The sequence below is a fragment of the Leeuwenhoekiella parthenopeia genome, assembly GCF_020782115.1.
In the GTDB taxonomy this organism is placed as follows: domain Bacteria; phylum Bacteroidota; class Bacteroidia; order Flavobacteriales; family Flavobacteriaceae; genus Leeuwenhoekiella; species Leeuwenhoekiella parthenopeia.
Genome location: NZ_JAJGMW010000006.1, coordinates 1 through 57671, shown reverse-complemented (window position 1 = coordinate 57671; position 57671 = coordinate 1). Strand labels below are relative to the sequence as shown.

Below are 57671 nucleotides of genomic sequence, written 5' to 3'. Positions count from 1 at the left end.
GTCTGGTCTGGGAGAACTGTGTTGCAGACACGGGCTACAGCTCCGGTGAAAACTATGCATTTTTAGAGCGTCAGAGAATCCAGAGTTTTATACCTGCTCACGGTACCTTTAAAGGCGGTCCCGAAGGCTTTGAGTATGTTGAAAATAAAGATCATTACCTATGCCCACAGGGCAAAATAATCCCGTTTACCAAGGAGTTCAACGATTACAGAACGGATACCCGCAAGAAGGAATACCGAGCCCGCAAACATGTGTGTATGGATTGCCCCATACGCAGCAGCTGTCTGGGTAAAAGTGCTCAGGAGAAAAAGTTTAGCGTCACCTATTACCGGGCAGAATACCAGCGTAACATAGCCCGGGTAGAAAGCACACAGGGCCGGTATATGAAAGCTAAGCGCCAAAGCACGGTAGAACCTGTTTTTGGCACCTTGACTCAGTTTATGGGGTTAAGAAAGGTAAATACCATAGGATTAAAGCAGGCCAACAAGTGTATGCAGCTTGCTGCCATTGCCTACAACATTAAAAAGTACCTGAAGTTTATTGAAAAGCGCACCAAAAGCGGGGCAGGGATGCTCGGCTTGTATTTTAGAGTAAAAACGACCGTAGAACAAGCATTTACATCAACTCTAACGCACATTAACTTCCAATGTTTATCAACGGTCTAAAACTAGAAAACCGCTTAAAAACAGTTTAAATAGATTGATTTTTTTAGAAATTATGGACTTGTGCAACGGTTACCAATGTTGCCATTAGTTTTTTATTATTCATCATCTGGTAAAAGGACAACAAAAAAGTCAATTACCAATGATGTTATTTCTCCATTTTTGTCAATTCCCCAATATGCTGGATACATTCCATCACCGTAACCTGATTGAAACATTGTGATATTTAAGTCAGAATTCGGAAGTTTAAAATTCACCCAATTCCCATAGTCGTTTGGGTCATTTTGGTCTTTTGCACTTTTCTTAAATTCCATTGCAAAAAAGTCGTCATAAATATTCCCATTAGGATTTGACTTCATAAAGTCGTCTTGAAATTTCAAATATTCCACTCCAGCTTGAATGTCAAAAAAACCACCCAATCCAGCGTCAACAGGAAATCCGAAAAAGTCTCCTTCTTCAGTCAATTCATTGATATCCTCTCCATCTCGAACGGCTAATACCCATTTTTCAGCTCGTAGATTATTAAATTCCAATTGGGCTATTGCATATCTGTCTCCAGAATTTTCTGTTTTAACTTCATAAATTTTGATTGGATATTCTCCACTTTTTACTTCTCGATTTAGAGGTTGCATATCTGGTGTTACAAGTGGGTCACAAACAACAATTTTTCCAGTAGGTACTTTCAGTTTTCCGATATCAATTACTGTAATCGGCATTCCTTCGATTGAGTCATTGTCAAAAAGTTTGTTGTAATCTGCGTGAGATAGTATTTCTTCCTTATTCTGTTTTTTCTTTTTGAATATATTGAACATTTCTTGGTCTTTCTCTTTGTTATTTTTCTGTTGAGAATTACAAGCTGTAACACTTGAAATCAAAAGACAAATTATTATTAGATTTTTCATTCTCAAAATTAATGGCAACGGTTAGTATATGAAAAGTAGGCGATTACGAAGCACTAAACTTTCGGTTAAGCATAAATTTTGATACGAGCTAAAATCCTTAAATTCAGTACTGTTCCGCCTAATTTTTTATATACATTGTTGTATGCCGTATTTTTATTCTTTTTCCATTTGTGAGCCAATAAAAGGTATTCTTGGTGCTAAAAAATAACCTGTTAAACTTGCGAATAAGATTGGGATAAAATGTCCAAACCCTGTCAATGTTGCAAGTAAAATTGTTGTACTCATTGGTGTTCGAGTTACACAGGCGTTAATTGCCGCCATACAGCTAACTATCGCTAATGTCAAATTTATTACAGGAAAAAGTTGATGAATAATAAGTCCTAATGTTGCTCCTACAAAAAACAAAGGAATGATAAATCCACCTCTCCAACCTGATGTAACTGTTATTGAAATGGCTATAATTTTGAAAATTAAAATAGCAAACAATAAAGTCAATGGGAAATTCCCTGAAAGCAGTTCGTTAATTTCGTGATGTCCAAAGTATCTTGTTATTGGAAAGTAGAATGCAATTACTCCAAGTAAAATTCCTCCAATCAGCGTTTTGAAATAAATGGGAATTGGTTTTTTCTCAAATAATGATTTAAAAAATTTGGTGCAAAAAATAAAAGCCCACCCAAAAGTAGCTCCAACTACTGCAAATAGAACTGCATAACCAAAATCAAAAATACCTGAGTATTCATAAGCTGATAAGTCCCATATTGGGCCAAGTCCCAAATGAATGATTAATGCAAACACCAAGTAACTAAAACAACTTGCAACAAATGCAGGAATAATAGCTTTGTAATACTCTACTGCGTGTTTGTGGTGCAAAATTTCCAATGAAAACAAACTACCACCCAAAGGAGCACCAAATAATGCTGTGAATCCTGAAGCCATTCCTGCGATACTTAATGACCGTAATTCTTCTCCTTTAAGTCTTAATAATTTACCTAACCAAGTTCCTGTTGAGCCTGTCACTTGAACTAATGGTGCTTCGGGTCCAAGGCTTCCTCCTGACGCAACACACAGTAATGAGGAGAGAACCATAGATGGATTGTTTTTAGGGTCAAGTTTTCCTTTGTTGAACCGAATGTTGTTTACGATTAAATGTATTTCTCCTGGGTCTCCAATGAAGTGAATTACCAAGCCTGCTAATAGTCCGCAAATTGCCATTACAGGAATTACTTGCCAACCATTAAAAAAAGCTAATTGATGAGTCAGAAACTCAAGTCCAATCCAATAAATTCCTGCAATTATTCCTCCAATTAATCCAAGTATAGCCCATAATAAAAAAGTCCGACTGAAAACGAATGGGTTAAATCGGACAGGTTGGTCTAAAATATTTAAGTATGTTACTAATTTTCTCCTTCGTTTTAATTTCACTGTTTCGTTTCTGTTTTATATGGCATACAACGGTTTGTATAACCGTCAGTTACGGGTTAATATGCGTTAATTTTCGGTTTAGCACTGACGTTAGCAATTCCGAGTGGATTCGGACGCAGTCGAATCCGCCGTAATTGCGGTTATACATTGTTGTGTGCAGTTTTTTATTGATGTATTGGTTCATTTTCCATTATGTGAAAAGTCAGACTTGGTTTTCGTCCGTTATACAGAAATAAGTTTGTCGAGTCCTTTATTCCGCCAAAACTTTTGTCCAATTCAGCTTTTCTTATTGAATCAGCAGGTTTTTTAAATTCATACGATAGAAAAATCCATTTATCTTTTTCAAATTCCACGTTTTCTGTTCGTTTCAAATCAGAATTTGCAACCTCAAAAATAATTTCGTGTTTTCCTTTAGTCAGCTTTTTGTTTTCAATGTATTGTAAGTCAGGTGCAATATTTGTGTATTTAGCATTTTGGTCAAATATTGTGTCATTATCCACTATCAATCGCAAAGGAATTTCAGTTTGTTCTTGACTTCCGTTTGAGATATAAAAAATTCCGTTAACTTTTGATTCGCAACTGAATAGTAAAATCAGAAATGTAAATGTTAATAGTTTTTTCATTTTCTCAAATTGCACACAACGTACGTATAACACAACTGGTTGTGTTATATCTGTTTTATCAAGCACTAATCTAATGGATTTTTAATTGTTTTAAAAGTATTTGTTGCTACGTGCGTGTAGATTTCAGTAGTTTTAGTTGATTGATGCCCCAATAAAACCTGTATTTGTCTTAAATCTACACCGGCTTCCAGCAGGTGCGTAGCAAAGCTATGCCTTAATGTATGAGGGGTAACTTTGGTAGTGATTTTTGCTTTTTTGGCGGCATTTTTAATAATCTTTACTACTGCCTGACCGCTGTATTGCCCGCCGTTTTGACCTTCAAAAAGATATTCTTTCGGCTTAAATTGTTTGTAATACGTGCGTAAATCCAGTAACGCATTTTGAGATAAAATACTCAATCGGTCTTTATTGCCTTTGGCTTGCCTAATTTTAACGAGCATCCGCTTACTGTCTATATCTTCAATTTTTAGATTTAACAACTCACTGCGTCTTAACCCGGAACCATATAAAAGCGCTATTATACACTTATGTTTAATATTGTTAGTGTGTGCGATTAGGGAAAGAATTTCCTGTTTCGATACGACCTCAGGAAGTTTGTATTCCTTTCTGGGGCGTTCCAGTTCATAAAAGCGATTGGGCATTCCCAAAACCACCTCATAATAAAACTTGATCGCATTAATGCTTTGGTTTACGTAAGAGTTTGATTTTTTACGCGAAATAAGACGCTGTAAATAGGCCAAGTTCCTATAGTTTATTCTGTTCATTTTCTTTGCTTGTCCAAAGAAAACGAACCAAAAGAAAGGACACTTTTTCTTAGGTATTTTTGCCTTATCAGGCAAAACCGCAATAAGGCCCCTAAATTTTCTCCAAGGCTTCAAAAATTTTTAACGGTGCCTTCTTGCTATACTGAAGAAAAAGAAAACTAAAGAAGAAAAACCTTTAAAAGGGCGCACCGATAAAAAATTCTGTTCGATTAAATGCAAGTCTATTCAGCAATACGAAAAGCGCCGGGAAAAAGACGTTTTCTTTTTGGAAGTTGACCGCCAGCTCAAACTAAACCGAAAGATTCTTAAGGCGCATAACCGCAGCGGCTATACTACGCTTGCCAAAATAGAATTACAAAGCGAAGGCTTCAATCCCAGGTTTTTTACCCACTACTGGAAAAACACGCAGGGCGATGTCTATCTCTTTGTTTACGACTACGGCTTTCTAGACCTTAAGAAAAACGGAAAGGAAAAATACCTTATCGTAGCGTGGCAGGAGTATATGCGTTAATAGCTGTGATCATCCAGTTGCACCTTGCCTCTAAAGGTTCGGTAGACAAAAAAAGTATAGCCCAGCACAAGCGGACCGCCAATAGCTACAAACAGCAACATAATGCCCAGCGATTTATCGGACGAAGCCGCCTCGTAAATATCCAGACTGTATTTAGGGTCCAGAGTTGAAAACAGCAGGTTGGGATATAATTCTATGGCCACCAGAACCATAAGCAGGCTTACCGTAAGTGAGGAGAAGAAAAACGCCATTTTATAATTGCGCTTGCTGGCGAGGCGCGGTACATTGGCGATACTCATAAAGGTGAGCAGGGGCATGATAAACAGCGCGGGATTGCTCTTAAAATCATCAGACAGATGCGGAATGTACAATAGTGTATACAGGCTGGTAATGGCAAAACTTACCATAAAGAAGATCATGCCTTTCTTGAGCAGATAGGTAAGCTTGGCAAAAAGTCGGCCTTCGGTCTTTAGCAGTAAATAAATGGCACCATGCGCCATAAATAGTGTCAAAGTCGTAACACCGGTCATCAGCGCATACGGATTTAAAAATTCAAAAAAGCCCGATCCCGCGTACTCAAAATTGGGACCTATGGCGATTCCCTGAAGCACATTGCCTAAAACGACTCCCAATAAAAACGCCAGCATAATGCTCGAAATGCTGTAACACACATCCCAAAGTCTGCGCCACCACAACATCGGTTCTTTACCACGAAATTCAATAGCAATCGCCCGGAATATGATAAATACCAAAAACAGCATAAAGGGTACATAAAGCGACGAAAACAGGGTGGCATACATCACCGGAAAACCCGCAAAGAGCGCCCCGCCGCCAATCACCAGCCAAACTTCATTACCATCCCAAACCGGCCCCACGGCATTGAGCGCGATACGCCGGCTTTGTTCCTTTTTAAAAAACAGATGCCAGGCACCCGCGCCAAAATCGAAACCGTCTAAAATGGCATAGCCCGAAAAAAGTCCGCCTACAACCAGAAACCAACAGGTGGGGTAGTCTAATCCTAAAAATGTTTCCATAATCTGTGTTTTAACCGGTTACTGCTTGTGAAATTTCTTTAGTGAGCGGGCGGTTATCGTCATCTTCCTCAGACTCCTCATAAGGGCCATGCTTTATTTTTTTGTTCAGCAGGTACACAAACAGCACAAACAACAGGCTGTACACCAACATAAACAGGATCAGCGAAAACAAAATCTGGTTGGCTGACACCGCCTGCGAAAAAGCCTGATCTGTGCGCAGCAGGCCGTAAACCACCCAGGGCTGTCTGCCCATTTCGGCGGCAAACCAGCCTACCTGATTGGCAATCTGCGGAAGCAGGGCGGTAAACACAAACACCCACAACAACCAGCGCTTTTGAAACAGCTTTTTGCGCCACAATAAATAACAGCCATAAAGACTCAAGGCTATCAAAAACATGCCAATGGCAATCATAAGATGGTAAAACTGAAACACCGCGTTAATTTGCGAAGGGCGATCTTCTTCAGGGAAGGCATTAAGCCCGGTTACCGGCGTTTCAAAGTTCTGATCTATTAAAAAGGAAAGTCCGCCGGGTATCGCCAGGCCGGTAACTTCCTGTTTTTCCTTATCTACCCAGCCGAAAAGATATAGATCTGCCGGAGCTTCCGTTTCAAAATGTCCCTCAAGCGCAGCAAGCTTTGCGGGCTGATTTTTGGCAACCCCGTCTGCACTCGCGTGACCGGCAACCAGCTGCCCAAGGGAAGTTATCGTGGCCACAATCAGGGTGATTTTAAAGGCTTTTTTGGAGATCGCCACATAACGCCCCTTTAAAATATAATAGGCGTGAACACTCAGTATCAAAAACGCGCCTGCTAAAAAGGCACCGAGCCAAACGTGTATGATGCGCTCTACACTAGACGGATTGAAAACCATCGCCCAAAAATCGGTGATCTCAGCACGGGCATTCAGGCCTTCACCCACAATGTGATAGCCCGCCGGGGTTTGCTGCCAGCTGTTTGCCACCACGATCCAGATCGCGCTAAACATAGATCCCAGAAATACCCCAATGGTTGATAGCAGATGTACCCAGGGCTTAACGCGGTTCCAGCCAAAAAGCAACACGCCCAGAAAACCGCTTTCGAGGGCAAAAGCAAAAATTCCTTCAGCTGCCAGTGCGCTGCCAAAAACATCACCCACATAGCGCGAGTAGGTCGCCCAGTTGGTACCAAATTCAAACTCCATCACAATTCCGGTAACCACCCCAATACCAAAAGTAAGCGCAAAGATTTTAGTCCAGAATTTGGCCAGAATGTGATACTGCTCTTTTTTGGTTTTGATAAACATACTTTCAAAAAAGACCATCAACAGGCCAATCCCGATGCTAAGAGGCGGATAGATGTAATGAAAGGCAATGGTAAAGGCAAACTGGATTCGGGCAAGTAATTCGGTATCCATCTTTTACAGTTTTCGCAGCTGCGAAAGGATTAAAAATGCAGCCAGTTTAATATGCAAAACTACCTTTGGGCAGGCCCGAAGGCATTTTTAGTTTTTCGAATCAAAGCCAGATTTATTCCGCCTTAATTCACGAGTAAATTTACGACCCAAAAGCTTTATAAGCCCAGCAAAAACAAGGCTTTTACTGTTAAATGTCTTTCATTTTAAAATGAAAATAAAACCGGAATAAAAACGTTTGTTTTCGGCTGTTTGATAACCTGCAAATCGTAAAAAATGAATCGCTGGCGTTTCCTTTTCCGGTAGTTTACCATAAACCTGCTGAAGTACTGGTGCGCGGTAAATAAATAAGAACACCTTGTCATGAAAAGGAGATTTATAAATTGAAAAATGTGTTTAGGTTGAATTACCATAACAGATGTAGAAGTTGGGATTGGAAGAACAACCAAACAAAACATGAACATGTTGTAGACTAAACGCTATTTTCTGTCTTTTATTCAATTAAAAGTCAGCTTTTAAGGAATGTGCTAATTATTTAAAATTAGTTGGATTTACCTTCCTAAAGCACCGCTTTTATTCGAAATTAGTACTGATTTATATCGATTTAAAAACCGAACCAATGCTTACTAATCCGGCTTTAATTTTTACCTATGCGTCTAAGAACAGGTTGCAATTTAAAATTTGAGATTGCCACGCCCACACCGTTTATTTTAATGTTGAGACCGCGTAGCGGAAGCCAGCAGTGGGTAGAACAACAGGAATATGAGATCGACCCGGGCACGCCGGTTTATGAATTTACAGATGATTACGGCAATCTTTGTCAACGTTTAACTGCTCCCTGCGGTATGTTCTCGATCAAAACATCCTCTGTAGTAGTAACATCAGATTATACAGATGAGGCTTATGGAGCTGAGTTTGTAGAAATTCAGAATTTACCCGATTCGGTATTGAGTTACTTATTGCCGAGCAGGTATTGCGAGTCTGATTGTTTTAACGAACTGGCGGTGTCTATCACGCAGGGTGAGATCTTGGGATACAATCAGGTAGCTGCGATTACAAACTGGTTGCGGTCTAATATCAAATACATACCCGGCAGCAACAATGAGCCTTTATCAGCAATTCAGGTCAACACTAATGGATACGGGGTGTGCAGGGACCTCGCTCATTTGGGCATAGCCCTATGCCGAAGTCTCAGTATTCCTGCCCGGATTGTGGTAGGTTACCTTTACAATTTACAGCCTATGGATATGCACGCCTGGTTTGAAGCCTACGTCGGAAACCGTTGGTACACTTTTGATGCCACGCAAATGGGCTCGACCGGTGGTTATGTCATTCTCGGGTTGGGTAAAGATGCTGCAGATGTTGCCGTTTTTAACCAATTTGGGCCTTCTGTTTTCCCGATTGATCAGCAGGTTTGGGTTGAAAAACTGGGATAGTAATCCTACTGAAAGTCTTTTACCGCGTCGCCCAGATCATAGACCCTAGCCTGAGCTAAAGCAGTCTCGAGCACGCTGCTCCCGGTCGCACTGCGGTATCCGCCCGCACAATGCACCACGATGGGTTTATCAGTAGGGACTTCGCCGCTACGTTCCCGCAATTCGTGAAGGGGGATGGTAAGCGCGTGATCAAAGAATGTTCCGGCTTCGGTCTCGCTGCGGTTTCTGATGTCAACTACGGTATAGGCTTCCGGGTCGGCTTTAAAGGCGTCCAAATCCAGTTTGGAAGAGCGTACTCCGGTAGGTTCCTGCAGAGTGATAACCCGCTTTACCTGAGTTTCGTAACCTATTTTAGCAATTCGGTCTAAAACCTCGTGAGCTGCAGCAGCATTAGCAACCACCACGCTGAATTCTTCTTCAGGCTTCACTATTGCGCCAAGCCAGGTTTCAAACTTATGAGCCTCCTTACCGGCCATAATGTTGATGCTGTTGCGCTTGTGTCCTTTTTTGTAAACGGCTTCATCGCGGGTATCAACAACCAAAGCATCGCCGTTAACTTCGGTTTCAAACAGATTAAAGGGGATATCGGCTACAGCGCTTCTCAGGGAAGGGGCCCCTGTTTTGTTGAGATCTACGTTATAGCCGAAGTAATGCGGGATGAAAGGTTGTGAATCAAGCAACTGATTGATAAATGCTTCTTCTTCGTTCATTTTGAAGGCCCAGTTGGTTTCCCGCTGTTCCCTTAAAGTACTGCTGGTTTGATCTGCACTCATGCCTTTACCGCAGAGCGAGCCGGCACCGTGGGCAGGATAAACCATCGCCCCATCGGGCAGATTCTTAAATTTTGTGCTTATGGTCTGAAACATCGCTTTGGCCAGATCCCGGCGTTTCGCGGTCTGGTTTCCGGCTTTTTCACGCAGGTCAGGACGGCCTACATCCCCAATGAATAGGGTGTCACCGGTAAATAATGCGGTTTCGTCTTCCGTTTTTGCTACAATCGTAATGCTGTCCGGGCTGTGTCCCGGTGTATTTAAAGCGGTAAAAGCGATGCTTCCCATTTTAACGTGATCACCTTCATCAAAATGTTAATGCGTATAATCTGCACCGGTCTTTTCGCTGTTATAAATCGTTGCACCGGTTTCTTTATGTATCTGCAGATGACTGCTGATGAAATCGGCATGAGGATGGGTTTCAAATACGGCTACGATCTGCGCATGGTGCTCTTCCGCAAAGGCATAGTATTGCGCGGGATCACGCTCCGGATCAACCACAGCTACTTTTCCCTCGCTTAAAATGGCATAGGAGAAATGGGACAGTGGTTTATATTCAAATTGTTTAATAAGCATAGCTGAAATTTTATACGAAATTAAAAGCTTTAGGTTAGGATGGCTGTAACTTTTGATACAAAGGGAATTTACACGTATTGGACGATGTAAAATGCTATATATGCTTAATTTTAGCTCAAACAGCAAACCTTTATGCAACTTACTTTAAAAAAATACCAACTCCCTTTAAAGCATACGTTTACCATTTCCCGTGAATCTCATGATTTTCAGGACAGTCTGGTGGTTTGTCTTTCGCAGGATGGAAAGACCGGTTATGGGGAATCTACTTCAAATCCCTATTACCAGATCACTTTTGAAAGTATGCAGGCCGAAATAGAGGCGATTCGCACGGAACTTGAAGACTTTGTTTTGGAAACGCCGGAAGCCTTCCACAGTTTTTTGGTGGAACGTAAACTGAGCAATTTTGCCATTTGCGCCCTGGACCTTGCGGCTCACGACCTGTACGGAAAACTTCAGCACAAACCGCTTTTTGAATTGTGGGGAACTTCTAACCAAAACTATCCCATAACCAACTACACCATTGGCCTGGCTTCCATAGAAAAGATGCTTGAGAAAATGCAGGAAATGCCCTGGCCCATTTATAAAATTAAACTGGGAACGCCCGATGATGTGCAAATCGTAAGCGAACTCCGTAAGCATACCGATGCGGTTTTTCGGGTAGATGCCAACTGCGCCTGGGATGCGGCTACGGCAATCAAAAACGCCAAAGCTCTTAAAGAACTTGGGGTTGAATTTTTGGAGCAGCCCTTAAAAGCAGACGATTGGGACGGACTCCAAGCGCTTAAGGCTGAAAGCGTTTTGCCTATAATCGCTGACGAAAGCTGTATCGTTGAGGAAGATGTAAAGCGCTGCGCCGGTTATTTTGATGGGATCAATATCAAACTCACCAAATGCGGCGGGCTTACCCCGGCACTTCGAATGATTAAAGAAGCCAAAAGTCTGGGCCTTAAAGTAATGGTGGGTTGCATGACCGAATCTACCGTGGGTATTTCGGCAATTGCTCAATTACTACCCCAACTGGATTATGTGGATATGGATGGCGCGATGCTGTTGAAAGAAGATATCGCCACGGGGGTTCAAATCCTGGAAGGCGGAAAAGTGATTTTTCCGACAACCGGCGGCAGCGGAGTTGAATTGTTATGAGTTTTCTGCTGAATCACAACCCCGGTCGCGTGTTTACTCACGATGGTGTGGAGTACCGCTATTTTGGCGGAACTTCCTATCTGGGTTTGCAAACACATCCCGATTTTCTGAAGACATTTGCTGAAAACATTCTGCATTACGGAAGCAGTCACGGCGCTTCCCGCAACAGTAATGTACAGCTCGGTCTTTACGAAGAAACCGAAAAGGTCCTTGCCCAATTTACGGGTGCCGAAGCCTGTTTGACCACATCGTCGGGGTTTATGGCAGGCCAGATTTTAAGGGATTATCTGGGGAGTGCGGGTTATGATTTATTTCACTTTCCCGGGAGTCATGCGGCGCTGCGAGTGGCTTCCGATTTTCAGTTTGAAACCTCTGAAGATTTACGGTTTTCCATTCTCAATTACCTCAAAAAGAAAACATCTAAACCGCCGGTTTTGTTATTTGACAGCATCTCTTTTTCATCAGATCATTTTCCCGATTATGCCTTTTTAAAAAGTCTGCCTTTAGATCAACTCATTTTGGTTGCAGATGATTCCCACGGCATAGGTGTCGTGGGCGAGGAGGGAAGCGGCTGCTATGCAAGTCTGAAAGCTCTCGGAGCAAAAGACCTTCTGGTTTGCGGTTCGCTGGCTAAGGCACTAGCCACTCCCTCAGGGTTTATTCTGGGCAGTTCAGCTGGTATGGAAGCAATACGGCAACGCCCGGTTTTTGCAGGGGCGAGTCCGGCCAGCCCTGCTGCGATTGCAACTTTAGGAAGTGCTGTAAAACACATTAGCCTTCAGCATCAAAAGCTAAAGGCTAACGTATCTTATTTTCTAGAAAATCTGAAAAACCCGGAATTTTTTCAATTCAATCCGGGCCATGCCGGTTTCAATTTCAGTGACAGGCGTCTGGTTAATTACTTAAAAGACCACCAGATCATTGTGACTGATTTTGAATATGCGGGAGGAGGTGCTAACCGGCTCACCCGCATTGTCATTACTGCGCTTCACACCCGTGAAGACCTGGATCATCTGCTGGGAGTGTTGAGGGGGTATTTTAGGAGTTAATTTTGGAGGTCCTAAAATTAGTTTTTAGAAGAAAACGGATATTTAACCTGCCCGGCAAAATCTTCCGGAAACTGCTCATCTCCGTGAAAACCGATTTCGATGTCTTTTCCGCTATGCGGAACATAAGCGGTTTTAAACAGGTAATCCCAGATGCTGAGCGTAAGACCAAAATTCATCCCGTAACGATGCTGCGGGGGCAATTCTTTGGCGTGATGCCAGATATGCATCCGTGGATTGTTGAAAATATAGCCCAGCTTCCCGTAACTCCAGTCCAGATTGGCGTGATTGAGATGCCCCACAAATACGGCAAACATATGCACCACAAAAAACTGTTCGATCCCAAAGCCTATCATCGCCAGCGGAATGTACTGAATGCTTTTATAGACTAAAGTTTCCACAAAGTGGAAGCGAAACTGCGCAGCAAAACCCATTTCCTTCACGCTGTGATGTATCTGGTGAAACTTCCACAGCCAGGGCACCCGGTGTAAGAGTCGGTGCACATTCCATTGTATAAAATCGGCGATCACAAACATCAGCAGCAATTGCGCCCATACCGGAAGCGTGTTTACCTCAACAGCTACGATATTGGTGATGCCAAAAAGACCCAAAAAATCATTGAATAAGGCCACGCCCACGTTTGAAAGGGCATTGTAACCTATAAGCGAGAACAGGAAGAAATTGAACACTACGTAAAAAGCGTCAAGCCAAAATCCTTTCCTGAAAACCGACTGCTTCTTCCGCCAGGGAATGACCACTTCTAAAGTAAAAACCAATAGCGAAAGCCCCAGCAACCAGTAGAAATAATTGGTCCAGCCCGGATTGGTGATTTCATCAACCAGATACTTGAAGTAACCGGTAAACGAATCGCTGATGATTTTTAAGTAGTCATTCATAAAACAAAGGTCGTAAGCATTTCAAAAGAATTACGTAACTAGCGTTACAAATTGAATGTTGCTTTTGAAGCATTTGAGAAATGTGGTATTATGTCCCTATTTTAGATTCCCCTAATGAACCTTAGCCAAAGGATATGCTTCATTGCGGTCCTGCTTTTTAATTTTGTGGTAAAAGCTCAGGAAACCCCGGGTTATCGGTACGAAATCCTGCTGGGTCACGATAATGATTTTACCGTTTTTGGGGCGCGTACAGACTGGCATTATACCTACGGCATTCACGCTGCGTTCAATTGGAAGCCCTTAAATGAAAATTTCCTTTCCAAAATTTTCCCGCAGAAAACAGCCTTCAGTCACGGGATAGGGGCTCACGTACAGGCTTATACGCCCGACTATGCCAGGACGTTTCAAATTGTACGAACCCGGCAGCCCTATGCAGGCTGGGGTTATTTTGATTTTGCGACCAATTATGCGTTTGAAAAGTCTTACGTGCAGTTTAAGCTCGATCTGGGTATTTTGGGACCGGCGGTACAGGCCGGGGAAATTCAGAATTTTATACACGAGTATTTTTCGAAAGACATTTTTGTAGACAATTGGGAGAATCAGATTCCCAACACCTTTGGGATTAATATTCGTGCGGAATATGCTCAGGACTTAATTACTCAGGATTGGTTTAGTCTCTATGCACTCGGGCGCGCTTCGGCAGGTACGATCTTTAATTTTGCCGAAGCCGGACTTAATTTTCGTATCGGTAAATTTTTGCCCATTTCCCAATCTGTAGCCCGGCAGCAAAGTTTGTTCGGCAGGGGAGAAACCGAATTTTTCCTCGAAGCCGGGGTGAATATGCATTTTTCGGCCTATAATGCCACCATAGAAAAGGCCGATGCAAACGGGGTGAAAGTAGTACCTCAAGACCTCGTGAATCACAGTATTTTTAACGGGAATATCGGACTCTTTTTTGCCAGTAAACGCTATACGCTGGGTATGAAATGGAATTACACCGAAGGCGAAATCGAAGGCAACAAACCGCATCGCTTTATCATCGTCGCCGGTACGTACAGGTTTAATTAAGGGTTCGGAGTTCCGTGTTCGGGTTTTGTATTTATATATGAAATCAGAGATAGTTTATTTAAGAACAGAGAACAGAGAACAGAGAACAGAGAACAGAGAACAAAGAGTATAAGGTTAGTGGTAAATGGTGAGAAGTGTTTAAATAATGCGATTCAACGGTTAAACCTTTTCACGATTCAACTATTTTTAACAGCTTAAAAAAACGGAAAACCGGCAAGTAAAAAGTAAGAGGTGAGAAGTGTTTGAACAATACGATTCAACGATTCAACCTTTACACGATTCAACTTTTGTTTAAGATATTAGAAAAAGAAAACAGAAAACAGAAAACAGAAAACAGAAAACCCAAACTCAAAACGACTGCCGCGATACCCGGTCTTCAATTTCGGTGCGGGGGTGTATGCCATCAATAAACTCTACCGCTTCAACTACACGAACAAACAGATTTTCAGGACCCAGCATTTCGGTCACTCCGGTTTTAAAGAGAATATCCCGTGTAGGGCCTGTTGCGGCTGCAATCATCAGTTGGATATCTTTTTCGCGAAGCTCTAAAATCAAATGCTTAAGAATATAAATCGCACTGCTGTCGATATAATTGATGGCTTCAGCATTGATGATTACGGTTTTTAGCTGAGGTCCCTTGCTCATAATGTGCTTATTGAGCTCGCTGTAAAAATAATCTTTATTGCCGAAAAATAACTGGGCGTCAAAGCGTACCACCAGAATATCCTTACGTTCAATAATATCTGTTGCAAAACGGTTGACGTTTTTAAAATAGGTGGTGCCTTTAATCTGCCCCAAAACCGCCATATGCGGCTTTGAAGTTCGGTACACCATAAGCAGCAGGGAGAACAGCACGCCCAGAATAATTCCTTCCTGGATGCCCACAAACAAAGTAATCAAGAAGGTTACGATAAGCAGGGCAAACTCATCTTTTTGATTTTTATACAGTTCTTTCGGATATTTTAAATCGATCAGACTGGTGATCGCCAGCATAATAATTGAAGCCAAGATGGCATTAGGCAAATAGTAAAAAACCGGAGTTAGAAAGAGTAGGGTAAGCCCCACTAAGGCCGCACTGATTAATGCCGCCACGCCAGTTTTGGCCCCTGCCTGAAAATTAACCGCAGTACGGCTAAATCCCGCCGTGGTAGGATAACACTGAAAAAACGAGCCTACGATATTGCCGGTACCCAGTGCAATAAGCTCCTGATTTGGAACAAGCCTGCTGGTTTTCACTTTTTCTTCAAGAGCTTTGCCTATAGAAACCACTTCCATAAAAGCGATGAGCGCCATAGCCAGCGCCAAAGTGAAGAGTTGGCCCAGCTCAGACCAGGGAATTTCAGGCACCTGAAACCCGGGAAGCCCTTCAGGGATTTTACCTACCAATTGCAGACCATAATCGGTGATAGGCGTAAAATACGCCAAAGCAATCCCCAGTATAACCACCACAATCGCTGTGGGAATCTGACTGTGTATGCGTTTGAGCAGGAGCATAATTCCAATTCCGCTGAGACCTACTACCACTGCCAGCGGATTGATCTGGTCTAGCTGCGAAAAAGTTTGTTTAAGAATGGGCAGGGTTTTGTTACTGCTTATGGAAATGCCCAGCAAATGCTTCAGCTGGCTGATCCCGATTATAAGTGCTGCGGCCGAGGTAAAGCCACTGATTACGGGACGAGACAGAAAATTGACCAGAAACCCCATTTTCAGGAAACCCAGTAAAACCTGAATCGTTCCAATAAATAAGGATAGGAAAATTGCCATCGCGATGTAATTCTCAATCCCCGAAATCGAAAGCGCTCCCAGACCGGAAGCGATCAAAAGCGAGTCCATCGCTACAGGACCAATTGCGATTTGCCGCGAAGTTCCCATAATCGCATAGATGATTTGGGGAATCAGGGCAGCGTAAAGTCCGTAAACAGGAGGGAGGCCGGCGATCATCGCATAGGCCATACCCTGCGGAATAAGCATTATGCCTACCGTAAGCCCGGCAGATATATCGCCGGAAAGATAGGTGCGTTTGTAGCGCGGCAGCCAGGTGAGTATGGGGAAGTAAGCTTTCAAATTTCGTTTTTTAAGACTGTAAAATTAACTGACGCCGGGCTGTTGACCGGTAACCTGAGTTACAAAGCTAAAAATAGCACTTTAGACTTAGAGCGCATAAATCCCAATTGCTAAATAAAAGTGCACCCGGCTAAAATTGTATATTTGGGGTCCATGAAAAAAGCTTTTGCCACGCTTATTGATTCCACGTTTTCGTTTTTGAAAGACAAACCCGTTTTGGTGGCGGTTAGTGGTGGTCTCGACAGCACGGTGCTTGCGCATCTGTGTCAGGAAACCGGGCTTGATTTTACCATTGCGCACTGCAATTTTAAGCTGCGCGGAAGCGAAAGCGATGCCGATGCCGTTTTTGTATCGGAGTTGGCTTCCGGCTTCTCCAAACCTGTTTTTATTCAGGCGTTTGATACCGAAGTTTTCGCGGCTGCGGAAAAGATTTCCATTCAAATGGCCGCGCGTGAACTGCGCTATTCCTGGTTTGAAGAGCTCTGCACCCGGAACGGTTTTGAGTATATCCTGACGGCGCACCATGCGCAGGACGATCTGGAAACCTTCCTCATCAATCTGGGCAGGGGAACGGGCATCGACGGCCTTACCGGAATTCCGGAAACCAACAGGCGGGTAGTGCGGCCGCTTTTAAACTTTTCGCGTGAGCAAATTAAAACCTATGCGGAAGAGCAGGGCATAAGCTGGCGCGAAGACAGCAGCAATGCTTCAGACAAGTACCTGCGCAATCACCTGCGGCATCATGCCATTCCGGCATTGACGGAAGCGAATGCCAATTTTTTAAACGGATTTCAAAACACCCTGGTGCACCTTCGGGAAACTCAGGATTTACTTGAGGATTACACGGCCTTTTTATATTCAAAAATTGTAAATCAGTCTTTTAAAGGTTATGACCTAAGCATAAGCGAATTGAAGAAAGTACCGCATACCAAAGCAGTTTTGTATCAATTGCTGAAGGGTTTTGGCTTTACCGCCTGGGACGATATTTATGCCCTGCTAGACGCACAGTCCGGTAAATATGTGAGTTCGGGCGATTACCGGCTGATCAAAGACCGTGATGTTTTAATTCTTACCGAATTGAAAGCCGATACGCAGCAGGATTATAAATTAGATTCTGAAGACAGCCGTTTGGCCCTGCCCGGTTTGACGCTCGTGCAGCAAAAGCCTGAAAATTTTGAGGATTGTAGTCCAAACGAGGCTATTTTTGATGCTAGCTTGCTTCACTATCCGCTTCGCGTGCGCAGATGGCAGGAAGGCGATGCGTTTTATCCCTTTGGGATGCAGGGCAAAAAGAAGAAGCTTAGTAAACTATTTAAAGATTTAAAATACTCTGCGGTTCAGAAAGAAGCCGTTTGGGTGGTGTGTTCCGGCGATGAAATCATCTGGGTTGTTAATGTACGCAGCGACGATCGTTTTAAAGTCACACAAGCTACCACCCGTTTTGTAAAAATAACTGCTCATTATGATTAAGCACATTACGTATCTTATTGCCTTTTTTTCTGTTTTAGCCATACAGGCTCAGGGTTTTGTACCCGGATCAGGAACACAAAATCCCGCCACCTGGGAGGCCAAAGTAAAACAACAGGATGCCACGCATTACCAATTGATTCTGGAGGCGCAGATAGAACCCGAATGGCACATCTACTCCCAGTTTACCGATCCTGCCGGGCCAATCCCATTAGCCCTGGAGTTTCTTAAGGCCGGTGAAGATTTCACATTAGACGGTCCGGCTAAAGAAAGCGAAACCGAAGTGGTGTATAGCGATATTTTTGAGGTGGATGAAACCTTTTGGTCCGATACAGCCACAATAACCCAGGATATCACGCTAACGAATGAAAATACCAAACTGGTCAAACTCATTCTGACCTATCAGGTGTGTAAGGAAGTATGCATCAACGAGGAGAAATACATCGTTTTTGATCTCGAAAACAAGAAAGGCACGGTGGTAGCCGATTTTAATGCTTTTGAATCTTTTGGCACCGCCAGCGAAGTCGAAAAGGAAGTAGACAAGATTGAGCCGGTTGAAAAAGTGGTTAAACAGGAAGAGCAAAAAGACCTGTGGACGCTTTTTTTTGTAGCCTTTGCCTCGGGTTTCCTGGCGTTACTAACGCCCTGCGTCTTCCCAATGATCCCAATGACGGTAAGCTTTTTTACCAAGCAAAGTAAAAATCTGGCCGTGGGTCGCCGCAATGCGATTTTATACGGAATCTTTATCGTGGTAATCTATGTTTTGCTGGGCACCATCGTTACTGCGATTTTTGGCGCAGATGCCCTGAATGCACTTTCTACAAACGTCTGGTTTAATCTGATCTTTTTTGCATTGCTGGTGGTTTTTGCCATTTCTTTTTTCGGTGCTTTTGAGATTATGTTGCCCAACTCCTGGGCCAATGCCGTTGACCGTAAGGCAGATCGCGGCGGAATCATCGGTATATTTTTTATGGCACTGGCCCTGGCGATTGTTTCCTTCAGTTGTACGGGCCCTATCGTGGGTACATTGCTGGTTCAGGCTGCTGCAGAAGGAGGTTTGGCGCCAATAATTGGTATGCTGGGCTTTTCGCTGGCGATTGCGATTCCGTTTGCGTTATTTGCCCTTTTTCCCGGTTTGCTGAATTCGCTACCCAAGTCCGGCGGATGGCTCAACTCGGTTAAAGTGGTTTTAGGCTTTTTAGAACTGGCGCTGGCTTTTAAATTTCTGTCGAATGCCGATTTGGTTTTACAGGCGCATATTTTGGAACGTGAAGTATTTCTGGCGATTTGGATTGCCCTGGGAATAGGATTGAGCCTGTATTTGTTTGGAAAACTTACCACAGCTCACGATTCACCATTACCTCATATTTCAACCGGAAGACTGCTTTTGGGACTTTTTACATTGACGTTTACGATTTACCTGGTTCCGGGGCTTTGGGGAGCTCCTTTAAAACTGATTAGCGGCTTTCCGCCTCCTATGAATTACAGTGAGTCGCCTTACGGCGTGGGATATTCTAAGGGAGGGACAGCCCTTCCGGACGGCGAGTTGCCCGAAGAAGCCGAGTTAGGACCTTATCAGCTTGTAACCTTTACCGATTATGAAGCCGGTTTGGCTTTCGCGAAAGCGGAAAACAAACCCGTACTACTCGATTTTACAGGAAAGGCCTGCGTAAACTGCCGCAAGATGGAAGAACGCGTTTGGGGTGAGCCCCAGATTTTAGGGAAATTGCAACAGGATGTGGTGCTGATTTCGCTTTTTGTAGATCTGAAGGAAAAATTACCGGAAGACGAACAGTATGTTAGTGAAACCACCGGAAAACGCATTCAGACGGTGGGCAATAAATGGAGTGATTTTCAAATTAGAAAATACCAGATCAACGCGCAGCCGTATTATGTGTTGCTTGATCCCAAAACGGAAACAGAACTGAATAAACCGGTGGGTTACACTCCCGATGTTGACGAATTTGAAGCCTGGCTTGAAGAGGGCATAGGTGCTTACACGAATTAATTTAAAAAGAAAATTTATGAATCATTTGCGATTTTTACTGGCTTTAGGCCTGCTTTTAGTAACAGGATCCCTGTTTGCCCAAACTCCCGAATATGTAAAAGAACATTATGACAAGCAGGAAGTCAGGATAAAAATGCGCGATGGTATAGCACTGCATACCACCATATATTCACCAAAAGATAAATCTCAGGAATATCCCATCCTGATGATGCGTACGCCATACAGCTGCGCACCTTACGGAGCAGATGTTTTTAAAGGCCGAATAGGTCCCAATAAATATCTGGTTGAAGAAGGAAATATTTTTGTGCATCAGGATGTGCGCGGCCGCTGGAACAGTGAGGGCGTTTACGACAATATGCGCGCTTTTATCCCCAATAAAACCGGCGATCAGATAGATGAGGCCAGCGACACCTACGATACGATCGAATGGCTGGTGAATAATGTAGCAAACAACAACGGTAATGTGGGAACCTGGGGAATTTCGTACCCCGGTTTTTATGCGACCTACTCGCTATTGAGTGGCCATCCGGCGCTAAAAGCGGCTTCGCCACAGGCCTGTATTGGCGATTTCTTCTTTGATGATTTTCACCACAATGGAGCCTTTCTGGAAAGCTACTGGCGTGCGATTTCGGTGTTTGGTTATATGAAAACCGAACCTACAACCAAGGCCTGGTATCAATTTCCCGAATTGCCTTCCGAAGATCAGTATCAGTTTTTTCTGGATGCAGGTCCGCTTACCAACCTCGATGAATACTACAAGGAAGACAATGTATTCTGGCAGCAGATTAAAGACCATCCCAATTATGATGAGTTTTGGCGCAGTCGCGGAATCATTCAGCATCTAAAGGACGTCAAACCTGCGGTAATGGTAGTGGGTGGTTTGTTTGATGCCGAAGATTTATACGGCCCCTTCAACACCTACCGAATGATTGAAGAAACCGGCGACAATTACAACATAATGGTTTTTGGTCCGTGGAGTCACGGCGATTGGAGTCGCACTAATGAGCGTCAGGCTATTGGTAACGTCTATTTTGGAGATGGAATTTCAGACGATTTTCAGAAGAATTACGAGACCCGCTTTTTCAATCATTTTCTAAAGAATGACGGTAAAGGCAATTTAGATCTGCCCGAAGCTTCGATGTACGATACCGGTGCCCGCGAATGGGATAGTTATACCGAATGGCCTGCAGCAACTACTGAAAAAGTGCATTACTTTTTGGGCGAAAATCAAATGCTGACGCAAACCGCCAATCCCGCTTTTGCCAATTCGTTTGTAAGCGATCCGTCAAAACCGGTTCCCTATTCCGAAGATATCAAAATGGTATTCACCCCTAGAAAATATATGACCGATGATCAGCGCTTTGCCGCCCGCAGACCTGATGTTTTGGTTTTTGAAACTCCGGTTTTAACCGAAGATATGACCTTAAGCGGCGAGATTCTGGCAAAACTGCAGGTAGCCACTACCGGTTCTTCGGCAGACTGGATTGTTAAGGTAATCGACGTGTACCCGTCAGACGCCCCTGATTATCCCGAAACTCAGAAATACCTCAAGATGGCCAACTATCATATGATGCTGCGCAGTGAGGTGATGCGCGGGCGTTTTCGCGAAAGCTTCAGCGATCCCAAAGCTTTTGAGCCGAATCAAAAAACTCCGGTTAACCTAACACTACAAGGTATTAACCACACGTTCTTAAAAGGGCATAAGCTGCAAATACAGATACAAAGTACCTGGTTTCCGCTTATAGACCGCAATCCGCAACAATATGTGCCTAATATTTATAAGGCTGAAGCTAAAGATTTCAGCAAAGAGACCCATACCGTTTTCGGCGATTCAGAAATTGAGTTTAGCGTATTAAAATCTTAAAATGAAACACTGTTTTTTTTATTTACTATTCAGTTTTATCCTGATTTTTTCGTCCTGCAAAAACGAGCAGACTAATAATCTCACACCGGAAACTATCGCGCAAAACAGCCGGGAGCTTAATGCCTGGTTTGATGCCCAGTTTGATGCCGATGTTGCCCAATCCCCACAATGGCAGACAGATCTGGGGATGAAAACCAATTACGGCCAGTGGGATGATATTTCGTCAAAACAAACCAGTGAAGAGCTCGATCGCGCCAAAGAGCGCCTGAAATACCTGGAAAATGAGGTAGATCCCGAAGCTTTAGACTCGGCAACCGCTTTGAGTTATAAACTCTACAAGCGCAATATGCAACAGATTGTTGATGAGTATGAGTATCGTTTTTACAATTACCCGGTAAACCAGATGTACGGTCTGCATGCTGAGATTCCTGCTTTTCTGATCAACAAACACCGCATCGACAGCATCTCAGACGCCGAAGCCTACATCAGCCGCGTTAAAAATGTAAAACCGTTGTTCACCGAATTGCGCAATCAATTGGGCATACGGGAGAGCAATCTCATTGTACCGCCCAAATTTGTGCTGGATCACGTGCTTGAAGCCAGCAACAACCTGTTGAAGGGAAGACCTTTTGAAAAATCTTCAGATCAGATGCCGCTTTTGGCAGATTTTGAATCAAAAATCAACAAACTGGATATAGCAGATGCTGAAAAAGCACGTTTGATGCAGGAGGTGACTGCAGCATTGGTAGACAGCCTGCAGCCCGCATATACCGAACTTATTGCTTTTGTAGAAAATCAAAAGCAACGAGCGACCACAGATGACGGCGCGTGGAAATTTCCGCGAGGCGACAAGTTTTACCAGATTGCTTTAAACCGGGCTACCACGACCAGTATGACTGCTGAAGAAATTCACGAACTGGGACTTAATGAGGTTGCGCGTATTCACGGCGAGATGAAGGCGATTATGGAGCAAACCGGTTTTGAGGGTACTTTGCAGGAGTTTTTTGAGTTTATGCGTAACGACGACCGCTTTTACTACGAAGATTCAGATGCCGGTCGCGAAGCCTATATGCAAAAGGCAACAGCCATCATAGACCAGATGCGGGGAAGACTTGATGAGCTTTTCATCACAAAACCTGAGGCAGATATTGTCGTAAAACGGGTTGAGCCTTTTAGAGAAAAGAGCGCCGGTAAGGCTTTTTACAATTCGCCTGCACCAGACGGTTCACGTCCCGGAATTTACTATGCCAATCTTTATGATATCAAGGCAATGCCGAAATATCAAATGCAGGCATTGGCCTATCACGAGGGAATCCCCGGGCATCATATGCAGCTCGCCATCGCGCAGGAGTTGGACAGTCTGCCCAAGTTTCGGAAATTCGGCGGTTATACCGCTTATATAGAAGGATGGGGCTTGTATTGTGAGTATGTACCCAAAGAAATGAGGATGTATGACGACCCGTATTCCGATTTTGGACGTCTTGCGATGGAATTGTGGCGGGCCTGTCGTCTGGTAGTCGATACCGGCATTCATGCTAAAAAATGGACCCGTGAAGAAGGCATTGCCTATTACAAAGAAAACACGCCAAATGCAGAGAGCGATTGCATTAAAATGGTAGAGCGTCACATTGTAATGCCCGGTCAGGCCACGGCGTACAAAGTAGGGATGAATAAAATACTCGAACTGCGTACCAAAGCTGAAAATGAACTGGGAGAGGAGTTTGATATTCGGGAATTCCACGAAGTGGTGTTGGCCAATGGGGCAGTACCGCTTTCGGTTTTAGAAGAGCTGGTGATCGAATATATCGGAACGAAAAAAAAGGAATAAAAAACCATACGTTTTAAAACGTTTAGGAGCAGGTCATTTTGACCTGCTTTTTTTATGCTTTAAAAAGAGTTCAAACCCCCTTGCGTAACTCGTTAAAAGGCAGTTACTTGTAAAGAATTGATTTGCAGTCCTAAACCTTAAAACCACTTGACTTATGAAATGCTTTTATACTTTAATTTTTCTGGCATTTTGGAGTCAGATTTATGGACAAACCTTTTTTACTACAGACTATATCGCTTTGGCCGTACCGCAGCATTACGATGGGGATATTTATTTTATGAATTTAGAGACCCTGACTCAGGAAGTAAGGCCTATGTCTACCATACCCAATAACAGTGAGTTGTTATCTTCGTTTCCCAATCTGGTTTCAAACGTGACCGTGTATCAGGTTGAAAAGGACGGTGGCCTTACCATTGGCGGAATTGGGATTTCTGCGAAAAACGAAATTTATCAGGTGATTTATGATTTTTCGCAAACCCAGACTTTGGTATCCGAAGAGGATGGGAAACCCAAATCGGTATTGATAGGAGTAGGGGTGCGTATGGTTGCCAAGGTCAAAACCCGAAAGGCATGCATCAATCTTACCAACCCGTTTAGTCTGGTGGCCAATTCAAAAAACATAACCGGCTCGCTTGAAGTGCGCGTGATTGGTCTTGCTTCTTCCAAGATCAATGATTTGATCCCTACCACGACCGATTTATCGCCGGCCTCAATTTCGGTGGCGCTGCAATCTATTGCGACCATCAAAACGCAGATGTATGCAGAAGAAACGATAGTCACCCCGCAATACATAGCCTTTAACCTGGGTGATGAAGCTTTGAAAAGAAACAATTTGGAAATCAATAAGCTCAACACCCTGCAACCTGTTGAAGCATCTTCTTCCAAAAAAGGGGATTGATTTACAAAACCTCCGGGGTCTTAGTCCCGCCTAAAATCTGTAGTTTTGAGGATTCACATCCCAAACGTCTGAATCTGGTTTGATTTATATTAGAATCTTATTTGTAGTACTGCTACTCTTTGAATTACGGTACAAAAAATTTAAATCCATACGCGATTTGATTTTTTGGATTGCCCTTGTGGCTATTTTTAGCTGGTTTGGGTATCTCATTTTTCTGATATTCAGAAAACGCATTCTCGTAAGACGCGATCGGTTCAATTTAGAATTTCCAAAACCGGGAAAGGATCAGATCGAATAGAGGTTAAGAATTTGCCGGGTAATTTTTTTTCCGGGAAGAAGTGTCTTAAGGCTTTAAAACCGATTTGCCCTAAAAAAGAAAAACACCTTGCTTTCGCAAAGTGCCTTTCACCCCTAAATTGTCAATGACGCTGTAAATATATTAAATAAACTTCACATCATTTTGGTCTATTTCCTACTAAATCGATTAATTTTATGGTATTTATATGTAAATCCCGCAATACTAGAAAACTATAAAAATTTTAAGATTGTGGGTGTTTGAATTTACGATTTGTGTAAAAAAGAAAAACACCTTGCTTTCGCAAAGTGCCTTTCACCCCTAAATCATTAATCATTTAAAATCTAACTCCCCTATTAGTCAGATTAGAAATGGCATTAATTATTTCATTAATACAAAGTAAAAGTAGCTAATAGGTCAGCATGAGGAAAGGGGGAAATCCCCCCTTTTTTTGATCTAAATAGGCTACTAAATCGTTTAATTTTTAATTTACGATTAATTTCGATGTCATTTTTGCCCCATCGCGCTCCATCTCAACAAGATAGAGGCCGCTTTGTAGATTAGAAACATCTACTCGCTGCTCTGCTGAGTTTTCGAAAGACACTTCTTTAAGAAGAACTCCCTGAATACTGAATACGCGTACGCGATCTACTCCCTGAGAAAGTGAAAAACTACCGTGGGTAGGGTTGGGGTAAATCATGAGCTTGTTAGTCTCTTTAGGTTCGGCAATACTTAGGTTTGCCGTTTTATTGCCATAAATACGATATTCCCCGGGTTGCAGGGTAATCGGGCTTGTGGTGTTTGTGACCTCATATTCTGCATTGGTCATTAAATTGTACCAGATTCCTGTTTCCTGAAAGTTAGGGACGACAGACTGTGCTGTAACATTCAGATTTGCCAGTATGGTAATAAAATTAGGCTCTCCTTCTCCTGCTGCAGTAGTACTTAAATACACTTTTTTGGTAAGGTTTGAAGCCTGTTCTTCAATACTAAAGGTTGAGGTTTCAAAAATGGCAAGGCGCTTTTTAAGCAAAATCATACGCTGCCAGTTATCGTGCAGTGTCACGCGTTGTGCGTTATCCAGATAATCCCATCCGTCTGGTTTAGGGCTCAGTTTGCAACTGTCGTTGCCGGGGACACTGCCGTCTTCACAGGTGAAAATACTGATGTCATAACCCAGCTCTCCAAATTGCCAGATCATCTTGGGTCCCGGAACAGTAAAGAATACCGCTCCTGCGGCTTCCATTCGTTTAAGCGCAGTATTTACGTCTCTAACGGTATAGCTTCCGGAGCTGTTGCCGAATGCTAAATTCTTATACATCAGTCGCTCTTCATCATGGCTTTCCATATAGGTAACCGCAGCAGGATTGCTAAAGCCCTTATTTTTATAGGAAGAACCGCTTACACCTGAATTTTCAGAATAACCCATTGTAGATTGATTGTAGGGGTCAGTTTGTTTATTCCAAAGCATAATGCCTTTACCCTCAGACAAACGGTAATCGGCCCATTGTTTTTCTTCGGTTGTGCCGCCCAGATGCTCAAAAATGATGATAAAATCTTCATCTTTTTCCCATTGCATATCGGCATAGGCCTTCAGCACATCTACACGGTCCTGCTGGTAGGCATTGGTACAGCTTTCGTCTGAAGCGGAACAATTTTGGGTAAATCCTTTGGTTAAATCCCAGCGATAGCCGTCAATTTTAAATTCCTCAATCCAGTACTGAGCGGTACGCTTTACATAACTGCGGGTCGCTTCTTTATTGTGGTTGAAGTCATTAAAAACACTGAAGGAATGCGTTGCTGTTTGGTTAAAAAACGGACTGTCTGCACTGGCTTGGCCACCCGTACCTCCATTACTGGTGTTATACATTCTGAAATAGGGGTTTTGACCGGTGGCGTGATTGTAAACCACGTCAATTATCACAGCAATACCTTTGGCGTGAGCAGCATCTACGAGGCTTTTAAGAGCATTGCGTGTGCCGTAATACTTGTCAAGGGCCATATGAAACGCGGGATTGTAACCCCAGCTGTTATTACCGTCAAATTCCTGAACCGGCATCAGCTCAATAGCGTTGATTCCCAGATCTTCGAGATAATCAAGACGATCTATAAGGCTTTGAAAGCTATGCGCATCATCAAAATCTCGTAATAGAACCTCGTAGATTACCAGGTCTTCGCGTTTTGTGGGTTTAAAATCGGTGATCTGCCAATCGTATACCGGTTCATCGCGTTCTATGTACGAAACAGGATTAGAAGTTTTACCCACCGGGTAAGCCGGAATATCAGGGAACACCGAAGCCTCAATAAATTGATCGTTAAATTCATCGAGAATTAGTGTAGCGTAGGGGTCAGCTACGCTAATCGCATATTCAACTACATATTGGTACAACAAATCCTGCGGCGTAGTCGAATCAAAATTGAGTTTGATCCAATGGCGGTTTGCAGCGGCATCATAGTTCATGAGGTAGGTGTTGTCCAGTGACCAGTCATTGCCGTTGAAATTTCCTTTTACGTGTATAAACTCCTTGCCCGGGGCGTAAAAGACCAGCGTGGCCTCATTGGGTTTTGAAGGATCAAAGTTAAAACCATCTTTCAATCCGGCAGGTACTGCTGCGGCGGTAGGTGTAGGCTTTACCAGGGTTCGAAAACTGCGTATGACAAGGTTTGATGTTCCGGTCTGGGTAACTTCAAGCCGGTAATCGGTATTGATATTGGGCGTTATTGTAAAGGAGTAGGAGGTTGTGGCATTTTGGGTATTAATCGCTGTGCCGTTTGCCAGAAGCCTGAAATCTGCAGTCACCCCTGCGGTAGCCGTAATGCTGAATGAAGTGCCTCCTTCAATACTGGTTGTGGTGTTTGCAGGAGCGGTTAGATTGACATTAAATGCCCCTACATTTTTAAAAATATCTGTTCCCTGTTGGGAGCCATTCTGATTTTTTACCAAATAGGCAATTCGGGTTATTCCCGTGGTATCGTAAAATTCGGTAGGTGTTAGGGTATAGGAATACGTTCCATCCCCATTATCAGTAAAACGGGCTGTTTCAGGTGAATTGTTGAAGTTAGTACCCGTTGCATCGGGATTGTTGATTTGCTTTCCGGTAGAATCAAAATGCCAGGCCCAGAGATACACACCTCCCGTCCACGGAATATTTGAAGCGGTTAGCGTAATCTGCTCATTTTCTGCAAAAGGATCAGGGCTTATACTTACCGTCTGAGCCAGTAACCCCAGCGGTAAACAACCTAAAAGGAAGAGGAGTAGTTTTGTTTTCATAGTGTGGTTTTAAGCTAAAAAAAGGCCGTACGAGACGGCCTTTTATATGAAGTGGTTGTTAGTTTCTGGGTATAAAAATATAGCCGCCTGTAAGGTCACTAAACCAAATATCATAAGTGCCGGCAGAAACCGGAATATTAGGACCGTTGTTTGAAGTCGCGAAGCCGCTTACCGCGGTGTTAGCTCCCCAACTTACATCCCAGGCATTGTTAGCACGTATTTTAACCTGACCGTCAAACAGGGTGATATTATTTAAATACCACAGGTGCGGATCAAAAGTGGACTGTGTAAAATCGATGTCATCACCTCCCCAGCCGGTATCATCACCTGTACGTCCAGAACCTATAAGACCCATAGCGCCATAGGTGGTTGCTCCACCGGCATCATATGGAGTGATGCTGTATGTTCCGGTCTTGGTGTTTACATCCAAGGTGTAATAGCCTGTAGTAGAAACACTAAGTACATCAGGGTCAAACCCAAGTGCCTCGCTACTGGCAAAGTTGCCGTTATTCAACCCCCATTGCGGTTGCCATTGACCACGTACTTCAAGTAATTTAAAGGCATCGCCATTAAATTTACCGGTAAAGCGATAGGCGTCTTTATTATCGGGAAGTCTTACAATTGCAGGATTATTGTTGTTGTTATCCCAGCCCGGAGCGGTGGCAGCACCTACTAAAAATAAGTCTGTAAAGGATTCATAAGTTGTCACCGTAAAAGGCACAACTTCTGATGTACGCACATTTTCGCCCGTATCTGTAGTGATTGTACCCACAATACGCATTTCCAAATCAAAATCTGCAGCTTCTTCAGCACCTAAGCTTAAAGCCAGATTATTCAATTGCACATTAGACAGATTATACTCACCGCCATTAGTGACACGGCCTACAGAAACAGGAGTTTCAAAATTGCTTCCGGCCGCAGCCATTTGCAATTCATAAACTACAGAAACTTCGGTTCCTTCCCGTGAAAAATCGGTCCAGGTAACACTTAAAGCCTGCGCATCCGGATTTTCACCATCTAACACAACAACGGCATCAGCCTCAGGGTTTGTGACTACAGGAGCCTCTACCGCATAAGGAGTGATGTTGTAGGTAAGGGACGAAGTCGTTTCGCCACCATTATTGATGCGTACATAAACCGGACTTGGCTTGTAGGGCTCTAAACCTGCATCAAGAAGCATTTGGTTTAGCTGCGAAACGCTAATCGTAAAGTTTGATTGGTCTGTGGTACCTAGACTTACCGAATTTGAAAATTCGGCATCTGTAGCCATAACCACCTCATAGGTAGCACCAGCATTTTCGGCAGTATTCCAGCTGATGGTTACAGCAGGGTTTTCCGGGAAAGAAGGATTCAATACCAGATTTGCAAAGTTTGTGGCATTGATCTCAAAGGTACTTTCAGGTTTTGTAAGCACCAGATCTTCCGTATTATCACAGGCCATAAATGTGGTTGCTGCGAAAGCTATAAGGAAGCTGTATTTTAAAACTGTTTTCATACTTTTTATTTAGAAAAGTTAAGAGGAATCATCACATATTCTCCGGTGATATCATTAAACCAGATTTCATAATCATCTTTTACCGGCACCGGAATGCTTCCGCCATCAACTTCAGCAACGCCCGAAAATTCAGTCGCCCCACCATAACTCATTCCATTTGCTGAAAAGGTAATCGAACCGGTTTCTAATGGAGTAGAGCGCACGTACCAGATATGCGGGTCAAAGGCCAATGCCGTTAAGGCAACATCACCGCCTGCGTTTCCGGTAACGGTAACAGAGCTGAAGGCATCAGGAACGTTTTCTACCTCTTTAAAGGAAAAGGTGTTGTTTGCGAGGTTAACCGTTAGCGTACGATATCCGGCTCTGGTAGATTCTATTGACGGAGGATCGGGCTGATCTTCGGTAGGTCTTAATTTAAGGTTACCGCCTTCAACACCATACTGTGGCACCCAGGATCCACGCTGATCGAGAATTTTAAAGAAATCCTGATTGAATCTACCCGTGTACCGGTATAGGTTTTCATTAAAAGCATCTCTGAAAAGCACCGGATTGTTGTTGTCATTACTCCATCCCGGCGCAGTGGCAGCACCTACCAGATAGTAATCATCATAAGGATACGAGAAGTAGGGGTACACCATAATTCCTATAGGCTCTGAATATTGAATTTCAGAATCAAGGGTTCCTATTGACGACTGTACGCGTATATAGGCCTGTTGCCATTCAAAAGGTACAAAGCCCAGATCATTTACGGCATTATTTACCGCGCTCATAGAGAGTGTAGCCTCCTCTAAAGATGTGGTTGTAGCGTTTACAGAAGTTTCAAAATTCTGATTTGCGGCAAACTGAATCACATATTTTATGGGAGTAGGCATAGAATAAACCGCTTCAGACCAGCTGACGGTAACGGCAGGGTTACCGGGATTTGTCTGGTCTAATGCCACCCGGTTGATATCCAGATTAGCAACCAGCGGAGCTTCTTCTGAAGCTACACTTAATTTTTCATCTTCCTCACTGCACGAGGCTATAAGCAGCCCGGTGAGTAAAAACAAACTTCGTTTTAATGTTGTTATCATAGTTTACAATTTTCTAATTCTAATAGCCGGTGTTTTGCGAAAGGTTTGCATTGGAAGACAAACTCTGGTTGGGTACCGGAAAGCGATTTCTGAATTCAGGAATAGAAGTACCTGATTGGGGTCCGCCTTTGTAGGACCATAAATAGCTGCTGCCGGTATAGACTCCAAAACGGATTAAATCCTGTCTGCGGTGACTTTCCCAGTATAATTCACGCGAGCGTTCATCCAGTAAAAAGTCTAGCGTAAGTTGTGCCTGGGTGATGTTGCCCGAAGTATCCCCGAAAGCACGCTCGCGCAGGTCGTTAACGTATTGCAGCGCCAGGCTTTCTGAACCGCCACCTCCGCGCAGTACAGCTTCGGCATACATTAAAAGTACGTCTGCGTAACGAAACAACGGATAATCAGTATCGGTAAAGGTACGGTCGCTACCAGAACCACCGGTTGAGGTACGGTTTGAAAACTTGGTGATCAAATATCCCTGTGCTGTATTGCCAATATTATCAATTTCTATAGGACGATCCTGAGTAATAAGGGTATTACGGGCATCATTTTGATACAAGGGGTTTGCAGTAAACAGACGTGCAAACTCGGGTCTTACGCGGAATAAACCACCAAAACCGGTTGGGTTTACGCCCAGGCTTTCCCCGTTGTTTTCAGGAATTCCCACCTCACCCTGAATGATGATCGTGGTACCACCAAAATTCTGCGTTCGAGCACCATCATTAACTACAGGGAAAATGATTTCATTTTGAGCGCCGTTAGAATTGTTATCTGCCATAAAGTTGAACAGATAATTAGGGGTAAGGCTGTAGCCACTTCCAATAAGGGTCTCACATACTTCAACACAATCTGCATAACGCGCAGTACCTGTGTACACCTCAGCGTTTAGGTAAAGCTTGGCCAAAAGCATATTGGCAACACCCTGATCAACGCGTGCATATTCGTTTTGACGTGCAGCTACCAGATTAGGCAGCGCTTCGGTCAATTCGGTCTCGATATAAGTGAAAAGTTCGCTGCCGGTGATTTCAGGAACCTGATCAAACCCTACGGCGTCATTTTCGGTCACAAAGGGAGCTTTTCCAAACATATCAAGCAGGTGATAGTTAGCCAAAGCTCTCAAAACACGGGCTTCTGCACGGTAAACCTGAATGTCTTCGGCCAGGGTTCCACTAACACCTCTGCTGCTTAGCTTTTCAGAAGTAGTTTGTCTAAGAAATTCGTTTGCCAAAGCGATCTCATAGGAGGCCCGGGCAAATACCCCAAGAATCAACGGATTGTCTGAACTCCAGGTGTTGCGCTGCATACCGCGTAATCCCGGGTCGTTTTCATAGGTCCAGATCACTTCATCGGTAGACAGGTTTTGCAGGTTAAACAAACCGCGTATGTACTGCCCGGTACCGGCGTCAAGACCGGCGATGTTAGAACCTCCCGGATCGGTGGTACTTGTTAAACTCAGGTTAGCGTAAACCCCGGCAAGAGCTTGTTTATAGGCTCCTTCGGTCTCAAAGAAACCATCAGCAAGCAGCTCATCGTCGTCCTGAGGAGTAACGTCTAAGTCCGATTCGCACGAAAGAAATGCACCTCCCAGGAGAAGCAAACAGGCGAATGTTTTTAATTTGAGCATATTTTTTAGTTTAAAATCCATAATTCAATCCAAATAAGAAGGTGCGACCACGTGGGAAGATGGTATTGTCTACACCGTTGTTAGTTATTTCAGGGTCAAGACCTGAATAGTCTGTTATTACAAATACATTTTGAACCCCGGTCCATAAGCGTAAAGTTCCTTTACCCATTTTATCCTCGTCAAAAGTGTAACCCAGAGTGATGTTATCCATTCTAAGGAAATCTGCATCTTCTAAATAATAATCAGAAAGAATCACATCCGGAGTATTCACAAAATCAGATTCCAAAACCTGAGTAGGAACATTGTTTAATACCGTTCTAAACACGTTGCCATACTGGGCATTACCTGAATTTACGTTGTTGTAAATATCATTTCCAAAACTGGCGCGCATGTTGAAGCTGAAATCCCAATTCTTATAATTCATAGAAGATTGAAAGCCCATGGTAACATCTGCGCGACCATTGCCGGCGATGTATTTATCCTCATCATTTAGGATGCCATCGCCGTTTACGTCAACATAAGCCCCTTCTATAGGTTGACCTGCTGTATCGTAAAGCTGACGGTAAACAAAGAACGAGTTAGGAGCAAAACCCTGACGCTGAACCTGTATGGTGTTACCGGTACCTCCGGCAATACCCTGTACCAGAATGTCCTGACCAAAAGCAAGACGATCTATCTCACGGTCTATATAGGTTATGTTGTAATTGACATTCCAGTTAAAGTCTTCATTGGAAGCCAGATTATAATCCACAACAAATTCAATACCCTGAGTGGTAAATTTACCGATGTTCTGGAAGCCCTGGTTAGAGAAGTTTACTCCATCAGGTACAGGTGCCTGAGAAAGCAAATCATCAGATTCTTTACGGAAGAAGTCAAGCGAACCGCTTAGTTTTCCGTTTAAGAAGCCATAATCCAGACCCAGGTTGTATTCGGTTATTTCTTCCCATTTAATACCTGCATTACGGTAGAAGGGCTGACCAATGGTGTAATACTGATCACCAAACTGGTATTGCGAAATGGCGTTACCAAGACCGTATCGGGCAAGATAGTCATATGCAGAGCCAATGTCCTGCTGCCCGGTGATACCATAGCCCGCTCTTAATTTCAATAGACTGACTGTATTTGATTCTTTTAAGAAATCTTCATCAGATAGTTGCCACGCACCGGAGATCGCAGGGAAATACCCAAAGCGCTCATCCTCACCAAATCTAGAAGTACCATCTCGTCGTATCGAAGCGCTTAAGAAATACTTCTGTTTGTAGTTAAAGTTACCACGGGCGAAATAAGCCAGTAAAACCACATCCGGATCTAAAGTAAGCTCCGGTGGAGCGGCATTTGGGTCTCTTACGTTTCCTGTTGTAAAGTTTTCATTTTCAAAAATCTGATAGGAATAACCGGCAGTTATTTCGGTATTGAAATCTCCAAAAGCTTTGGTATGCACCAGATAGGCATCTAACAAGCGGTTAGACGATTTAAAATCGGTATCTGAGCGATTTCCCAATTCTTCACCTTCCTGAGCGTTTGTTCCTAAAGCACTGTTTCGGTCTATTTCAAAAAAGCGGTCAGACTCGCTGTTGTCGATCCCCAGGTTTACCACGGCGCGTAAGGGCTCATAAAACGGAAGCTTATAGTCCACTTTAAAGTTTCCGTAGTAGCGGCGTACGCTGGCAATATCCTGTGTTTGCATCAATTGGGCAACCGGGTTGCGCGGTACGTTTCCTAAAGCAACCCCATTCTCATCACGGTATTCATAGAAGCCTCCATAACGCGAAGTTGGATCATAAATAGGCTGAGTAGGGTTAAACTGAAAAGCATTTCCTTCCACACCCGGAGCAAAGCGGTTGCGCTCCCAGCTTAAGTTGGCATTGAAATCAATTTTTAAAGACCCGTCAAAAAAACGTGGGTTAAGCGAAAGCGATGTAGTGGTACGCTCAAAAGAAGAGGTTTTACGTAAACCTTCCTGATCGGCACGGCCTATTGAAAGTCGTGCAGGCAGATTACCTGCAAGATTACCACTTACCGAAAGGTTATGCTGAGACGAAAACGCATCCTGATAGATGGCATCCTGCCAGTCTGTGTTGGCATTACCCAGGAATCCGGTTTGATTGGGGAAACGCTCATTGATAAGGCTTCGGTACTCGTTCGCATTAAAGATGTCAATTTTATCGGTAAGACGGGCAACACTAGCCTGGCTGTCAAAATTCACTTTTAAGCCCTGTTTCCCTTTTTTGGTGGTAATAATAATTACCCCGTTAGCACCCCGGTTCCCATAAATCGCAGCTGCGGAAGCATCCTTTAAAACCGAAAAGGATTCGATATCGGCAGGGTTTATTGAAGACAGCACCGAACGTCCGCCACTGGCCACATTATTAATAGGAAGACCGTCGATAACGATCAACGGGTTGTTTGACGCATTAAGAGAAGCTCCACCGCGGATTCGTATTTCAGAACCTGCACCCGGTGAACCTCCGGTATTGATGGTAAGACCTGCAACGCGACCATTTAAAAGATTTTCTGCGGTTACGTTATTCCCTTTGTTGAAGTCTTTTTCACCAACAAGAGAAACAGACCCGGTCAAATCTTTCTTGGTTGTAGTACCATAACCAACCACCACGACGGCATCGAGTTCTGCGGCATCTTCGGTCAGGGTTACATCAATGTTTGACTGGCCCGTAAACGGAATCGTTTGAGTTCTAAAACCCAAATACGAAAAACTAATCGTTGCTCCATCACCTACACCGGTAAGCGTGTAGTTACCATCAAAGTCTGTTGTTGTACCATTTGTCGTTCCTTCAACAAGAACATTCACTCCGGGAATTGGCATTTGCCCGGTAGCATCAACTACTGTTCCCTTCACTGTTGATTGCGCAATCGATGTAATTGGCAAAAACAGCAAGAGAAACAATACTCCTTTTAATAAAATTTTCATAAAATTGTTTGAATTGAACTGCGTTTTTGTGTTAGTTTACTCTATTTTTTTCACTTCACATTGCGAATTTAGCAAATGAGGTTGTTAATATTTTATAGATTGCAGTTCTACAACTAACTCTAACGTTAGAGTGTTGAAAAGTTTTAAAATTCAGATAACCTGAAAAATTCTGGCTTTTTTCTAAAAATTGGGAAAGGTTTATGTTAACCCGAATGCAGCTATGAAACGAAAAATTACCTTAAAGGATATTGCTAAAGAACTGGATGTCTCGATCTCTACGGTCTCTAAATCACTCAAAAACAACCCGGAAATAGGCGAGGACACCCGGCAGAAAGTTCAGGCTTTTGCCAAGCTTTACAATTATAAACCCAACAATATTGCGGTTAGCCTGCTCAATCAGCGCACCAAACACATCGCTCTCATCATCCCCGAAATTACCCACGACTTCTTTACCACAGTGCTTAAAGGAGTTGAGGAAGTGGCGCATCAACGCGGCTACAATGTTTTGGTGTGTGTTTCCAACGAATCTTTTGAGAAAGAGGTACTCAGTATGGAAATGTTTGCGCAGGGCGGAATTGTAGACGGTTTTATCATTTCACTTTCTAAAGAAACGCAGCTAAAAGACGATTATAAGCATCTGGTTGAGGTCGAAAATCAGGGAATGCCTCTGGTAATGATAGATCGCGTTACCGATAAGGTTATAAGCGATAAAGTGATTGTAGACGATATGCGCGGAGCCTATACTGCCGTGAGTCACCTGGTCGAAAAGGGATGCCGCCGCATCGCGCTCATCACAACACAAGACCACATCAGCGTAGGGTATTTGCGAAAAGAGGGCTATAAAAAAGCACTGGCCGATCACGATCTTGCTGTGGCAGACGCGCTTATTGTAACGGTAGATCACGTTGATGAAGCAGAAGATAAGATACGCCAACTCGTTACTAACGAAACCTTTGATGCGGTTTTGGGAGTAAATGAAATCTTTGCGGTTATTGCGATGAAACTGCTTCAGGAAGCCGGTAAGCGTATACCTGATGAGGTTGCCATTATTGGGTTCTCAGACGGAAAATTGCTAAAGTATGCAACCCCCAGTATTACGGCGGTAGACCAGCACGGAGTTGAGATTGGTAAAGCCGCTGCCGGTATGCTTATAGAACGTTTAGAATCTGACGTTACCGAGGAAAATTTCAGAACCACAGTAATCACCACTTCACTGGTAGAGCGGGATTCAACCAACCTCAATTGAAATCCTGAACAATACGTATAATTGTTTATATTTACGCTCACTTTTCTTTTCACACACGATTTTTAGTCTAAACCCCGCTGGGGTAAAACGGTGTATATGAAAAACTTTTCTTTAGGTATTCTCTTAGTATTTTCGGTAATGGCTCAGGCTCAGATAGCACGTGTTGAACCGCCCTTCTGGTGGGAAGGTATGCAACGCGACAGTTTGCAGCTTCTGGTGTACGGTAAGGATATCGCTTCGTACGAGGTGGAAGCTTCGGCAGAAATGCCCATTCTTGAAGTAACCAAAACCGAAAATCCCAACTACCTTTTTGTGACCATCAACAGTGCTTCGGTAGCAGCAGGCGATTACGAGTTGCGCTTTCAAAAGGAGGGAAGCCCACAAATTAAACAGCCTTATTCCTTTAAAAAGCGACGTGAACATTCCGCTTTGCGAAAAGGTTTTGACAATGCAGACCTGATCTATTTACTGATGCCCGATCGCTTTGCAAACGGAAACCCTGCGGGCGACTCGCATCCTAAAATGGTCGAAAAGGCAGATCGCACCAAACCCGACGGCCGTCACGGTGGCGATATCAAAGGAATCATAGACCATCTCGATTATTTAAAAGATCTGGGCGCGACTGCGATCTGGAGTACGCCGCTTTGTGAAGATGATGACGAGGCTTATTCCTATCACGGCTATGCCCAGAGCGATGTTTACGCTATAGACCCGCGTTACGGCAGCAACGAAGACTATGTGCAGCTGTCTACCGAATTGCACAAACGGGGTATGAAACTCATTCACGATTATGTGACCAATCATTGGGGCCTGCAGCACTGGATTATTCAGGATTTGCCAACGCGAGACTGGATTCACCAGTTTGATGCGTTTACCAATACCAACCATCGTATGACCACGCAATTTGACCCCTACGCGGCGCAGATTGATCAAAAAATCTATGAGGAAGGTTGGTTTGTACCCACGATGCCCGATTTAAACCAAAACAATCCGCTGGTGCTTAACTACCTCATTCAGAATGCGATTTGGTGGGTTGAATATGCAGATTTAGACGGCTTGCGGGTAGATACCTACAGTTACAATCACAAGCAGGGCATCGCCAAATGGACCAAAGCTTTGATGGATGAGTACCCCAATTTCAATATCGTAGGAGAGGTCTGGCTACACGATTCCGCTCAAATCGCCTATTGGCAAAAAGATAGTAAAATAGGGGCCTTGCAGGATTACAACACCCATTTACCTACCGTGATGGACTTTACCCTGCACGACGCACTAGATAAGATTTTTGTGGAAGAGGAACAATGGAATCAGGGCATCATCCGCGTGTATGAGAATTTTGTAAACGATTTATTCTATCCAAATCCCAACAACATTCTGGTCTTTGCCGAAAATCACGACACCCAGCGTTTCAACACCCGCGTAAAGGGCGCTTTTGAAGATTATAAACTGGCGATGAGCCTTATCTGCACCACCCGTGGGATCCCGCAGGTGTACTACGGCAGTGAGATTGGCATGCAGGGCGATAAAAATAAAGGCGATGGTGATATACGCCACGATTTTCCGGGAGGCTGGCCGGCAGACAAGCAAAACGCCTTTCTTCCGCAAAGCGAAAAAAACGGCCGTAATGCCTATCAGGAGCAGTACTTCAACTTTTCGAAGAAGTTGTTTAACTGGCGAAAAGCCAATCCTGTGGTACATACCGGTAAACTGCTGCAGTATGTTCCCGATAAAAATCTATATGTTTATTTCCGCTACAATGCGGAAGGAGACCGGGTTATGGTGATCTTAAACCTGAGCAGGAAAAAGCAAACGCTCGATTTAGAGCGTTTTAACGAAGGACTGGCGGGGCATAAGCAGGGTCTCGAACTGCTTACAGGAAAAGCGCTTCAGCTGACTGATACGCTTTCGGTGATGCCGCGAACGCCAATGATCATCAATTTAACGCGCTAGTTCTATGAAAAAACAACTGCTACTGCTTGCTTTTGCTGTATTTTTCAGCTGTAAAAATCAAAATCAAACCGACACTACAGAACCTAAACCTACTATGAAAACTGAAAATGCACCCAAAAAGGAAGTCGTTTATCATGTTTTTACCCGTCTTTTCGGAAATACCAACACGACCAATAAACCCTGGGGAACCCTTGAAGAAAACGGGGTAGGGAAGTTTAATGATTTTACACCCGAAGCTTTACAGGCGATTAAAGACCTGGGGACCACTTACATCTGGTACACCGGCGTTCCGCATCACGCGGTAATCACCGATTATACCCAATATGGAATTTCAAACGACGATCCCGATGTGGTTAAAGGCCGCGCCGGTTCGCCCTATGCCGTGAAAGATTACTATCAGGTTGATCCCGATATGGCGGTTGATCCCGCAAAGCGTATGGAGGAATTTGAGGCGCTTATCAATCGCACCCACGAGGCCGGAATGAAAGTCATCATTGACATCGTACCGAATCATGTGGCGCGCAAATACGAAAGCTTAAATACGCCCAAAGGTTCTGTTCCTTTTGGTAAAAACGACGATACATCGGTTGCGTATGCTAAGAACAATAATTTTTACTACATCCCGGGTGCAGCTTTTGAAGTTCCCAACTGGCAAAATGGTTATGTGCCCTTAGGTGGCGATCAACACCCACTCGCTGACGGGAAATTTGATGAATCTCCTGCAAAATGGACGGGAAATGGTTCTCGGGCTGCACAACCCAATCAAAACGACTGGTACGAAACGGTAAAAATAAATTACGGGATTAGTCCTGACGGGCATAAGGATTTTAACCTACTGCCTGGAGATTCAGGAGATTGGGATGCTCAGAAGCACGCAGATTTCTGGAAAGACAAGGAAATCCCTGCTTCCTGGAAACAGTTTGAAGACATAGCTCATTTTTGGTTAGCCAAAGGAGTTGACGGCTTTAGATACGATATGGCCGAAATGGTTCCTGTAGAATTTTGGAGTTATTTGAATTCGTCTGTAAAGATGAAAAATCCGGATGCGTTTCTTCTGGCAGAAGTCTATAATCCGTCGCTTTACAGAGATTATATTTTTAAAGGAAAGATGGACTACCTCTACGACAAGGTAGAACTTTATGACACCATCAAGCGGGTTATGCAGGGCCATTGCAGTACAGATCAGATTGCACCCATCATCTATTACCACAAGGATATAGACCGCAATTTGCTGCATTTCCTGGAAAATCACGACGAGCAGCGTATTGCCAGTCCGGACTTTGCAGGTGATGCCCTGAAGGGTAAGCCGGCGATGGTGGTTTCTACACTGATTAGCACGTCGCCCACGATGATTTATTTTGGTCAGGAACTGGGAGAGCCTGCAAAAGAAGACTTGGGTTTTGGCGATCCTACGCGCACATCCATTTTTGATTACGGCAGTGTGCCATCGGTAGTGCGCTGGGTGAATGATAAAAAATTTGACGGGGGTAAATCTACCGGCGCCGAAAAAGATCTCCGGGACTTTTACAAGCGTTTATTGACTTTCAGTACTCAAAACTCTGCAATAATGGGGGAGTATGCAGATATTCACTGGCACAACCGCCAGAATACCGAGTGGTACAACGACCGGGTACATTCTTTTGTACGCTGGTCTGACACCGATAAGCTGGTTGTGGTAACTAATTTTAGTCCGTTTGATACCTATGGTTTTGAGCTTCAGATTCCGCAGGAAATTATTGAAACCTGGAATTTGAAGAATGGCGATTATAAGATGGTCGACCAACTTTATAAGGAGACCAAAACGACTTTGAAAGTAGAAAATGGCCAGGGCCAAATGCGTGTAGATCTAAAACCGTTGGAGTCTTTTGTTTTTAAATTAGACTGAAAACCTTCAGTCTAAATTGTATCTGACCCGTCTTTACGTAAGGCGGGTGCCACGATACGGTCAAAAAAGAGGGCAGCTGTTACCGCGCCCAGAAAGGGTCCGCAGATATACACCCAGAAAAATCCGCCCGAATTATCAGGGAAAGCAGCATCACCCCAACCCATCATCCAGGCAACCATACGCGGACCAAAATCCCGTGCGGGATTGATTCCGCATTGCGTTAAGGGAGCGATCAGGCAAATGATTATGGTTACCGAAATGCCTATAAAAACCGGCGCCATGGTATCGTGAGGCCGGCCTACGTTTGCATCTTCGGTAAAGCCCAGCACAAACAATAACAGTAAAAAAGTACCGAATGCTTCCGCGATTATCGCCAGCGGAAGATTTACCACTGCCGTGTTTCCCGGCATCATATAGAATTCCCCAAACATCTTTGCGGTGGTGATGCTTTCGTAGGTACCCCGAACGATACCCTTACTTTCCTCAAAAGCCTGTATAGACGGGCTGAATAGGAAATAGAGCATCAGGCCGCCTAAGAATGCCCCCAAAACCTGTGCAAACCAATAGGGAATCAGTTTTTTAGCAGGCATTCGCCCGCTGATCACCATAGCCAATGTCACGGCCGGGTTGATGTGTGCGTTAGAGAGATGACGGGTAAGGTAAACGGCCAACATAACCGAAATCCCCCAGGCAATTCCTATTTGCATAATGCTTTGGTATCCGCCGAATAAAACGGCGACAGCGCCGGCACTCAGACCAAAAATAATCAGGACAAAAGTTCCCAGTATTTCACCAATTAATTCGCGGCTGGTAATCATAAGAAAGCATACTTTAGAAACGATCTCGGCGATCGCTGTTTTACGCATTTAAAGATACAGTTTCTGGCAAAAGATTTAGATTTAAGACAAGCTTAAGACTAGAAATGTAGGGCTTGCAGCCTGAGTCGTAACTTTGCAATGTGCCGTAAGGCGCTATTGCCGCTGACCTGAACCACTAGTTATGACCAAAAAAAATCAAAGTATTGCAATTGTTGGGATTGGACCTCGCGGACTTGCCGCACTTGAAGCCCTATTTCTGGCATTGCAGGATGCTGCTGTACCAAAAATCCCAAAGCTCCTGCTTTTTGAGGCTTCCGCGCATTTTGGGGCGGGTCAGATCTGGTCACCGGAGCAAGTGGCCACAAATCTTTCGAATATTCACGAGCGGCATCTGGCAAACGGACTTGCAGGCAGACCTGAAATCCGCTTGGATGGCTTGTACATTCCTGCTTTTCAATCCTACCGCGAATGGATCAACTATCCCGAAAATCACGATCCGCAGGAAAAAGATCACTTTCCGTCCCGGTCTAAAATAGGAGCTTATTTAAACGCGCGTTTTGAAAGCATTGCCCGTGTTTTGGCAGATGCCGGTCTTGCGGAATGCCTGCAAAAGGCAATCGTGTCGGTGCAAACCACGGCAACAGGTTGTTTGCTCACGGACGCGGAGGGTACGCAATATGAGGTAGCCGAAACCGTCCTGACTATAGGGCATCAGCCGGTTTACGATTCAGACCAATTGCAAAGTTGGGAAACGCACGCCCGTGAGCACGAGCTTCTCTTGTATAAGGATCCCTATCCTGTAGGTGCTTTGGAAACCGAAGCCATCACACCCGAAACCCTTGTTGCGATGCGGGGTTTTGGTCTGTCTATGGTAGACCAGATGCGGGCCCTGACGCTGGGTTTTGGCGGAAGCTTTACCGAAATACCCGATGCGGACCGTTTTCAGTATGCTGCTTCAGAGCAGGCGCCGAAAACTTTGATTGCGTTTTCGCTGGACGGCTTGCCGCCGGCACCAAAGCCTAAAAACGCCAAGATTGATGCCTGGTTTGAACCCTCAGCAGAAAGTATGCTGCGGTTTAAAACCCAAATTGAGGAGGCAAACCAGCATCCGGATCAAATCAATGACGCCTCCTTTTTAATCGAAGCTTTGGGCGAAATGACCGCTTCGGTTTATCTGAATTTAAAAACCAAAGCCAGACCTACAACTTTAGACAGGCACGAGCTTGCTAAACTCACCGAGAGTCTTATTCGGCAACCGAAAAAGCTTCAGCACGAATTACTTTTAAGTCACGACATACCGGCGATTGAAGCTTTAAATGCCCTGCTCGATATGGCTTGCGGCCGCGAGAAAATCAGTCTTGATTATTGCCTGGGTCAGGTATGGCGCTATGCACTCGGTATTTTATACCACGAGTTTACGCATTTTGATTTTGAGGATGCGGCTATGGTAGATATGGTAAAGTACATTGAAGCCAGTAAACGCTATTCGTACGGGCCGCCCATCGCCAGTGTGCAGCAATTGATCGCTTTGGTGGAAGCTGGAGTGCTACAACTCGATTTTGTGGATAATCCGCAGATTGAAGAGGTCCCATCAGGCTGGAAACTGCATAAAAATGGAAAATCGGTTACTGCTGATGTCATGGTTAATTCGGTTGTTGACCCGCCACAGCTGCTGAAAGTAAGCAGCCCATTGATTCAAAACCTGATTGCCGATAAGAAAGTGAGTCCGGTAAATTACAAACTGGGTTTGCACACACTAGAAGATGGCCGCATCGTCAGTAAAGCTGGCAATACGCATCAGCTCATAGCTTTATTGGGCCGTTTGGCAAAAGGCAGCGTAATTGGCGTAGACGATCTGATTGAGTGTTTCGGTAAACCCGCAAACAAATGGGCTGCAGGCGTACTTTCGCGAATGCGGAATTAAGACAGCTCCTGCAGCAAATTATTGAGGTCGAGTCTGCGGGTGTACATCTCGATTTCTCCGGCTTCATCACGAGGCCAGTCTTCCCGGGGGCGATCCCAATACAATTCCACGCCATTTTCATCGGGATCATTCAGGTAGAGCGCTTCAGAAACACCGTGATCTGCCGCGCCCGTTAATTGTATTCCATTTTCCAAAAGGCGTTTGAGTATTTGTGCCAAATCCTTACGGGTGGGATAGACGATTGCGGTATGGAAAAGCCCGGTGCTATTTTGAGGCGGAGCACTTCCGCCTTTACTTTGCCAGGTATTGAGGCCTATGTGATGATGATAACCTCCGGCCGAAATGAAGGCAGCGGCATCGCCCAAACGCTGTATGATTTCAAAACCCAAAATCCCGTGATAAAACTGAAGCGCGCGTTCCAGATCAGAAACTTTTAGATGCACGTGACCAATGCGGGTCGATGTCGGAATGGAGTAGGAGTCAGCCATAACTAAATTTTTGTCAAAAATACACTATGCAGGTTTAATCTAAATAAAATGTTAAATAATACCGGCGATTCCCTTTTATATATGCTGTTTTTCAGTTAATTTCCTACCCAAATAAAAAGCCGAAGGCCCTACCCGGATGGCGAACTAACGGATCACTATGCTTACAAAAGTGTATGGCTCGGCTGTTTTTGGGGTAGAGGCAACCACGATTACCGTTGAGGTCAATATCGACAAGGGAATAGGCTATCACCTGGTGGGTTTGCCCGATAATGCTATTAAGGAAAGCAATTACCGCATCGCGGCGGCCCTTCAAAACAACGGTTATAAAATTCCGGGTAAAAAAATCACGCTCAATATGGCTCCGGCCGATATGCGTAAGGAAGGCAGTGCCTACGATCTTACCCTCGCCGTCGGGATTCTGGTTGCCAGTGATCAAATCAAAGCCGAACATTTAGACGAATACATCATTATGGGCGAGCTTTCGCTCGACGGAAGCCTGCAACCCATACGCGGCGCTTTGCCCATTGCGATTAAGGCTCAGGAAGAAGGTTTTAAAAAGTTCCTATTACCCAGCCAAAACGCCAAAGAAGCAGCGATCGTAAAAGACCTTGAAGTGTATGGAATCGACTCCATCGCGCAGGTCATTGATCATTTTGATACCGGTGCACCGCTGGAGCGCACCATCGTAGATACCCGAAGCGAATTCTTCAACGCCCTGGAGCATCCCGATTTTGATTTCGCCGATGTAAAAGGGCAGGAGTCCATCAAACGCTGTATGGAAATCGCTGCTGCGGGCGGGCATAACATCATTTTAATAGGTCCACCGGGAGCCGGTAAGACGATGCTGGCCAAACGCCTGCCTTCCATTTTGCCGCCAATGACCTTGCGCGAGGCGCTTGAGACGACCAAGATTCACAGTGTTTCGGGGCGTATGCGCGAAAACGTGGGTTTGATGGCACACCGCCCGTTTAGGAGTCCGCATCATACGATTAGCGACGTCGCCCTAGTGGGCGGTGGGGCGTATCCGCAGCCGGGCGAAATTTCGCTGGCGCATAATGGCGTGTTGTTTTTAGACGAGTTGCCGGAGTTTAAACGCACCGTTTTGGAGGTGATGCGGCAGCCGCTGGAAGACCGCGAAGTGACCATATCCCGGGCCAAATTTACCGTGACCTATCCCAGTAGTTTTATGTTGGTAGCCAGTATGAACCCCAGTCCGGGCGGCTATTTTAACGATCCCGGCGCGCCGGTGACCAGCACTCCGGCAGAGATGCAGCGCTATCTGAGCAAGGTGAGCGGACCGCTTTTAGACCGGATTGATATTCATATTGAAGTAACGCCGGTTCCTTTTGATAAACTTTCAGACGAGCGTAAGGCCGAAAGCAGCATCGACATACGCAAGCGGGTGACTGAAGCCCGTAAGCTGCAAACGGAACGTTTTCGCGAAAGCGAAAGCATACACTACAACGCACAGATGAGCGTGAAGCAGATTCGCAAATACTGCGCGCTTGATGAGCACTCCAAAACCCTGCTTAAAAACGCGATGGAAAAACTCAACCTATCTGCCCGCGCTTACGACCGTATTTTAAAAGTGGCCCGCACCATTGCCGATCTGGAAGCCGCCGAAAATATCGACGGGCATCATATCAGCGAAGCCATACAATACCGAAGTCTGGATCGGGATGGATGGCTGGGATAACAAACAAATGAAGAATTATTAATTATTTATACTATATCAATGACACGTGATGCACAATTGGCGTTTTGCAAGAAATGCACCAACCGAAAAATGGATTTACAAACCGGAATTTTATGCAGTCTTACCGACCGAAAAGCAGATTTTGAAGGAACCTGTGGGGATTTTCAGGAAGATCCAGAGGTTCAGGCTCTGGCCATTCAATCTGAAGCCTTAACCATAGATCAAATACACCAGAAACTTTCAGAAGAGGATTTAAAAGAACTCAAAGAAGAAGAAAATCTGATTCCGGCGATTGTCATGGGTGCCACGGTTGGTCTGGTTGGCGCTATTCTCTGGGGAACCATCAGTGTGATGACCGGTTTTCAGATAGGTTATATGGCTGTGGCCATCGGAGCCGGAGTAGGTTATACCATACGTCTGGTAGGTAAAGGGATCAGTCAGATTTCTGGGTATTGGGGTGGAGCGCTCGCGTTCTTATCTGTTTTGCTGGGAAATATTCTGAGTATTTTGGGATTTGTTGCCAATGAAATGGATGTAAGCCTTGTGAATGCCATTTTGTATTTCGACTACAGTTATTTGCCGCAGCTTATGGGCGAAACCTTTAGTGTTATGGATTTGCTGTTTTACGGTCTCGCGATTTTTGAAGGCTACAAGTTTTCCTTTAGAGTTGTTTCGCAGGAAGATTTAGACCGCATTCATACTAAGGCCTGATTCCTTTTTCGAATTTCAGTCGATAGAAAACTGAAACGCAATCTTACAATTTACAATTACCCCGGTTAGCAAGCAGCTTGTTGATCGGGGTAAATTTTGTTTATAGGTCAAGCACGGAGGGATCAAGATTTAGATGCAAGATTTCTAACAAAAACAAAACATGCTTTAATTTCTTTTCGGAATAACAATGTTAATCTTTCGTTTCGAGACTAAAAACCGATCGCATTTCACAAAATTTAAAACTTGCTTATAATCAGTATTTTAAATTTCAGTTCGTAAAGTTTACCCAACCCGCTTCAAACAAACCCTTTTTTTAATAGCCTTTGAAGCTTTTTAGCCTATTGAAAAGATAAATTTTAACAATTCCGTTTTCAGGTGCTTTTTGCGATTTATTCAACGATTTTACAAAAACACTTAAAAGAACTAACTGAAATCTGTAACATGGGGGTGTTTTTTGCGTCATTTAGGCTGAAAACATTTCTGTATATTTAAACTTTACTAATTAAAATTAACAATTCTATGATCAGAACTAAATGGACACCGATGGCGGTTATGCTATCGTTTTTTGTGGCCACCTTTGTTTCCTGCGATAAAAAGGCAGATTCAGACGGTGATGTTGCAGAAGCCAAACTATCAATCGATTACGAAAAGTATGAGCTGGAAAACGGCTTAAACGTTGTTCTTCATCAGGACAAAAGTGACCCCATTGTGTCTGTTGCGATACAATATGGCGTAGGATCTAACCGCGAGAAAAAGGGACGTACCGGTTTTGCCCACCTTTTCGAGCATATGTTGTTTCAGGAATCTGAAAACGTGCCGCAGGATCAATTCTTCAAAACCATTCAGGATGCCGGTGGTACGCTTAACGGGGGTACCTGGCAGGATGGAACCATCTATTATGAGGTAGTGCCCAATAACGCTTTAGAAACCGTGTTGTGGCTGGAGTCTGATCGTATGGGCTTTCTCATCAACACGGTAACCGAATCTGCATTTGCCAATCAGCAGGAAGTGGTTCAAAACGAAAAGCGCCAGCGTGTAGATAACAATCCGTATGGCCACACCAGTTGGGTGATTGACAAAAACCTGTTTCCTGACGGACATCCGTACAGCTGGCAGGTAATTGGCGAACTGGAAGATCTTCAGAATGCGACGGTAGCAGATGTGAAGGAGTTTTACGACAAGTTCTACGGCCCTAACAACGCCACGCTGGTAATTGCCGGGGATTTTGATGCGGCCAAAACCAAAGAACTGGTTGAAAAGTATTTCGGCGAAATCAAAAAGCGTCAGGAAGTGGAGCCTTTAGAAGTACAGAATGTGACTCTCGATGAGACCAAGAGATTGTATCACGAAGATAATTTCGCCACTGCGCCTCAATTGAATATGGTATGGCCAACGGTTGAAATGTACACCGATGATGCCTATGCCCTTGACTTTTTAGGCCAAATCCTTTCCGACGGAAAAAAAGCGCCTTTATACCGCGTTTTGGTGGAAGATATGGAAGTGACTTCGCAGCCGTATGCCTACAACAGCAGCGATCAGATTGCAGGTAAATTCAGTATTTCGGTAACTGCAAATGCCGGGGTAGACCTCGATAGCGTAGAAACCGGTATCAATAAAGCTTTTGCGCTTTTTGAAAAAGAAGGCATCAAGGCCGAAGATATTGAGCGTATCAAAGCCGGTCTGGAAACCGATTTTTACAACGGAATCAGCAGTGTTTTGGGCAAATCGTTCCAATTGGCACAATACGATGTATTTGCCGGAGATCCCGGTTTTATTGAAAAAGATATCGAAAACATCAAAGCCGTTACTACCGATGATGTGATGCGGGTGTACGAAAAGTACATCAAAGGCAAGCCTTTAGTCTTAACCAGTTTTGTGCCTAAAGGAGAAATGCAGCTTATCGCAGAGAATTCCGAAAAAGCCGAAGTGGTCGAAGAAGAAATCACCGAAAATGTAAAAACAGAAGTTTTAGATGCGGAGAAGGAGATTGAGAAAACCCCTTCCAGTTTTGACCGTTCGGTACCTCCTGCAATAGGAGAGAGCCCTAAACTCAATATCCCGGAATCGTGGACGGCTGAATTGCCTAACGAAATGGAAGTTTATGGTATTGTTCAGGATGAGTTGCCTCTGGTAAACTTCAGCCTGGTACTAGACGGCGGCCACCTGCTTGATGATTTAAGCAAAAACGGTGTGGCAAACCTGATGACCGATATTATGATGGAAGGTACTGCTAACAAGACTCCGCTGGAGCTGGAAGAAGCTATAGACCGTCTGGGTGCCAGCATCAATATGTACACGACAGATGAGTCTATTGTGATACGAGGGAATACGCTGGCTCGTAATTTTGATGCGACTATGGCTTTGGTAGAAGAAATCTTATTGCAACCGCGTTGGGATGAGAAGGAATTTGCCCGTATCAAAACGAGCACCATCAACTCCATCAAACGTTCTGACGCAAACCCAAATGTGATTGCAAACCGGGTGTACAACAAAGTATTGTATGGTGAAAACCATCCTTTGGCACATCCTACCAGCGGTACGGTTGAGTCTGTAGAGGCGATCACCATTCAGGATTTAAAAGACTACTACAACAACTATTTTTCACCTTCTGTAAGCCGTTTCCACGTGGTGGGTGATGTGTCTAAAGACAAGGCGCTTGCTGCACTTGAAGGTTTAAAAACCAAATGGGAAGCTAAAGAGGTAACGATTCCTGAATTTCCGGTTGCAAACAACCGTGATAAAGCTTCGTTGTATTTTGTAGATATCCCAAATGCGAAACAGTCGATTATCAATATCGGGTATATCGCGATGCCACGTACCGATAAAGATTTCTATCCTGCGGAGGTGATGAACTACAAATTAGGAGGTTCATTTAGCGGAAATGTCAACCTGGTTTTACGGGAAGAAAAGGGTTATACCTACGGTGCGCGTTCAGGCTTTAGCGGAACCAAAATTCCCGGAACCTTTACCGCATCTTCAAGCGTGCGTACCAATACTACCGGTGAGTCGGTTGAAATCTTTAGAGATGAAATCGCCAAGTACAAAGAGGGTATCACACCTGAAGATCTGGAGTTCACGAAGAATGCGTTGATCAAATCAAACGCACGTCGTTTTGAAACTCAGGGTTCCTTGTTAGGTATGCTTCAGGAGCGGAGTTCGTATGATTTAGATCCTAATTACATCGAGAAAGAGGAAGCCACGATTAACAGTATGACCTTAGAGCAGCACAAAGAGCTGGCTAATAAATACCTGGACGAATCAAAAATGGCCTATCTGGTTGTAGGTGATGCGGCAACGCAGTACCAGCAGTTTAAAAAGATGGGCTTTGACGAAGTGAAATTATTAGATAAAGACGGAAACGAGGTAACACTCGAGGAAGTTAAAAAGTAGGTTTTTTTTTGAAAGGTTAAACCGAAAAAACCCCAAAGTTCTGCGGAGCTTTGGGGTTTCTTTTTTGTCACTTCGAGTGGTTTTTGAGAGCCTGAGCTCGAAAAAATTGTATCGAGAAGATGTTGCGGTTTACAGTTTGCGGTTTTTGTCACTTCGAATGAATGCAAACGGGCGCGAGAATGGTTTCAGTTGTATCGGGAAGATGTTTCGGTTTACCGTTTTCTGTTTACGGTTTTTGTCACTTCGAGTGGTTTTTGAGAGCCTGAGCCCGAAAAAAATGTATCGAGAAGATGTTGTGGTTTACCGTTTGCGGTTTTTGTCACTTCGAATGAATGCAAACGGGCGCGAGAATGGTTTCAGTTGTATCGAGAAGATGTTTCGGTTTACCGTTTTCTGTTTACGGTTTTTGTCACTTCGAGTGGTTTTTGAGAGCCCGAGCTCGAAAAAATTGTATCGAGAAGATAGTGCGGTTTTCTGTTTTCTGTTGAATTGAATTCTTTAAAACAAGAAACAAGAAACCAGAAACAAGAAACCAGAAACCAGAAACAAGAACTTTTTACCTGCAACCTTCAACCTGTAACTTGCAAATTGCAACTCCATTTAACTAGCAGTCTAAGTTTTCAGGAGCCAGAAACCAGAAACCAGAAACCAGAAACAAAAACCTCCGAACATCATTCCACCCGTACATATTTATAACTGCAGCCTTCGACGCAGATAGGTCTGCTGGTAGGTGTGAGTATAAAATAAGTTGCAAACTGTTCAATGGAGTAGGTGATCAAACCCTCCTCGTTTTCGGTATTGGGATTAAAATCGGGACAATCGTAGTTCAGGCTGAGGACATTTTCTTTTACGGTGAAATTACCCGTTGCGCATTCGGCATAGCGGTCTGAAGAAAAGCTTCCGTTGTTTTGAAAGGTAATGGTTTCGCCCTTTTCCGCATCAACCCAATATTGCGGTCCTCCGGAACTGATGTAGGCTTCTGTTTTTTTCCCTTTTCCGGAAATTAAAAGAGCCGTAGCATCCCGTGGTTCCTCAACTGAGGTATCCTCACAACCAATTAACACGATAAGGCAGAATAGCAAGCTTAGTTTGGTTTTCATAATTAGATTGTTTGCTAAATAGATACCTCTCCATCAAACAGGTTGCGCCAAACTTGATAATTTTTTTCTGCAACCTACAACCTGCAACCTGCAACTAAATTTAGCTAGCAGTCTACGTTTTCAGGAATCAGCAACCAGCAACAAGAAACAAGGAATAATAAATTACAAACCCTCTAACTTCTATCCCCCATCAGCGCTTCCCCCTTAACCAGCCAGCTAAAACCAAAAGCCTCCACGGCAACCGCTTCCATCCAAAAGGTGAGTCTGAGTTCGTCGTAGGTAGCTTCAGGAATCACAACCGTAAGGCCCAAAACCACAACCAGCAGAGCAGCCAGCATCAGCACGCCACAAACCCGATACATGCGATTGCGCATAATCTTTTTCGGACTGCGCTGTGCTTTCGGTTTGTCTGATTTCACAAACAAAAACAGCGACATATAGGCAAGAGCCAGTAGAAATACGGCCGCAGCGATATAGTGAAACAGCGAGCGCCAGCCTTCTTTCGACTCATCAAAATAGGTCACCGCATACGGCATATCGAGATCGCAGCACATGGTAGCCAGGTTGCTGGTAGGGAAAAACGCCACACAAAGCGCCGCAACCCCCGCGATGTTCGAAACCCAAAAATCTACCCGCTCTTCGCCGCTGTAAACAATCAGAAAGGTGCCAATAAGCCCCATACTGCCCGTAAACAGGGTAGAAGCCCTCGTGAAATAATAATGACTGATGGACTCCAGCGGTGCGTTGAGGTCAAAAAACGTGAGTGAAATAGCCAGCAGCAGCACCGGCAAAAGCATTCCCAGCTTACCTACAATTTTGCGGAGGGTTTTGGCCTTTTGCAGCCAGATTCCATGGTCTTCGGGATTGTTGAGGTTGGTTTTCTCAATTTTTGACATAGCGAGCAGGTTTCATTTGTTTTAAAATTAACCTGTAAACCTTCGCGGAGCAAGTGCAGGAGGTATTCGTTGTAAAGAAAATTTAATGCTGAGGCGTGTTTTGGAATACTCTAACTTTCGGCATTGCCTTTAAAAGTAAGAGCTGCATCACTTTTCAAAGCCGGTTTTCAGTGGCTTTCTTTATCTTTAACTCGATAAGCGTTCCACAGAACTGTCTAAAACCCGCCTGAATGAAAAAATTCTATCAACTGATTTTCGCAGCATTTGCTGCCTGCAATACCCAACCCGATCAAAATCAAAAAACTCCGGAACCCGAAACGAAAACCGTGCAGCAAACCTATACCACCCCGCAACTCAATCTCGATCAGGCCAATAATCTGGCGCAGTTGCCGCTGGCATGCGTCAATCAGGAGTATCCCAATAAACTGAGTCAGACGCTGGGTGAAGCCGGGGATTTAAAGGAGCCTTCGGTTTTGCATCCCGCGTTTTACGGCTGTTTTGACTGGCACAGTGCCGTTCACGGGCATTGGAGTATGGTGTATCTTTTAAAGACCTTTCCCGATTTGGCAGAAGCCGAAACCTTAAAAGCCTATTTTAAAGAACATCTTACTGAAGAAAATATAGAGGCCGAAGTGGCCTATTTTAATGGCGAACACAACAAATCCTACGAGCGCACCTACGGCTGGGCGTGGCTTCTGAAACTGGCGGAAGAACTCCATACCTGGGATGATCCGATGGCGCGCGAACTGGAGCAAAACCTGCAACCGCTTACCGATTTGCTGGTGGAGCGTTATGAGGAATTTTTGCCAAAACTGAATTATCCCATTCGTGTGGGCGAACATCCCAACACGGCATTCGGACTTTCATTTGCCTATGAATATGCCGAAACCGTGCAGGACACTACGTTTCAGAATCTGATCGCAGCACGTGCGAAAGATTTTTACAATACAGACGAAAACTGCCCGATGAGCTGGGAACCGGGTGGGACTGATTTTCTTTCGCCCTGCCTGGAAGAACTGAATATTATGCGCCTGGTATTACCCGAAGCAGAATTTCTGGCCTGGGCCGATGCGTTTCTACCCGATTTGAAAAATACCGATTATGAGTTGGCCGTGGGTGAAGTTTCAGACCGAACCGACGGTAAGCTGGTGCATCTCGACGGCGTCAACTTCAGCCGGGCGTGGAATCTGTATGCGCTGGCCAAACAATATCCGCAATACGCGCACCTGAAGCAAACTGCGGACAAACACCTGAATTATTCGCTGCCCAATGTAGTGGGTGACGATTATGAGGGCGGACACTGGCTGGGCAGTTTTGCGCTTTATGCCCTAAAAACCGCGCACCGCTAATGCGCAATCCGTTTAAAAATATAGGTCCGGGTGCCCTGATCGCCGCGGCATTTATCGGTCCCGGGACGGTAACCGTGTGTACGCTGGCAGGCGTGCAATTTGGCTATGGCCTGCTCTGGGCAATGACCCTGTCTATCGTGGCAACGGTGATTTTGCAGGAAACCGCAGCGCGCATTGGTCTGGTTTCGGGAAAAGGCCTCTCACAGGTCTTACGCGAACAATTGCCCGACGGAATACTTAGAAAATTGATTCTCGGGCTTGTGCTCGCCGCCATTGTGGTGGGAAATGCGGCGTATGAGGGCGGAAACATCAGCGGGGGTGTTTTGGGTTTGCAGGCACTGGGAAACGACGGGATAATCCATTTAAAGGGCTTTCAGCTCAACGGTTACAGCCTGCTCATCGGCGCAGTTGCCTTTGTGTTGCTGTACATCGGCAATTATAAAGTGCTTGAAAAAGTGTTTCTGGTGCTGGTGATTTTGATGAGCCTTTCGTTTGTAATCACAGCAATCCTGACGGGGCCCGATCTCTTCGATCTGCTAAAAAATGCTTTTATCCCGGGGGTTCCGGAAGGCAGCCTCCTGATGATCATCGCTTTGGTAGGCACGACTGTAGTGCCGTATAACCTGTTTTTACACGCCTCCCTCGTCAATCAGAAATGGGAGGATAAGCGTGAGTTACCCGCAGCCCGAAAGGACACGATTATCGCTGTGGTTTTAGGCGGAATCGTCTCCATGTGCATCATCATTGCCGCTGCTGCGATCAATGGAAGCATTGTTGATGGCGCAGCAGGGCTGGCACAAAGCCTCGAGCCGCTTTACGGTGAGGCGGCCCGCTATTGCATCGGTTTGGGGTTGTTTGCTGCAGGGGTCACCTCGGCGATTACCGCACCGCTGGCCGGGGCATACGTGGCGCAGGGCTGTTTAAATCTGGATGGGAACCAGCAGTCCAAACCTTTTCGGTCCACCTGGATGCTCATTCTGTTTACCGGGGTGCTTCTGGCAACGTTTGGCATCAAACCCATTGCGATCATTCAGTTTGCACAAATCGCAAACGGTATTTTACTTCCCGTCATCGCAGGCATCCTGATCTGGCTGGCCAACCGGGCGAACTTGCTGGGGGAACATAAAAATTCCACCTTAAAAAATGCGATCAGTCTGGTTATTTTAATCATAACCCTTATTTTGGGCGGAAAGGTAATCTTAACGGTGATCGGTAGCTTATGAATGCATTTTCCATAGACATCAATTGCGATCTGGGCGAGGGCGTGGGCAATGAAGCAGCCCTGATGCCGCTTATCAGTTCGTGTAACCTGGCCTGTGGCGGTCACGCCGGGGACGCGCAGACCATCAGGCAGGTGGTGGAGCTGGCGAAAAAACACGGGGTTGGAGTAGGGGCGCATCCTTCTTTTCCCGATAAAGAACATTTTGGCCGCAAGAAACTTGAAATGCCCTTTGCAAGTCTCAGCGCATCGCTTCAGGAACAACTAGAAGCGGTTGCCGAAGCCTGCCGCAATGCAGACCTGCCTTTGCACCACATCAAGATGCATGGTGCGTTGTACAATCTGTGTGCGGGTGATGCGGTTTATGCCGAAGCCATCACTGCGTTTCTGGAAACCCACTATCCCAAAATGCCGGTTTATGTACCATACAATTCAGAGATGGCGCGTGCAGCTTCGGGGCGTTTAAAGTTGTTTTATGAGGCCTTTGCAGACCGCAATTATGAGGCAGACGGCAGCCTGGTTTCACGGGCTCAAAACAATGCCCTGATCACCGATAAAAATCAACTCGCAGCACACGTAATCCGGCTGGTAAAATTGGGCGAAATTCAAGCAGTTTCCGGTGCTGTTTTTAAACAGAAAGCAGACACGATTTGTGTACACGGCGATACCGATAATGCGGTGGAATTACTGAACTTTTTGCGCCAAAAATTAACCGAAGCATCCATTCAAATCAAGCCTTTATGATTCCCCAAAAACCGAAGATATCCAGACTGGGAGAGCGGGCTGTTTTGCTGCAATGGGACTTCACCATCACCCCCGAAAACCTGAACTGGCTGCTTTCGGTAAAGGATTTTTTACTTCAAAATGCAATTCAATCAAAAGTTGAAGTAATCAATACATACAATTCATTTTTAATTACTTATCTATCCAGTATAGATTCTGTTTATGATGCTTTAAAGCGTCTTCAATCCGTGGATTTCGCGAATATACCTACTACCGATCTGCAGCGCAAAACCTATCATCTGCCGGTGTGCTATGATGCCGAATTTGGTCTTGATCTGGAAGAACTTTCGTTTGCAAATAAACTTAAAATTCCCGAGATCATCGAGCTACATACTCGCCCGATTTATACCGTGTATTTTATGGGTTTTTTGCCCGGCTTTTTATACCTGGGCGGAATGGATGAACGACTCCGCATTTCCCGTAAAAAAACACCGCGTCAATCGGTTGTAAAAGGCGCTGTTGGCATAGCCGAAAATCAAACCGGAATCTACCCGAATTCGAGTCCCGCAGGATGGCAAATTATCGGGAATTGTCCGGTGGAATTGTTCAATCCGCAACGGGAAATTCCGTGTCCGTTTCAGGCCGGAGATCGCATTCAGTTTTTTGCGGTTTCCAAAGCCGAACATCAGGAACTGCAAGAGCAGATTAAAGCAGGAACCTTTCAATTGAAAATGCAAAAGCGATGAGTGAAGTCGAAGTTTTGAAACCCGGTTTGTACACCAGCATTCAGGATTTGGGAAGAATGCAAAGCGCCGTTTATGGAGTGCCACGCAGCGGGGTGATGGACAGCCTTGCCGCCCGAAAGGCCAATTTACTGCTCAACAATTCACCCGATGCGGCGGTACTCGAAATCACCATGACCGGTCCACAACTGCGTTTTCAAGCCGAAGCACAGATCGCGGTATGCGGGGCAACATTTGAGCTCAAACTCAATGACAGGCCTCTGGAAGGCTCAAAAGTGTATAGTTGTGTTACGGGCGATGTTTTAACATTTGGCGGCTTAAAACAGGGTTTTAGAGCTTATCTGGCTATAAACGGAGGCTTTCGGTCACCAGAAATCCTGCACAGCCGCAGTCAGTATGCGGGAATTACCCCAAAATCCCGAGTCGAAAAAGGGGATCATTTACCTTTTGTTGCTGCAACCACAGAGAAAAATTCCGGCGCTCGGGTACAGTTCCCCGAAACCGGAATTTATAAAAACAACATCGAGGCCTTTCCGGGACCGGAATGGGAGTTGCTGGAAGCTTCGGTGCGGGAGCAGTTGACAAACGGGAGTTTTACGCTCCTGCCCACGTCAAACCGTATGGCTATTGGTTTTAAAGAAGCGGTAGGCAATGAGTTAAAGGGCATCACCACCGGCCCAGTAATTCCCGGAACCGTACAGCTTACACCCGGCGGAAACCTGATCGCCCTGATGCGGGATTGCCAGGTAACAGGAGGTTACCCACGGGTATTGCAATTGAGCGAACTCGGGATTTGTACCCTGGCGCAAAAACGGCCGGGGGAAGGAATTCAATTCAGTCTGGCCTTAGAGTAACTGATGGACTCAAGTTTTAGAAGAATAATTATATCTTTAGGTTAAGAAAAGAATATTATGAGTGTACAGGCAGATTTAAAATGGATTCATGAAGAGCTTGATAAGGTAAACGATCCTTTGTTTATCGAAGCCATCAAGAATATGCTGAAATACAATAAAAAAGTATCATCCCAGCGTATTAGTATCGAAGAATACAATAAAGAACTAGATACCTCAATTGCGCAGATAGAAAGCGGACAAACCTTTACGGATGAACAAATGCGAGAACGCATCAAGAAATGGGGAGAGCAATAATTTGGACGCATCAGGCAGCTGCTGAACTGAACGAAGCCTTTTTGATGCTTTTAGAACAATCCAAATCTCTTGAAATCACTGAGAAAATCATTTCAGAAATATACGACTCCACTTCAATATTGGTTACAGACCCTGAGATGTACAAGCTGGATTCCTTAAAAGCAAATAATCCGGGTACTGTCAGGGCCTATGAAAAACACACCTACCGAATATCTTATTTGGTTGAAAAGGAAGCTGTTTATATTCTTCGTGTGAGGTATGCCAGAAAAGAACCATTAGAATATTAGATGACCCATCGATAAAATATTCAGTTTTAGAATTCCACAACATTATTTTTCCTATTCCCCCTCCGAAACATAATCCTCCGGAAACGCCTTAACTACCTCCCGTGTAAGATCCCAAACGTCAAATCCCTGACGGCCATAATCAAGGCCGCGTCTTACGATCACCAGGTCCCGGGAAGGTACCACAACCACATACTGCCCGCGGTTGCCCCGTGCGGCGTAAGCATCTTTAGGCACATCATCGCGGGAGTCGTCTAACAGCCACCACTGGCCACCGTATAGCGAATTGACCTGCCCCGCAGCCGTGGTGGGCGTGCGTACAAAATCAATCCACTCTTGAGAGAGCAGGCGTTTGCCGTTCCACATTCCGTTTTGCTCGTAAAGCAGACCAAAACGCGCCAGATCCCGCGCAGAAGCATACACCTGACTACTCAATATAAAATCGCCAAACCGGTCTGTTCCTACCAGGGTATTCCGCATTCCGATTTGGTCAAAGAGGGCTTTCCGGGGAAATTCAAGATAGGTAGTGGCATCACCCAGCGCATTTTTCATCGCCAAAACAGCCAATAGGGTATCGTAGTTTTCGTAATCCCAATAGGTCCCGGGATTGCGGATGAGTCCGCGGTCGCGTGCGCCGTTTGCCGAACTTGCGCCCGCCCAATAGGAAAGCCCCGAGCCGGTGGCATATTCCATCCCGCGGCTATCCACCGTGTAGAGTCCGCTAGACATATTAAGCACGTTCCGTAAGGTGATCGCATCCCGTGGATCGTTAGCTGAACTGCGTTCTTTCGGCAGCCATTCAATACCCAGGGGCGCGTCGAGCTCCATTTTGCCGGCATCAACCAGCATACCGACCAGGGTCACGGCAATACTTTTGGCAACAGACCAGGTGCGTGTTTTGGTATGCAGATCAACTGAGCATCCCCCAAAAATTAGGACAGTAATTTAAGTTCCAAAATAACTTTAAATTTACTGTTTTATGACACGAAGAAAATTCACACCCAAGTTCAAGACCAAAGTGGTTTTAGAAGCTCTCAAAGAG

At 44.6% G+C, this 57671-nt stretch carries 41 protein-coding genes and 3 pseudogenes (1 of these 44 running past the window's edge); 25 read left to right on the top strand and 19 right to left on the bottom strand.

Annotation, left to right across the window (positions count from 1 at the left end; genetic code table 11):
- A pseudogene (locus LLW17_RS19065) lies at positions 1–665 on the top strand (IS1182 family transposase); it begins 937 nt to the left of the window's first position.
- 95 nt (positions 666–760) lie between these two features.
- Here the strand turns inward: LLW17_RS19065 and LLW17_RS06180 are convergent.
- The 4 genes and pseudogenes from LLW17_RS06180 to LLW17_RS06165 form a co-directional block, all read right to left on the bottom strand.
- A complete protein-coding gene (locus LLW17_RS06180) occupies positions 761–1564 on the bottom strand; it encodes a DUF4241 domain-containing protein (RefSeq protein WP_228229389.1) in 804 nt (267 codons plus the stop codon).
- Between the two features lie 153 nt (positions 1565–1717).
- On the bottom strand, positions 1718–2986 hold the full coding sequence (locus LLW17_RS06175; RefSeq protein WP_228229388.1) for a chloride channel protein: 1269 nt from the start codon (positions 2984–2986) through the stop codon (positions 1718–1720).
- 164 nt (positions 2987–3150) lie between these two features.
- Positions 3151–3609, bottom strand: a complete 459-nt coding sequence (locus tag LLW17_RS06170) for a hypothetical protein (RefSeq protein WP_228229387.1) — start codon at positions 3607–3609, stop codon at positions 3151–3153.
- A 65-nt stretch (positions 3610–3674) separates the two neighbouring features.
- A pseudogene (locus tag LLW17_RS06165) lies at positions 3675–4343 on the bottom strand (tyrosine-type recombinase/integrase); the annotation flags it as partial.
- Positions 4344–4515: 172 nt separating this feature from the next.
- On the opposite strand from LLW17_RS06165, the gene LLW17_RS06160 reads away from it, so the two are divergent.
- Positions 4516–4884 carry a hypothetical protein gene (locus LLW17_RS06160; protein ID WP_228229504.1) on the top strand — a complete coding sequence of 123 codons (369 nt, stop codon included), beginning with the start codon at positions 4516–4518 and terminating at the stop codon, positions 4882–4884.
- Here the strand turns inward: LLW17_RS06160 and cydB are convergent.
- Both cydB and LLW17_RS06150 read right to left on the bottom strand, forming a co-directional pair.
- Positions 4881–5918: a cytochrome d ubiquinol oxidase subunit II gene (gene cydB, locus LLW17_RS06155; protein WP_228229386.1), complete on the bottom strand. Its 1038-nt coding sequence runs from the start codon at positions 5916–5918 to the stop codon at positions 4881–4883. The two genes, LLW17_RS06160 and cydB, sit on opposite strands and share 4 nt — an antisense overlap.
- Before the next feature lie 10 nt (positions 5919–5928).
- A complete protein-coding gene (locus LLW17_RS06150; protein ID WP_228229385.1) occupies positions 5929–7311 on the bottom strand; it encodes a cytochrome ubiquinol oxidase subunit I in 1383 nt (460 codons plus the stop codon).
- Positions 7312–7958: 647 nt separating this feature from the next.
- On the opposite strand from LLW17_RS06150, the gene LLW17_RS06145 reads away from it, so the two are divergent.
- A complete protein-coding gene (locus tag LLW17_RS06145; protein WP_228229384.1) occupies positions 7959–8744 on the top strand; it encodes a transglutaminase family protein in 786 nt (261 codons plus the stop codon).
- A 5-nt stretch (positions 8745–8749) separates the two neighbouring features.
- Here LLW17_RS06145 and LLW17_RS06140 read toward each other — a convergent pair.
- Positions 8750–10090, bottom strand: a pseudogene (locus tag LLW17_RS06140) (MBL fold metallo-hydrolase).
- A 132-nt stretch (positions 10091–10222) separates the two neighbouring features.
- Here LLW17_RS06140 and LLW17_RS06135 point away from each other — a divergent pair.
- The gene (locus LLW17_RS06135) at positions 10223–11233 is read left to right on the top strand and encodes a dipeptide epimerase (protein WP_228229383.1); all 1011 of its coding nucleotides are present in this window, start codon (positions 10223–10225) and stop codon (positions 11231–11233) included.
- Positions 11230–12282, top strand: coding sequence for an aminotransferase class I/II-fold pyridoxal phosphate-dependent enzyme (locus LLW17_RS06130; protein ID WP_228229382.1), 1053 nt, complete (start codon positions 11230–11232; stop codon positions 12280–12282). Before LLW17_RS06135 ends, LLW17_RS06130 begins: the two co-directional genes overlap by 4 nt.
- 17 nt (positions 12283–12299) lie before the next feature.
- Here the strand turns inward: LLW17_RS06130 and LLW17_RS06125 are convergent, their stop codons facing one another.
- Entirely contained in the window at positions 12300–13175 is an 876-nt protein-coding gene (locus LLW17_RS06125; RefSeq protein WP_228229381.1) for a sterol desaturase family protein, read from the bottom strand.
- Between the two features lie 114 nt (positions 13176–13289).
- Between LLW17_RS06125 and LLW17_RS06120 the strand changes: the two genes are divergently transcribed.
- Positions 13290–14243, top strand: a complete 954-nt coding sequence (locus LLW17_RS06120) for a lipid A-modifier LpxR family protein (protein WP_228229380.1) — start codon at positions 13290–13292, stop codon at positions 14241–14243.
- A gap of 348 nt (positions 14244–14591) precedes the next feature.
- Here LLW17_RS06120 and LLW17_RS06115 read toward each other — a convergent pair whose 3' ends face one another.
- Positions 14592–16307 (bottom strand): SulP family inorganic anion transporter, encoded by a 1716-nt coding sequence (locus LLW17_RS06115; RefSeq protein WP_228229379.1) that lies wholly within the window; start codon positions 16305–16307, stop codon positions 14592–14594.
- A 153-nt stretch (positions 16308–16460) separates the two neighbouring features.
- Between LLW17_RS06115 and tilS the strand changes: the two genes are divergently transcribed.
- From tilS to LLW17_RS06090, 5 genes are all read left to right on the top strand, one after another.
- On the top strand, positions 16461–17777 hold the full coding sequence (gene tilS, locus LLW17_RS06110) for a tRNA lysidine(34) synthetase TilS (protein WP_228229378.1): 1317 nt from the start codon (positions 16461–16463) through the stop codon (positions 17775–17777).
- Positions 17770–19782, top strand: a complete 2013-nt coding sequence (locus LLW17_RS06105) for a protein-disulfide reductase DsbD family protein (protein WP_228229377.1) — start codon at positions 17770–17772, stop codon at positions 19780–19782. Before tilS ends, LLW17_RS06105 begins: the two co-directional genes overlap by 8 nt.
- Positions 19783–19798: 16 nt before the next feature.
- Positions 19799–21646 carry a CocE/NonD family hydrolase gene (locus LLW17_RS06100; RefSeq protein ID WP_228229376.1) on the top strand — a complete coding sequence of 616 codons (1848 nt, stop codon included), beginning with the start codon at positions 19799–19801 and terminating at the stop codon, positions 21644–21646.
- 1 nt (position 21647) lies between these two features.
- The gene (locus LLW17_RS06095; protein ID WP_228229375.1) at positions 21648–23474 is read left to right on the top strand and encodes a DUF885 domain-containing protein; all 1827 of its coding nucleotides are present in this window, start codon (positions 21648–21650) and stop codon (positions 23472–23474) included.
- 154 nt (positions 23475–23628) lie between these two features.
- Positions 23629–24372 carry a hypothetical protein gene (locus LLW17_RS06090; RefSeq protein ID WP_228229374.1) on the top strand — a complete coding sequence of 248 codons (744 nt, stop codon included), beginning with the start codon at positions 23629–23631 and terminating at the stop codon, positions 24370–24372.
- A 779-nt stretch (positions 24373–25151) separates the two neighbouring features.
- Here the strand turns inward: LLW17_RS06090 and LLW17_RS06085 are convergent.
- The 5 genes from LLW17_RS06085 to LLW17_RS06065 are packed head-to-tail and all read right to left on the bottom strand — an operon-like array spanning position 25152 to position 35059.
- Complete coding sequence (locus LLW17_RS06085) at positions 25152–27938, bottom strand: alpha-amylase family glycosyl hydrolase (RefSeq protein WP_228229373.1); 2787 nt, start codon at positions 27936–27938, stop codon at positions 25152–25154.
- Between the two features lie 58 nt (positions 27939–27996).
- Positions 27997–29433, bottom strand: a complete 1437-nt coding sequence (locus LLW17_RS06080) for a SusE domain-containing protein (protein WP_228229372.1) — start codon at positions 29431–29433, stop codon at positions 27997–27999.
- 5 nt (positions 29434–29438) lie between these two features.
- Positions 29439–30506, bottom strand: a complete 1068-nt coding sequence (locus LLW17_RS06075) for a SusE domain-containing protein (protein ID WP_228229371.1) — start codon at positions 30504–30506, stop codon at positions 29439–29441.
- Between the two features lie 19 nt (positions 30507–30525).
- Complete coding sequence (locus LLW17_RS06070) at positions 30526–32130, bottom strand: RagB/SusD family nutrient uptake outer membrane protein (protein WP_228229370.1); 1605 nt, start codon at positions 32128–32130, stop codon at positions 30526–30528.
- A gap of 10 nt (positions 32131–32140) precedes the next feature.
- Positions 32141–35059, bottom strand: a complete 2919-nt coding sequence (locus LLW17_RS06065) for a SusC/RagA family TonB-linked outer membrane protein (RefSeq protein ID WP_228229369.1) — start codon at positions 35057–35059, stop codon at positions 32141–32143.
- A gap of 220 nt (positions 35060–35279) precedes the next feature.
- Between LLW17_RS06065 and LLW17_RS06060 the strand changes: the two genes are divergently transcribed.
- From LLW17_RS06060 to LLW17_RS06050, 3 genes are all read left to right on the top strand, one after another.
- Positions 35280–36305: a LacI family DNA-binding transcriptional regulator gene (locus LLW17_RS06060; protein WP_228229368.1), complete on the top strand. Its 1026-nt coding sequence runs from the start codon at positions 35280–35282 to the stop codon at positions 36303–36305.
- Positions 36306–36401: 96 nt separating this feature from the next.
- Positions 36402–38255, top strand: coding sequence for a glycoside hydrolase family 13 protein (locus LLW17_RS06055; protein WP_228229367.1), 1854 nt, complete (start codon positions 36402–36404; stop codon positions 38253–38255).
- Positions 38256–38259: 4 nt separating this feature from the next.
- Positions 38260–40140, top strand: coding sequence for an alpha-amylase family glycosyl hydrolase (locus LLW17_RS06050; protein ID WP_434084771.1), 1881 nt, complete (start codon positions 38260–38262; stop codon positions 40138–40140).
- A gap of 11 nt (positions 40141–40151) precedes the next feature.
- Here the strand turns inward: LLW17_RS06050 and LLW17_RS06045 are convergent, their stop codons facing one another.
- Positions 40152–41006 (bottom strand): MIP/aquaporin family protein, encoded by an 855-nt coding sequence (locus tag LLW17_RS06045; protein WP_228229366.1) that lies wholly within the window; start codon positions 41004–41006, stop codon positions 40152–40154.
- Between the two features lie 133 nt (positions 41007–41139).
- On the opposite strand from LLW17_RS06045, the gene LLW17_RS06040 reads away from it, so the two are divergent.
- On the top strand, positions 41140–42882 hold the full coding sequence (locus LLW17_RS06040) for an FAD/NAD(P)-binding protein (protein ID WP_228229365.1): 1743 nt from the start codon (positions 41140–41142) through the stop codon (positions 42880–42882).
- Here LLW17_RS06040 and LLW17_RS06035 read toward each other — a convergent pair.
- Positions 42879–43370, bottom strand: coding sequence for a VOC family protein (locus LLW17_RS06035; protein WP_228229364.1), 492 nt, complete (start codon positions 43368–43370; stop codon positions 42879–42881). The genes LLW17_RS06040 and LLW17_RS06035 overlap by 4 nt on opposite strands.
- A 157-nt stretch (positions 43371–43527) precedes the next feature.
- Here LLW17_RS06035 and LLW17_RS06030 point away from each other — a divergent pair, with 157 nt between their 5' ends.
- From LLW17_RS06030 to LLW17_RS06020, 3 genes are all read left to right on the top strand, one after another.
- A complete protein-coding gene (locus LLW17_RS06030; RefSeq protein WP_228229363.1) occupies positions 43528–45066 on the top strand; it encodes a YifB family Mg chelatase-like AAA ATPase in 1539 nt (512 codons plus the stop codon).
- Positions 45067–45105: 39 nt separating this feature from the next.
- The gene (locus LLW17_RS06025; RefSeq protein ID WP_228229362.1) at positions 45106–45777 is read left to right on the top strand and encodes a hypothetical protein; all 672 of its coding nucleotides are present in this window, start codon (positions 45106–45108) and stop codon (positions 45775–45777) included.
- Between the two features lie 519 nt (positions 45778–46296).
- On the top strand, positions 46297–49167 hold the full coding sequence (locus LLW17_RS06020) for a M16 family metallopeptidase (RefSeq protein ID WP_228229361.1): 2871 nt from the start codon (positions 46297–46299) through the stop codon (positions 49165–49167).
- A 671-nt stretch (positions 49168–49838) separates the two neighbouring features.
- On the opposite strand, the gene LLW17_RS06015 is transcribed toward LLW17_RS06020, so the two are convergent.
- Both LLW17_RS06015 and LLW17_RS06010 read right to left on the bottom strand, forming a co-directional pair.
- Entirely contained in the window at positions 49839–50267 is a 429-nt protein-coding gene (locus LLW17_RS06015; protein WP_228229360.1) for a hypothetical protein, read from the bottom strand.
- 173 nt (positions 50268–50440) lie between these two features.
- The gene (locus tag LLW17_RS06010; protein WP_228229359.1) at positions 50441–51163 is read right to left on the bottom strand and encodes a hypothetical protein; all 723 of its coding nucleotides are present in this window, start codon (positions 51161–51163) and stop codon (positions 50441–50443) included.
- Between the two features lie 230 nt (positions 51164–51393).
- On the opposite strand from LLW17_RS06010, the gene LLW17_RS06005 reads away from it, so the two are divergent.
- From LLW17_RS06005 to LLW17_RS05975, 7 genes are read left to right on the top strand one after another with little or no spacing between them, the layout of a single operon-like run.
- The gene (locus tag LLW17_RS06005; protein ID WP_228229358.1) at positions 51394–52512 is read left to right on the top strand and encodes a DUF2891 domain-containing protein; all 1119 of its coding nucleotides are present in this window, start codon (positions 51394–51396) and stop codon (positions 52510–52512) included.
- Positions 52512–53735 carry an Nramp family divalent metal transporter gene (locus LLW17_RS06000; protein ID WP_228229357.1) on the top strand — a complete coding sequence of 408 codons (1224 nt, stop codon included), beginning with the start codon at positions 52512–52514 and terminating at the stop codon, positions 53733–53735. The genes LLW17_RS06005 and LLW17_RS06000 overlap by 1 nt, the downstream gene beginning before the upstream one ends.
- Complete coding sequence (pxpA, locus tag LLW17_RS05995) at positions 53732–54475, top strand: 5-oxoprolinase subunit PxpA (RefSeq protein ID WP_228229356.1); 744 nt, start codon at positions 53732–53734, stop codon at positions 54473–54475. The genes LLW17_RS06000 and pxpA overlap by 4 nt, the downstream gene beginning before the upstream one ends.
- Positions 54472–55200 carry a 5-oxoprolinase subunit PxpB gene (gene pxpB, locus LLW17_RS05990; protein WP_228229355.1) on the top strand — a complete coding sequence of 243 codons (729 nt, stop codon included), beginning with the start codon at positions 54472–54474 and terminating at the stop codon, positions 55198–55200. Before pxpA ends, pxpB begins: the two co-directional genes overlap by 4 nt.
- Positions 55197–56051: a 5-oxoprolinase subunit C family protein gene (locus LLW17_RS05985; RefSeq protein ID WP_228229354.1), complete on the top strand. Its 855-nt coding sequence runs from the start codon at positions 55197–55199 to the stop codon at positions 56049–56051. Before pxpB ends, LLW17_RS05985 begins: the two co-directional genes overlap by 4 nt.
- A 57-nt stretch (positions 56052–56108) precedes the next feature.
- A complete protein-coding gene (locus LLW17_RS05980) occupies positions 56109–56345 on the top strand; it encodes a hypothetical protein (RefSeq protein ID WP_228229353.1) in 237 nt (78 codons plus the stop codon).
- Positions 56330–56632: a type II toxin-antitoxin system RelE/ParE family toxin gene (locus tag LLW17_RS05975; protein WP_228229352.1), complete on the top strand. Its 303-nt coding sequence runs from the start codon at positions 56330–56332 to the stop codon at positions 56630–56632. The genes LLW17_RS05980 and LLW17_RS05975 overlap by 16 nt, the downstream gene beginning before the upstream one ends.
- A gap of 51 nt (positions 56633–56683) precedes the next feature.
- Here LLW17_RS05975 and LLW17_RS05970 read toward each other — a convergent pair whose 3' ends face one another.
- On the bottom strand, positions 56684–57538 hold the full coding sequence (locus LLW17_RS05970; RefSeq protein WP_228229502.1) for a serine hydrolase domain-containing protein: 855 nt from the start codon (positions 57536–57538) through the stop codon (positions 56684–56686).
- Positions 57539–57671: the final 133 nt, after the last annotated feature.

Excerpts from the sequence above, each read along its gene's own strand:
- LLW17_RS06180 (WP_228229389.1), bottom strand. The coding sequence starts at position 1,564 with ATGAAAAATCTAATAATAATTTGTCTTTTGATTTCAAGTGTTACAGCT.
- LLW17_RS06170 (WP_228229387.1), bottom strand. The coding sequence starts at position 3,609 with ATGAAAAAACTATTAACATTTACATTTCTGATTTTACTATTCAGTTGC.
- cydB (WP_228229386.1), bottom strand. The coding sequence starts at position 5,918 with ATGGAAACATTTTTAGGATTAGACTACCCCACCTGTTGGTTTCTGGTT.
- LLW17_RS06150 (WP_228229385.1), bottom strand. The coding sequence starts at position 7,311 with ATGGATACCGAATTACTTGCCCGAATCCAGTTTGCCTTTACCATTGCC.
- LLW17_RS06145 (WP_228229384.1), top strand. The coding sequence starts at position 7,959 with ATGCGTCTAAGAACAGGTTGCAATTTAAAATTTGAGATTGCCACGCCC.
- LLW17_RS06135 (WP_228229383.1), top strand. The coding sequence starts at position 10,223 with ATGCAACTTACTTTAAAAAAATACCAACTCCCTTTAAAGCATACGTTT.
- LLW17_RS06130 (WP_228229382.1), top strand. The coding sequence starts at position 11,230 with ATGAGTTTTCTGCTGAATCACAACCCCGGTCGCGTGTTTACTCACGAT.
- LLW17_RS06125 (WP_228229381.1), bottom strand. The coding sequence starts at position 13,175 with ATGAATGACTACTTAAAAATCATCAGCGATTCGTTTACCGGTTACTTC.
- LLW17_RS06120 (WP_228229380.1), top strand. The coding sequence starts at position 13,290 with ATGAACCTTAGCCAAAGGATATGCTTCATTGCGGTCCTGCTTTTTAAT.
- tilS (WP_228229378.1), top strand. The coding sequence starts at position 16,461 with ATGAAAAAAGCTTTTGCCACGCTTATTGATTCCACGTTTTCGTTTTTG.
- LLW17_RS06105 (WP_228229377.1), top strand. The coding sequence starts at position 17,770 with ATGATTAAGCACATTACGTATCTTATTGCCTTTTTTTCTGTTTTAGCC.
- LLW17_RS06100 (WP_228229376.1), top strand. The coding sequence starts at position 19,799 with ATGAATCATTTGCGATTTTTACTGGCTTTAGGCCTGCTTTTAGTAACA.
- LLW17_RS06095 (WP_228229375.1), top strand. The coding sequence starts at position 21,648 with ATGAAACACTGTTTTTTTTATTTACTATTCAGTTTTATCCTGATTTTT.
- LLW17_RS06090 (WP_228229374.1), top strand. The coding sequence starts at position 23,629 with ATGAAATGCTTTTATACTTTAATTTTTCTGGCATTTTGGAGTCAGATT.
- LLW17_RS06085 (WP_228229373.1), bottom strand. The coding sequence starts at position 27,938 with ATGAAAACAAAACTACTCCTCTTCCTTTTAGGTTGTTTACCGCTGGGG.
- LLW17_RS06080 (WP_228229372.1), bottom strand. The coding sequence starts at position 29,433 with ATGAAAACAGTTTTAAAATACAGCTTCCTTATAGCTTTCGCAGCAACC.
- LLW17_RS06075 (WP_228229371.1), bottom strand. The coding sequence starts at position 30,506 with ATGATAACAACATTAAAACGAAGTTTGTTTTTACTCACCGGGCTGCTT.
- LLW17_RS06070 (WP_228229370.1), bottom strand. The coding sequence starts at position 32,130 with ATGCTCAAATTAAAAACATTCGCCTGTTTGCTTCTCCTGGGAGGTGCA.
- LLW17_RS06065 (WP_228229369.1), bottom strand. The coding sequence starts at position 35,059 with ATGAAAATTTTATTAAAAGGAGTATTGTTTCTCTTGCTGTTTTTGCCA.
- LLW17_RS06060 (WP_228229368.1), top strand. The coding sequence starts at position 35,280 with ATGAAACGAAAAATTACCTTAAAGGATATTGCTAAAGAACTGGATGTC.
- LLW17_RS06055 (WP_228229367.1), top strand. The coding sequence starts at position 36,402 with ATGAAAAACTTTTCTTTAGGTATTCTCTTAGTATTTTCGGTAATGGCT.
- LLW17_RS06050 (WP_434084771.1), top strand. The coding sequence starts at position 38,260 with ATGAAAAAACAACTGCTACTGCTTGCTTTTGCTGTATTTTTCAGCTGT.
- LLW17_RS06045 (WP_228229366.1), bottom strand. The coding sequence starts at position 41,006 with ATGCGTAAAACAGCGATCGCCGAGATCGTTTCTAAAGTATGCTTTCTT.
- LLW17_RS06040 (WP_228229365.1), top strand. The coding sequence starts at position 41,140 with ATGACCAAAAAAAATCAAAGTATTGCAATTGTTGGGATTGGACCTCGC.
- LLW17_RS06035 (WP_228229364.1), bottom strand. The coding sequence starts at position 43,370 with ATGGCTGACTCCTACTCCATTCCGACATCGACCCGCATTGGTCACGTG.
- LLW17_RS06030 (WP_228229363.1), top strand. The coding sequence starts at position 43,528 with ATGCTTACAAAAGTGTATGGCTCGGCTGTTTTTGGGGTAGAGGCAACC.
- LLW17_RS06025 (WP_228229362.1), top strand. The coding sequence starts at position 45,106 with ATGACACGTGATGCACAATTGGCGTTTTGCAAGAAATGCACCAACCGA.
- LLW17_RS06020 (WP_228229361.1), top strand. The coding sequence starts at position 46,297 with ATGATCAGAACTAAATGGACACCGATGGCGGTTATGCTATCGTTTTTT.
- LLW17_RS06015 (WP_228229360.1), bottom strand. The coding sequence starts at position 50,267 with ATGAAAACCAAACTAAGCTTGCTATTCTGCCTTATCGTGTTAATTGGT.
- LLW17_RS06010 (WP_228229359.1), bottom strand. The coding sequence starts at position 51,163 with ATGTCAAAAATTGAGAAAACCAACCTCAACAATCCCGAAGACCATGGA.
- LLW17_RS06005 (WP_228229358.1), top strand. The coding sequence starts at position 51,394 with ATGAAAAAATTCTATCAACTGATTTTCGCAGCATTTGCTGCCTGCAAT.
- LLW17_RS06000 (WP_228229357.1), top strand. The coding sequence starts at position 52,512 with ATGCGCAATCCGTTTAAAAATATAGGTCCGGGTGCCCTGATCGCCGCG.
- pxpA (WP_228229356.1), top strand. The coding sequence starts at position 53,732 with ATGAATGCATTTTCCATAGACATCAATTGCGATCTGGGCGAGGGCGTG.
- pxpB (WP_228229355.1), top strand. The coding sequence starts at position 54,472 with ATGATTCCCCAAAAACCGAAGATATCCAGACTGGGAGAGCGGGCTGTT.
- LLW17_RS05985 (WP_228229354.1), top strand. The coding sequence starts at position 55,197 with ATGAGTGAAGTCGAAGTTTTGAAACCCGGTTTGTACACCAGCATTCAG.
- LLW17_RS05980 (WP_228229353.1), top strand. The coding sequence starts at position 56,109 with ATGAGTGTACAGGCAGATTTAAAATGGATTCATGAAGAGCTTGATAAG.
- LLW17_RS05975 (WP_228229352.1), top strand. The coding sequence starts at position 56,330 with ATGGGGAGAGCAATAATTTGGACGCATCAGGCAGCTGCTGAACTGAAC.